Consider the following 45,240-nt stretch of genomic DNA (forward strand, 5'->3'; position numbering starts at 1 on the left):
GATGCATTCTTTGGGGCCATGTCCGATCCGACCCGTCGTGCGGTGATCGAACGGCTGGCCGCGGGACCTGCGAGCGTCAGTGAACTGCACGCCCCGCACAGCATAGCCCTGCCCACCTTCATGCGGCACCTGCGGGTGCTGGAAGACACCGGCATCGTCAGGTCGATCAAGAAAGGGCGGGTTCGCACCTGCATGATTGAACCGACCCCTCTGATTGCCGCGCAGGGCTGGCTCGCATGGCAGCACGAGATTTGGGAAAACCGCACAGATGGGCCCGAATGAGACGTCCAAAGATTGGGCAAAGTGGGATAAACTGTGCATGTTCCCGCCAATCCTCTCTTGCCAAACGCCGCTGACCCCGCTTTCATGCATCAACGAACCGAGGCAGATGTCTACGTCGCATCGACATCTGGTCACCCTCGTATCATCCGGTAAGGCGGCAGGTTTTACACTATGGACGTGACGTTTCTTCTCAACGGGGAAACCGTGCAGGTCGACGCGGACCCGACGCGCACCCTGCTGGACTGGCTGCGCGAAGACCGCGCGCTTTGCGGGACCAAGGAAGGCTGCAACGAAGGAGATTGCGGCGCTTGCACCGTGATGGTGACCGATGAACGTGGGCCAAAGGCGCTGAACGCCTGCATCCTGTTCTTGCCGCAACTGCACGGCAAAGCGGTCCGCACTGTCGAGGGGATCAGCGGGCCGGATGGCACCTTGCATCCCGTGCAAAAGGCGATGGTGGACCATCACGGATCACAATGCGGGTTCTGCACACCGGGGTTTATTGCGTCGATGGCCACGGCCCATTTGCAAGGCCGCACGGATCACGACGATGTGCTGGCAGGCAACCTGTGCCGCTGCACCGGCTATGCCCCCATCGTGCGGGCGGCAATCGCGGCAGAGGCTTCACCGAGCCCTGAGTGGATGCGAGACGCAGCCCCGCAAGTGGCCAGCCAACCCTATACGCCGGACAGTCTGGACCAACTGGCTGACTGGTATGCCGCCAACCCTGATGCGACGCTGGTTGCTGGGGCCACAGATGTGGGGCTTTGGGTGACAAAGCAGCTGCGCGATTTACCAAGCGTGGCCTTTCTGAACCGCTGCGCCGATCTGCGCGAGATCACCGTCGGCGCGGAAAACATCCACTTTGGCGCTGCTGTCACAATGACCGAAGCTCTGGCTGTCCTGCGCGAGTACCACCCGTCTTATGCGGAAATGGTCCGCCGCTATGGGTCAGAACAAGTGCGCAATGCCGCCACCATCGGCGGCAATATCGCCAACGGATCTCCCATCGGGGACAATCCACCTGCGCTGATTGCTTTGGGGGCGACCTTGCACCTGCGCCACGGCAGCCAGACCCGTGATTTGCCGATCGCGGATTTCTTTATCGCCTATGGCAAGCAGGACCGGCAGCCGGGTGAGTTGGTCACAGGCGTGACGATCCCGAAATCTGCCCCCGATCTGCGCTGCTACAAAGTATCCAAACGCTTTGATCAGGATATTTCTGCCGTCTGCGGCTGTTTCAACATCGCGGTCGTCGGTGGCACGGTGACTTCGGCCCGCATCGCCTTTGGTGGGATGGCCGGAACACCACTGCGGGCAGCAAGTGTCGAGGGGGCGCTGATCGACCAGCCTTGGACGCCGGAAACAGTCGCCAAAGCCGCCGCGCAATTCAGCAGCGATTACACGCCCATGTCGGACATGCGGGCAAGCGCCGCTTACCGGCTCCGGATCGCGGAAAACCTGCTGCATCGGTACTTTGCCGAAACGACAGGGCAGGCGACATCCGTGTTGGAGGTGACACCATGAGTGTCGCCAAACCGCTGCCCCATGATGCCGCAACCCTGCATGTGACAGGGGCCGCACGCTATATCGACGATATTCCGACACCCGCAGGCACGCTGCATCTGGCCTTTGGCATGGCCCAGATTGCACGCGGACAGATCACGGCGATGACCCTTGATGCCGTCCGGCGCGCACAAGGTGTTGTGGCGGTCCTGACGGCGGATGATCTGCCTTTTGCCAACGATGTCTCGCCCTCGGCCCATGACGAGCCGCTTTTGGCCACGGGCGCGATCCACTATCTTGGGCAGCCGGTGTTCATGGTCGTCGCTGATAGCCACCTCAACGCCCGCAAGGCCGCGCGGCTGGGCCAGATCACATATGCCGAAGACACGCCGATCCTGACGATTGACGACGCCATGGCGGCCGAAAGCCGGTTCGAGGAGGGCCCGCGCATCTGGACCAAGGGCGATGTGGATCAGGCGCTTGCTGCGGCCCCGCACCGTCTGCAAGGCCAGATCGAGATGGGCGGGCAGGAACATTTCTATCTTGAAGGCCAAGCCGCCCTTGCTCTGCCACAAGAAGGCGGCGACATGGTCGTGCATAGCTCGACCCAGCATCCGACCGAGATCCAGCATAAGGTCGCTGATGCACTCGGGCTGCCGATGCACGCGGTGCGCTGCGAGGTCCGCCGGATGGGTGGCGGCTTTGGCGGCAAGGAAAGTCAGGGCAATGCGCTGGCAGTCGGTTGTGCAGTCGCGGCCCGACTGACGGGGCGACCCTGCAAAATGCGCTATGACCGTGACGACGATATGATGATCACCGGCAAGCGGCATGATTTTCGCATCAGCTATGATGTCGGGTTTGACGGTGAGGGGCGGGTTGCCGGACTTGATTTCACCCAGATGACCCGCTGTGGCTGGGCCTTGGACCTGTCCTTGCCTGTTGCCGACCGCGCGATGCTGCATGCCGATAATGCCTATCATCTGCCCCATGCGCGGATCACGTCACACAGGCTCAAGACCAATACCCAATCTGCCACCGCCTATCGCGGGTTCGGCGGGCCACAGGGTGTTTTGGGGATCGAGCGGGTGATGGATCATATCGCAGCCAGCCTTGGGCTTGATCCGGTGGTGGTCCGCGCGCGGAATTACTATGCGGCGATGGATGCAGGGGGGCTGTCTGCCCCCCGCGCTGCGCGCGCCCCCGAAGGTATTTCAGAACAAAAGAAGCCCGGCACAGGCGTGCGGTTCGGCGGCGCGCATTCGCCGCAGGTTGAGGTGCAGACCACGCCTTATCACATGCCGGTCAAGGACTTTATTCTGCATGAGATGACCGAAGCCTTGCTTGTCTCTTCGGACTATCACGCACGCCGTGCTGCTATTGCTGATTGGAATGCGGGCCAGCGCATTTTGAAGAAAGGTATCGCGTTCAGTCCGGTGAAGTTCGGGATTTCCTTTACCCTGACGCACCTCAATCAGGCGGGCGCTTTGGTGCATGTCTATCAGGATGGCTCCGTGCATCTGAACCATGGTGGCACCGAAATGGGCCAAGGGCTGTTCCAGAAGGTCGCACAGGTGGCCGCGCATCGGTTCGGGATTGATGTGGGGGCTGTGAAGATCACCGCCACTGACACGGGCAAAGTCCCCAATACATCGGCGACCGCCGCTTCCTCTGGCACGGATCTCAACGGGATGGCTGTGGCCAATGCCTGCGATAGCATCCGCGACCGCATTGCCGTCTGTCTTGCGGACCTCCACCAGACGACACCCGACACGGTCCGCTTTGAAGATGGCCGCGTCCAGATAGGCAATGCGGATATGTCTTTTGCGCAAGCCGCGCAGACCGCCTATCTGAACCGAGTGAGCCTCTCCGCGACCGGATTTTATAAGACTCCTGATCTGGCTTGGGACCGGATCAAGGGCACCGGCACCCCGTTTTTCTATTTTGCCCAAGGCGCTGCTGTCACAGAGGTGGTCATTGATACGCTGACAGGCGAGAACCGTATTCTGCGCACCGATCTGCTGCATGATGCCGGCGCATCGCTCAACCCTGCTTTGGATATCGGGCAGATTGAGGGCGGCTATGTCCAAGGTGCGGGTTGGCTGACCACCGAAGAACTGGTCTGGGATGCCAAGGGCAGGTTGCGCACCCATGCGCCGGCAACCTACAAGATCCCCGCCTGTTCGGACCGTCCAGATATCTTCAACGTGGCCCTTTGGGATCAACCCAACCCGGCACAGACGATTTACCGCTCTAAGGCTGTGGGCGAGCCACCTTTTATGCTGGGCATTTCGGCCTTTCTGGCGCTGTCTGATGCGGTGGCCGCCTGTGGCCCCGCCTACCCTGATTTGCAGGCCCCTGCGACTGCCGAGGAAATCCTGCGTGCCATTGGGCGGGCCCGCGCATGAGCGATGCGATCCGGATCACGATCACCAAGACCGCAGGGTCGGTCCCCCGCGAGGCCGGCACGCAGATGCTCGTTTGGGCCGAGCGGACCGAAGGCACGATCGGCGGCGGCGCGCTGGAATGGGAGGCGATGGCCGAGGCCCGCAGGATGTTGCAAGACGGGCGCGCAGAACACACTGCGCGGATACCTTTGGGTCCCAATTTGGGGCAATGTTGCGGCGGCTCCGTCAGCCTTTTGTGGGAACGTGCTGAAGAGATGGCCGCCCCGCCTGCACGCCCTTTGTGGATCTATGGCGCAGGGCATGTGGGGCGTGCGCTGGTGCATGTGATGGCGCCGCTCCCAGATTTTGCGATCACTTGGGTGGATACCCATCCAGAGCGCTTTCCCCAGACTGGCGTGACGACATTGGTTGCCCGCGATCCGGCACTGGTGGTGAAACATGCGCCGCCCGAGGCGGACCATCTGATCCTGACCTACAGCCACGAGATTGACCTTGCCCTGTGTCATGCTGTTCTGTCGCACCCGTTCCACAGCGCAGGGCTGATCGGGTCGGCGACGAAATGGGCGCGCTTCAAGACACGGCTGGCCGCCTTGGGGCATGCCCCCGCCCAAATCTCGCGCATCGCCTGTCCGATCGGTGATCCGGGCCTTGGAAAACATCCCGCGGCGATTGCACTTGGCGTCGCAACTGCCATGATCAACCCCGAAGGACGCCAGACAAAGGAACGCACCGCATGACCGAACCGCTTTTGCGCTTGTCCGGCCTGACCAAAGCCTATCCGGGCGTTGTCGCCAACAAGGACGTGTCGTTTGATATCGGGCGGGGCGAGGTGCATGCGCTTTTGGGCGAAAACGGGGCGGGCAAGTCGACGCTGGTCAAGACGATCTATGGGCTGGTGAAACCGGATAGCGGTACGATGTTGCTGGAAGGCCAAAGCTTTCAGCCCCCAGAACCCCGTGCCGCGCGGGCCGCTGGTGTGGCGATGGTGTTCCAGCACTTTTCGCTTTTTGATGCGATGAATGTGGCGGAAAACATTGCCCTTGGCATGGAAAATCCCCCGCCACAGGCCGAGATTGCAGCCCAAGTGCGGGCGGTGTCCGATCAATACGGGTTGCCGCTTGATCCCACCCGCATCGTGGGCGAGCTTTCTGCCGGGGAACGCCAGCGTGTCGAGATCATTCGCTGTCTGCTGCAAGACCCCAAGCTTTTGATCATGGATGAACCAACTTCGGTCCTGACCCCGCAAGAGGTGGCGATCCTGTTCGAGACCCTGCGCAAACTGAGCGCCGAGGGCACCGCGATCCTTTATATCTCGCATAAGCTGGAGGAAATTCGCGCGCTTTGCGACAATGCCACGGTGCTGCGTCTGGGTCAGGTCGTTGGTACGTGTGATCCGCGCGCAACCTCCGCCCGCGAGATGGCGGAACTGATGGTGGGCACGGTCTTGCATGTGCCGGAAAAGGCCGCGCGCCCGATGGGGGACGTGATCCTGTCGCTCAAGGGATTAAGCGCCAAGGCCCCGCACCGGTTTGGCACTGCTTTGCGCGATATCAATCTGGAGGTCCGCAAGGGTGAGGTGCTGGGCATCGGTGGCGTGGCTGGCAATGGGCAGGACGAACTGGTCGCGGCCTTGTCGGGCGAAATGAAAACCGCCTCTGCCATGGTAACCTTTAAGGGGCAACCCATTGGTCATTTGTCCCCCAATCCACGCCGCAAATTGGGGCTGCTGGCCGCCCCCGAGGAACGGATGGGCCATGCCGCGGCCCCTGATATGAGCCTGACCGAGAATGCGATCCTGACCGCGATGACCCGTCAAAAGCTGACCAGTCGCGGGTTCTTGCACTGGGCCCAGGCGCGGCGCTTTGCCGAAGGGGTCATCAAGACCTTCGACGTCCGCACCCCCGGCCCTCAGAATGCTGCGCGGTCTTTATCAGGCGGGAATTTGCAGAAATTCGTCATCGGACGCGAGATCATGCAGGACCCCGAGGTTCTGATCGTGAACCAACCCACTTGGGGCGTCGATGCCTCTGCGGCGGCGGCGATCCGGCAAGCGCTGCTGGATCTGGCCGCCAAAGGCACGGCAGTGATCGTGATCAGTCAGGACCTTGATGAGTTGATGGAAATATCGGACCGTTTTGCCGCCTTGAACGAAGGCCGCTTGTCCGCACCCCGCCCTGCCGCCGGTCTGACTGTCGACGAGATCGGCCTGATGCTGGGTGGCGCGCATGACATGGAGGTGGCGCATGTTGATGCTTGAAAAACGTCCACAGCCGTCGCGGGCCTGGACCTATGCCACGCCGGTTCTGGCGGTTGTGCTGACCATGCTATGTGGCGGGTTGTTGTTTGCAGCCCTTGGCCAAGACCCGTTCGAGACGATTCGCACGATTTTTCTGGATCCTCTGTTTTCCGAATTTGCCTGGTTCTATCGCCCGCAGCTTTTGATCAAGGGCGCGCCTTTGGTGCTGATCGCGATTGGCCTGTCATTCGGGTTTCGGGCGGGCATCTGGAACATTGGTGCTGAAGGTCAGTATATCGTCGGCGCGATCTGTGGTGCGGCGGTCGGTCTGGCGTTTTTTCCGCTCGAAAGCTTCATCATCTTTCCGCTAATGGTCCTTGCGGGTGCCGTTGGTGGCCTGCTTTGGGCGATGATTCCGGGTTTCTTGCGGGTCCGGTTCGGGACCAATGAAATTCTGGTGTCACTGATGCTGGTCTATGTGGCCGAGCAATTGCTGGCCTCGATGGCTCTGGGCACCTTGCGCAACCCCGACGGCATGGGCTTTCCAGGCAGCCGGAACCTTGCGCAATATCCATCTGCGACAAGTTGGATCAATCAATCTGCGGGCATGCATTGGGGCGTCGTGACCGGCTTTATCGCGGTGATCTTTGCCTATATCGCCCTGTCGCGCCATATTTTCGGGTTCAACGTCCGCTTGTCGGGACAAAGTCCGCGTGCGGCGAAATTTGCCGGTGTGAACCCCGGCAAACTCGTTCTGATCTGCATGGGTATTTCCGGTGCTTTGGCAGGGCTTGCGGGACTTTTTGAAGTGTCCGGACCCGCAGGCCAAGTCAGCATTGATTTCGGCGCAGGCTATGGGTTCACCGCGATCATCGTGGCGTTTCTGGGCCGGTTGCATCCGGTGGGTATTCTGCTCGCAGGTGGGTTGATGGCGCTCACCTATATCGGCGGCGAGATCGCGCAATCCAATCTCGGCCTGCCGGTGGCTGCGATCCAGCTTTTGCAGGGGATGCTTTTGTTCTTCCTCTTGGCGGTGGATGTGCTGACCAATTACCGGGTCAACTGGGGGAGGCAACCGGCATGAGCTTTGATGATATCGTCAATGGCGTATCGCGACCTTTGATCGGGTTCTTTTTGGGAATGGCTCTGGGCTACACCGTCGAACTGGCGGGATCGACCGGTTGGTGGATTGCCCTGAGTTTCGCCGCATTTGTCGCTTTTCTCTTTGGCCTCGTCATACTGTTTGACAATGCGTTGCGCCGCTTTTTTGACCGTATTGGATGGGGAACAGGTGTGATGGCCGCCAAGAACAAGGCAAGAGCCGGAACATCACATTGGTTCGTTCGATTCGGCTGGATCTTCGGCCTGATTGCGGGCTTCGGTGCCGTCTTTGTTTTACCCAAGGAGGCTTTGGCATGGCTTTAACACGACGGGTGCACTGCTGATGGATCTTTCTTCAATCAACCCGATCCTGCTTTTGGCCTCGCTGATGGTCGCGGCCACCCCGATCATGCTGGCCGCCATCGGTGAACTGGTGGTCGAACGCGCGGGCGTGCTGAACCTTGGGGTCGAAGGGATGATGATCACCGGCGCCGTCTGCGGCTTCGTTGTGGCCGTGAACACAGGCTCGCCTTGGGTCGGTTTTATCGGGGCCGCGGTTGGCGGGGCGCTTTTGTCGCTGATATTCGGGTTTCTTACGCAGTTCCTGATGTCGAACCAGGTTGCGACCGGCCTTGCGCTCACGCTTTTCGGGCTTGGGCTCTCGGCGCTGATGGGGCAAGGTTATATCGGGATCAAGGCGCCCGCTTTCCCCGATTGGGACATTCCGCTTTTGGGCGATATTCCGGTGATCGGGCCGATCGTGTTCCAGCATGACCCGATGGTCTATGTCGGGCTCGCCATCGTTGCCGCTGTCTGGGCCTTTTTGAAGTATTCCCGCGCAGGACTGATTCTGCGCGCGGTGGGCGAAAACCACGAAGCGGCACACGCGCTTGGCTATCACGTGATCCGCGTGCGCATGTTGGCGATCATGTTTGGCGGGGCCTGTGCGGGGCTTGGCGGGGCTTATCTGAGCCTTGTGCGCGTGCCGCAATGGACCGAAGGGATGACCGCCGGTGCAGGCTGGATTGCCTTGGCGATTGTTGTTTTTGCAAGCTGGCGTCCGGGGCGGCTTTTGCTGGGTGCTTATTTGTTCGGCGGCGTGACAGTGCTTCAGCTTAACCTGCAAGCAGCGGGCGCTGCGATTGCTGTCGAATATCTTTCTATGGCGCCCTATCTGGCAACCATCGCAGTTCTTGTTATTATGCGGGCTGGACGAGCACCTGGATCACTGGGCCAATCATTCCATGCCTCACGTTGAGGCGACATCAAGACCACCAAGGGGATTAGTATGAAAATCAAAACAGTTTTGACCGGCGCAACGCTTGCGTTCGGTCTTGCAACAGGGGCGGTTGCGCAAGACAAGACGACCGTCGGTTTCGTCTACGTTGGCCCGATCGGCGACGGCGGCTGGACTTACGAGCACAACAAAGCCCGTCTGGCCGTAGAAGAGCATTTTGGCGATGCGGTTGAAACCGTCTATGTTGAAAGCGTGCCAGAAGGTCCCGACGCAGAGCGCGTCATGACGCAGATGGCGCTGCAAGGTGCGGACCTGATCTTTACCACATCATTCGGCTACATGGACCAGACGATCAACGTCGCGGCGCAATTCCCTGATGTAAAGTTCGAACACGCGACAGGCTACAAGCGCGCCGATAACGTCTCGACTTATTCGGCCCGTTTCTATGAAGGCCGCGCTGTCCAAGGCCATATCGCGGGCCAGATGACCGAGAGCAACATCATCGGTTACATCGCCTCCTACCCGATCCCCGAAGTCATTCGCGGCATCAACTCTGCCTATATCCACGCCAAGGAAGTGAACCCTGACGTCGAGTTCCGGATCGTCTGGGCTTACACATGGTTCGACCCTGCAAAAGAAGCCGAAGCCGCCACTGTTCTGATCGAACAAGGCGCTGACGTGATCCTGCAGCACACTGACTCCACTGCACCTCAGGCCGCCGCACAGGCCGCAGGCAATGTGGTCACATTCGGTCAGGCATCGGATATGGCTGAATTCGCACCATTCCCGCGCGTGTCCTCGATCATTGATGACTGGGCCCCCTACTACATCGCCCGCACCCAAGCGGTCATCGATGGCACATGGGAAAGCACCGACACATGGGACGGCATCGGCCCAGGCATGGTGGCAATCGGTGAAATCACCGACGCGGTTCCTGCTGATGTGAAAGCCTCTGCCGAAGCGCTGATCGAGCGCCTGCGCACAGGCGAATACCACGCCTTCACAGGCCCGCTCAACCGTCAGGACGGCTCTGTCTGGCTGGCTGATGGCGAAATCGCCGACGACGGTACGCTGGCTGGCATGAACTTCTATGTCGAAGGCATCACTGCAGAAATTCCGCAGTAAGCACACCAAGACTTTCGGGAAAGGCCCCGCCACTTTGGCGGGGCCTTTTTTGTTGCGGCAGAAAGATCGCAGAAATGCCCGCCAGCCCTTGCGCGTGCCCTGTCAGGCTCTCATGGTCGCGCCCAAGAAATGAACGCAGAAAAGGGGCCTTGGCATGACAGACACACTCGCATTGTTGGGCGTCAAAGGCGGGCCAGCGATCCGCCCCCGCTCGCATATGCCGACATCCATGCTGCTGCGCTTGGCCGGCAAAAATATCCTGATTGATGCCGGCCTTGGGGTCACGCGGGGCATCTGCGACCAAGGTGTCGGTCTCACCCAGATCGACCTGATCGTGATCACCCATCTGCATTCGGATCACTATCTGGAACTCGGGCCGCTGTTTCACACCGCATGGACCGCAGGCTTGAACCGCACCGTTCCTGTGATCGGGCCAAAGGGTCTGGACAGATACTGGGCCGGTTTTCAAGACAGCATGGGTTTTGACATCGACCTGCGCATCCGCGATGAGGGGCGCTGCGACTTCAACAGCCTTGCAGACATCCTGACCATCGAAGGCACGTCGCAGTTTGCTGACATCACCCTGCGTACCATGCGCAACGTGCACCCGCCCATCACTGACAGCTTTGCACTGCGGTTCGAGACCGCCGAAAAAGCGGTCGTGCTTTCAGGCGACACAGCCTACATGCCTGAAATGGCAACCTTTGCAAAAGGTGCAGACCTTTTGGTGCATGAAGCCATGCTGCGCGACGGGGTCGAGGCGCTTTGTGCGCGGATGACCAACGGGGACGAGCGGTTGCGGACCCACATCCTGCGCAGCCATACCGATGCGGTGGATGTGGGGCGGATCGCGCGGGACGCTGGAATCAAACAACTTGCCCTCAATCACTTTGTCCCTGACGGCGATCCCGACTTTACAGACCAGCATTGGGAGACAGCCGTGCGCCAGCATTGGGACGGGCCGCTCTTCTTGGGCAAAGACGGGATGAAGATCACGCTGTGAGCCGCAACGCATTGCCCCTGCCACGCACCATCGCTATCTAGGGGCCAACTCATAGCTTAGCGGAGCGTCAGCAGATGGCAGCCAATCAATTCGTCTATTTCATGGACGGCGTGTCCAAAACCTATCCCGGCGGCAAGAAGGTGTTTGAAAACATCCGCCTGAACTTTCTGCCCGGGGTAAAGATCGGCGTGGTGGGTGTGAACGGGACCGGTAAATCGACCCTGATGCGGATCATGGCCGGACAAGACAAGGATTTCGCAGGCGAGGCTTGGGCCGCTGAAGGTGCGCGCGTGGGGTATCTGCCGCAGGAGCCCGAACTCGACCCCAACCTCACTGTGCGCGAAAACGTGATGCTGGGCGTGGCCGACAAGAAGGCGATCCTTGATCGCTATAACGAAGTTGCCATGAACTATTCCGAAGAAACCGCCGACGAGATGGCGCAGTTGCAGGACGAAATCGACAGCCAGAACCTCTGGGATCTGGACGCGCAGATCGACATCTCGATGGAGGCATTGCGCTGCCCGCCTGATGATGCCGATGTCACCACGCTTTCGGGCGGTGAAAAGCGCCGTGTCGCGCTGTGCAAGCTGCTGCTTGACGCGCCCGACATGCTGTTGCTTGACGAACCGACCAACCACTTGGACGCGGAAACCATCGCGTGGCTGCAACAGCACCTGATTGATTACAAAGGTACGATCCTGATCGTTACCCACGACCGCTATTTCCTTGATGCGATCACCGGCTGGATTCTGGAACTCGACCGCGGGTCGGGTATCCCGCACGAGGGCAACTATTCCAGTTGGCTCGAGGCCAAGGCAAAACGGCTGGAGCGCGAAGCGAAGGACGACAAATCCAAGCAGCGCACCCTGCAACGGGAACTGGAATGGATGCGCCAAGGGGCGAAAGCGCGGCAAGCCAAATCCAAGGCGCGCATCAGCGCCTATAACGATCTGGCCAACCAGTCCGAACGCGAAAAGATGGGGCGCGCCCAGATCATCATCCCCAATGGGCCGCGTCTTGGGTCCAAAGTGATCGCGGTCGAAAACCTCAAGAAACACATGGGCGACAAGCTCTTGATCGAAGGGCTGAGCTTCGACCTGCCCCCCGGCGGCATCGTTGGTGTCATCGGGCCGAACGGCGCGGGCAAATCGACTCTATTTTCCATGCTGACAGGTCAGGCCGAACCCGATGAAGGCACGGTCGAGTACGGCGAAACTGTTAAACTTTCCTACGTCGATCAGTCGCGCGACGCCTTGAACCCTGACGCAACCGTCTGGGAAGAAATCACCGGCGGTGCGGAAATCATCGAACTCGGCGATGCGTCCATGAACTCGCGTGCCTATTGCTCGGCGTTCAACTTCAAGGGCGGGGACCAGCAGAAAAAAGTCGGCCTGCTGTCGGGCGGCGAACGCAACCGTGTCCACATGGCCAAACTGCTGAAATCCGGCGGCAACGTCCTGCTGCTTGACGAACCGACCAACGATCTGGACGTTGAAACGCTGCGGGCCTTGGAAGACGCTTTGGTCGATTTCGCAGGCTGTGCGGTGGTGATCAGCCACGACCGCTTTTTCCTTGACCGGATCTGCACGCACATCCTTGCCTTCGAAGGGGACGCGCATGTGGAATGGTTCCAAGGGGCCTTTACCGACTACGAAGAAGACAAGAAGGCACGGCTGGGCGCGGATGCACTGGAACCGAAGCGGATGAAGCACAAGAAATTCGTGCGCTGATGCAGTTGGGGGTCGCGATCATCTGCGCGCTTGTCATTGCAGGCGTCGCCTACTTTGCAGACCTCCCGACTTTGGCGGGGGCCCATCCGCGTTGGGCGGATCAGGTCCTGCTATCGGGCGTTATCATTGGAACGGTGCTCGCGATTGTGACTATCCGGCTGCCGCAGAAGGTACGCGCAATCGGATTTATCGTCTTGGCGATCATATCATATCTGGTCGCAGCATACGGCAAATCGAGGTTCGCAGCCTCTTATGCCGAAGATACCTTGGCGGGCCAGATGTGGTATTTTGGCTGGCATGCGGTTTGTACGTTCTTGGTGGCTGGAGTGATTTCAGGCACCTACAGACAGCTTAAAGCAGGCTAGAACGTCCGTGTTACAGTTCATATGCTTCAGGCAACAATCAGCACGATTTCGGGCTTTTGGGTAATTTCGCTTGCTTTTTTAAGCGTTAAGCCCCATGTGTGCGGTGCAGACGTTATCCAATTCGACCCACTGTTTTCCTACTCGGCTACAGTCTTTCGATCTTGCACTGACTACGCCAAGCTGTCGCACTTTCGCGGACAGCATTGAAAACAAAGGAAAACACGATGGCCAATGGCACCGTGAAATGGTTCAACTCAACTAAAGGCTTCGGCTTTATCGCTCCTGATGGCGGCGCGAAGGACGTATTCGTCCATATCTCCGCTGTAGAGCGTTCCGGCCTGACCGGCCTGAAAGACGACCAGAAAGTCACTTTCGACATCGAAGCTGGCCGTGACGGCCGCGAGTCTGCGGTGAACCTGGCGCTCGCGTAAGCGGCCCAAACGAACACGGTGGCGCGCGGGTTACTGCGCGCTACTACACCCTGCGATTGTTCACTTCTCGCAGCGCATCCCCCCAGATTTGTTGATTTTGTTGCCGGTTGTGTCATAATGACACAGCGACGTTATACTATCGACCACTGTCTCCCTCCTCGGCCCAGTCCTTCGATCCAAGTTTGACCGAGCCACGCCGCTGCACTTCCGCGAGCGGAAAATATAAGGAAGACAAGGACATGGCTTCAGGCACTGTCAAGTGGTTCAACACCACCAAAGGTTATGGTTTTATCGCTCCTGATGGCGGCGCAAAGGACGTATTTGTCCACATTTCAGCCGTCGAACGCTCCGGACTCACCGGGTTGAAAGATGACCAGAAGGTCAACTTCGACATCGAAGCCGGGCGTGATGGGCGGGAAAGCGCCATCAATTTGACGCTCGCCGACTAAGGCGATCTTTTCGTTTGATCATTAAGATAGGGCGCCAGCGCTTGGCGCCCTGTGTCGGTCGGGCCCAGGCTAAGGCTGCTGTCCGCTGGTTTGCCCCCGTGCAGCCGCGACAAGCTTGAGCACTTCAGGGCCAATCGCCGCGACGATTGCACCCACACCAGCGGCATTGGGATGAATACCGTCACCCTGCAAAAAGGCGGACATTCCCTCTGAGGATCCCGCTGCTTGTCGCAGCCCAGATGCAAAATCGGGATAGAGCGGGATGTCATATGCGGTTGCCAGAGCCGCGTACATGCCTTCGAATTCTTGCTTGTAGGCTTGTCCATAGTTTCCACCAACCGACAGTCCGACCAACAGCATCGCGACGCCTGCGTCTTGTCCGGCGGCCAGTATGCCGTCCAGATTGGACCGGCTGACGGATGGATCGAGCCCGCGCAAGTAATCGTTTCCGCCCAAGGTCACGATCATCGCGTCAACTTCGGGTGTCAGCGTCCAGGCAACGCGGCTCAGCCCGCCTGCCGTGGTATCGCCCGAGACGCCTGCATTCACGATCGCGACGTCTGCACCTTGCTCTTTGAGCCATGCCTCGAGTTGCGGCACGAAACCTTCGCCTTGGGCCAATCCATAACCCGCGGTCAGGCTGTCGCCCAAGGCGGCCACGGTAATGGTCTCTGCCTGCGCCATGCCTGCCGTGATCAAAACAGCGACACTCAGGTTGCTGATGCGCGAAACGGCCCCATATGCAAGGGAACGCACCCGATAAAAGGCCCTACCAATGACTGCCCCTGTCCTTACCATTTCGAACGTCAATCTGTCGCTTGATGGCAACGCAGGCCGCGTTGACATCCTGCACGACATCTCGCTCGAGGTCGCAGAGGGTGAGACATTGGGCCTTGTCGGGCCAAGTGGTTCGGGCAAGTCGTCGCTCCTTATGTTGATGGGCGGGCTGGAACAGGCGTCATCTGGCAAGATCATGGCGCTGGGCCAGGACCTTACCGCGATGAACGAAGACCAGCTTGCTCTCTTTCGTAGGGATAATATGGGGGTGGTGTTCCAATCTTTCCACCTGATCCCGACAATGACGGCGCTGGAAAATGTCGCAACCCCTTTGGAACTGGCTGGTGCCAAAGATGCCTTTGCCCGCGCAGAGGCGGAATTGAGGGCCGTGGGTCTTGGCGACCGGATCGACCATTACCCGAGCCAGATGTCTGGCGGCGAACAGCAGCGCGTGGCCCTTGCCCGCGCCTCTGCCCCCCGTCCGCGCATCTTGCTCGCCGATGAGCCCACAGGCAATCTGGATGAAACCAACGGGCAGGCCATCATTGATTTGCTCTTTGACCTACGCGACCGGCATGGTGCCACGTTGATCATGGTCACCCATTCGGCCGAACTGGCGAACCGCTGCAACCGCGTGGTGCGGCTGCGCGACGGGCGTATTGATCCCGCGATGGCAAAGGCCGCAGAATGAGCCTTGCCATTGCGTCCCGCTTTGCTGCGCGCGAATTGCGCGGCGGCTTGCGCGGTTTTCGCGTATTTCTGGCCTGTCTGGCGCTTGGTGTGGCGGCGATTGCCGCAGTCGGCACCGTGCGCGCAGGGATCGAGGCGGGACTCAAGCGCGATGGCGCGGCCCTTTTGGGTGGTGATGCCGAGGTGGAATTCACCTATCGCTTTGCCCGCGATGCAGAACTGGCCTGGCTTTTGTCTGTCTCGGATCAGGTCTCGGAAACCGTCGATTTCCGGTCCATGGTCGTTGTTGATCGGGGCGACGAGACCGAGCGCGGCTTGACCCAGATCCGCGCGGTCGATGACCTTTATCCCCTGATCGGCGCGGTGCAGTTGGACCCTGGCATCCCCCTGCCCGAAGCATTGGCCGACCAGGGTGGCGTGATGGAACGGGTTCTGGCCGACCGGCTGGCCCTGGTCCCCGGCGATCGCTTTCGCCTTGGCGAGCAGGAGTTTACCCTCCGCGCGATCCTTGATCGCTATCCCGACAATGCCGCCGGCGGCTTCGGCCTTGGACCGCGTACCATTGTCCTGACCGACGATCTTGCGGCTTCCGGTCTGCTTGCAGAGGGAACCCTGTTTTCGACGCAATACAGGCTTGATCTGCCCGATGGCACGGACCTTGAAGCGCTTGAACAAAGCGCCGAGACGCAGTTTCGCGACAGCGGTTTGCGCTGGCGTGACAGCAGGCGCGGGGCTGGCGGTGTCGAACAATTCGTGGACCGGATCGGCGCCTTTCTGATCCTAGTGGGTCTGTCCGGTCTGGCCGTTGGCGGCGTTGGCGTATCTGCCGCCGTCCGCGCCTATCTGGCGGGCAAGACCAGTGTGATTGCCACGCTCAAGACGCTTGGAGCGACCCGCAAGATCATTTTTCAAACCTATTTCATTCAAATCGGTGTGCTTACGCTGGCAGGCGTGCTGATCGGGTTGGTGATCGGTGCAGGTCTGCCCGTTCTTTTTGCACCGCTGATCGAAGCGCGCTTGCCGATCCCCGCAGTCTTTCAGATATATCCCGCCCCGCTTTTTGAGGCGGCGGTCTATGGATTGCTTGCCGCGCTGATATTCACCCTCTGGCCACTGGCCAAGACCGAGGATATCCGCGCTGCGACCTTGTTCCGTGACGCTTTCGCGGCATCCAGTGCGCTGCCTTCCAAGATCTATCTGGTGGCGATAGCAGCCCTTCTGGCGGCCTTGATTGGTGCGGCGATCCTGTTTTCCGGTACCGTCTTTTTGACTCTTTGGACCGCAGGCGGGATCGCGGCGGCATTGGGTATTCTGGTTCTTGCCGCCATGTTCATTCGCTGGATTGCACGCCGTTTTCGCAAACCCGCCCGCGGCCGGCCAGCCTTGCGGCTGGCCTTCGGGTCAATCGGTGCACGCGGGGGCGAGGCCACATCGGTCGTGCTGTCCTTGGGGCTTGGCCTGACCGTTCTGGCCGCTGTGGGCCAGATTGACGGCAACCTGCGAAATTCATTCTCGAACGATTTGCCCGCCGTCGCACCCAGCTATTTCTTCGTGGACATCCAGCCCGATCAGATCGACGGTTTCCGCGCGCGGCTTGATAGCGACGCGGCCGTCAGCCGCTATGACACCGCGCCGATGCTGCGCGGGATCATCACCCAGATCAACAACCGCCCCGCCGAAGAGGTCGCAGGCGGGCATTGGGTTGTACAGGGTGATCGCGGGATCACCTATGCAGATGCCCAACCCAGCGGGACCGAGATCACGGCGGGTGCATGGTGGCCCGTGGGTTACAGCGGCCCGCCCCAGATCAGCTTTGCGGCCGAAGAGGCCGAGGAGATGGGTCTGCAACTGGGCGACACCATGACGGTCAATGTGCTGGGCCGTGACATCACAGGCGAAATCACCAGCTTTCGCAATGTCAGTTGGGAGGATGCGGGCATCGGCTTTGTGCTGGCCATGAACCAAGGCGCCTTGGCGGGCGCGCCACATAGCTGGATTTCAACGGTCTATGCCGCGCAAAGCGCAGAGGCCGCGATCCTGCGGGATGTCGCGACGGCCTATCCCAATATCACCGCGATCCGCATCCGCGACGCCATCGATCAGGTGATCGAACTGGTCGGCGGGATTTCTGCGGCGACCCGCTATGGCGCGCTGATCACTCTTGTGACCGGTTTCCTTGTCCTGATTGGTGCGGCGGCAGCGGGCGAGCGGGCGCGTACCTTTGAATCTGCTGTTCTCAAGACACTTGGCGCGACCCGCAGCCGGATTCTCACCAGCTTTGCGCTGCGTGCGGCGATGCTGGGGCTGGCGGCCGGAATCGTTGCGCTGGGAGCAGGTATCTTGGGTGGTTGGGCCGTGTCGACCTTTATCATGGAGACCGACTATACGGTGATCTGGGCGAATGCTTTACTCATTATCGGTGGCGGTGTCCTCGCGTCTTTGCTGGCCGGACTGGCTTTTGCATGGCGTCCACTGTCGGCAAAACCTGCCCAAGTTCTGCGTGCACGCGAATGAGTGATCCAGCCTTCTTTGGCTATGGCAGCCTCGTGAATCTTGCCACGCATCAATACACTGACCCTCGGCCCGCGACACTGCGCGGGTGGCGGCGGGTGTGGCAACGCACCAGTCTGCGCAAGGTGGCCTATCTGTCTGTGCAGCCTGAGAAGGCAGGCATCTTGCTGGGTGTTGTGGCACAGGTTCCCGAGGCGGATTGGGCTGCTTTGGACTTGCGCGAGGCCGCATATCATCGCCATGACATTACCGATGATCTGATGCACGAAGGTCCCAAGGCACCGACGGCTGTGTATCAGGTCCGGCCCGAATATTGCGCCGCTGCAGATGACCAGCCCATCCTGCTCAGCTATCTTGATGTCGTCGTGCAGGGCTATCTGCAACTCTATGGAACGGCCGGCGTGGCGCATTTCTTTGAAACGACAGGTGGCTGGGACGCACGGGTTCTGGATGATCGCGCCGATCCGATTTATCCGCGTCATCAGCGCCTCAGCCCGATGGAACGCGACCTTGTGGATCAGCACCTAGCGGCGATGATGCAACAGGCTGAATAGTCGGGATTGGCGGGCAAAGGGATCGGCTTCGGCCTGTGCCTTGGTCTGGGCGGATAAGACGCGGCGGGTCAAAAGCAAAGCGACCAGCGCGAAAACCGCCCCACCCACATATTGCCCGATCAGAACACCCGGCGCGCCAAACCATGCAGCCCCCAGCAAGACAAAGGGGATGGTACCGAGCGTGTTGCGCCCCCAGTTCACAATGGTCGAATAGAACGGATGTCCCAGATTGTTGAAGGCAGCATTCGAGACAAAGATCACCCCGTTAAAGAAGAACATCAGCGACAAGGGGCCAGCAAAGAGAAACACAAGCGTCAGCGCCATGCCGTCGAGTTGGAACAGCATCTGGATCGCGGGACGTGCGGCAAAAAACAGGCCAGAGACAACCACGACCACGATGGCCGTGAACAACAAACCGTCACGGAAAGCGGCCCTCACGCGGTCGTTCAGACCTGCGCCCGCGTTCTGCCCGATGATCGGGCCAATTGCCCCCGAGAGCGCAAAGATGATGCCAAAGCCCACAGGGGTCATGCGGGCGATGATGGCCATGCCCGCCACGGCCTCTTCGCCAAATTCGGCCATTGATCGCGTGACATAGGCCTGCCCGATGGGTGTCGCCAATTGGGTCAGGATCGCGGGCACGGCAATGGCAAGGATCGGGCGGATATCAATCGACAGGCTGCTGACGGTCGGCCGGTCAAAACCGCCATAGTAGCGGATCAAGGGCACCAGCGCCGTACCTGCAATCACGATCCTTGCGCAGACACTCGCGATAGCGGCACCTGTCAGTTCAAGGTCCAGCCCGAAGATCAGAATCGGGTCCAGAACAGCATTGACCAGCCCGCCCCAGATCGTGGCCATCATCGCACGCCGCGCATCGCCATGCGCCCGCAGGATCGCACCGCCAATCATGCCGATCATCAAGAAGGGCAAAGACGGGACAATGATCGACAGGTAATGCACCGCAAGGTCCAGCGTTTCACCCGTTGCCCCGATCAGCCCTGCCAGAAATGCCAGATTGAACCAGACCGTTGCTGCGAAAATCGCCCCGAAGATCACCCCGTAGATCAGGGAATTCGTGGCACGGCGCCGCGCCTCTTCGGCTTGTCCGGCACCCAAAGCACGGGCCACAAGCGCGCCTGCTGCAATCGCCATACCGATCCCGAAAGAGGTGGTGAAAAACAGGATCGCGCCAGCATAGCCGACAGCCGCGGCCAATTCAGCTTTGCCCAGCATCGAGATGAAGATCATGTCGACGAAATCGACCAGAAACACCGCCATCAGACCGACCGAGGCTGTCAGCGACATGACCGAGATATGGCGGAACAGGTTGCCTTGGGTGAACTTTGCCTGTGCCTGTGCCTCTGCCACTATCAGTCCACCGTCGGGCGGGTCTGCAACAGCGGCATCACATCGGCCATTTCAGGGCCACGCTCGCGCCCTGTCACGGCCTTGCGCAGCGGCATGAACAGCCCTTTGCCCTTGCGTCCCGTCGCCTCTTTGACGGCGTTGGTCCAGTTGGACCACGTGTCTGCATCATAGGGCAAGGGCGGCAGCATCTCGAAAGCTTGCGCCACGAAATCGCGGTCTTCATCTGCGATCAGCGGGGTCGCCCCGTCGCGGAATTGCACCCACCATGCCGCGACTTCGTCAAGGCTGTTGATATTGTCGCGCACCACGTTCCAGAAAGGGGCGGCCAGATCATCAGGTACGCCCGCCGATGTCAGGACATCGGCCACGTCGCCCGCACTCAGTGTCGCCAGATGGCGCGCAGTTAACGGGATGAGGTCGTCGGCGTCGAATTTCGTGGGCGCAGAGCCGAATTTGGACAGATCGAACCCAGCGACCACTTCGGCGATATTGGCGCGCAACTCGACCGGATCGGCGGACCCCAAACGCGCCATGAGCGACAGGATCGCTTCGGGGGCGATACCATTTTTGCGCAGGTCGCGCAGGGCAAGCGTGCCCAAACGCTTGGAGAGGGCCTCGCCTTGCGGTCCCGTCAGAAGCGAGTGATGCGCAAAGCGTGGCACGGTGCCGCCCAGCGCTTCGATCATCTGGATCTGCGTCGCCGTGTTGGTGACATGGTCCGACCCGCGCACCACATCCGTGATCCCCATTTCCGTGTCATCCACGACCGAAGCCAGCGTATAGAGGATTTGCCCGTCGTTCTTGATCAGCACCGGATCACTGACCGATGCGGCATCAATGGAAATATCACCGATGATCCCGTCCACCCATTCGATCCGTTTGTGATCAAGCAAGAAACGCCAGTGCGAGCCGCGTTCGGCACGCAGCCTGTCCTTGTCTTCGTCCGAGAGCGCCAGAGCGGCCCGGTCATAGACGGGCGGCTTGCCCATATTGAGCTGCTTTTTGCGCTTGAGGTCCAGTTCTGTCGGTGTCTCGAAACACTCGTAGAGCCGCCCCATGTCGATCAGGCGCTGCTTGGCGGCCAGATAGTTTTCCATCCGCGCTGACTGATGTTCAAGCCGGTCCCATGTGATTCCAAGCCAGGTCAGGTCTTCCTTGACGCCCGCAACGTACTCATCCTTGGACCGCTCCGGATCGGTGTCATCAATCCGCAGGATGAATGTGCCGCCGTTCTGCCGCGCAATCGCATAGTTGAACAAGGCAGCCCGCAGGTTGCCGATATGCAGCCAGCCGGTGGGTGATGGGGCGAATCTTGTGGTGGTCATGCGCGTGTCTCCTGTTGGGGGACGCTTTGTCATGTTGGATAGCTTTTGTCCATGCGGTGGGCGGCGTTCACAAAGGCGTGGGTTGCCTGAGATACCTCAAGAACTAGTTTGAGGTTACAGCAATCCTAAAGGGGCATCTCATGAACATCTCTCGCCGTCAGGCTTTACTTTCCGGAGCCGCGCTTCCGCTGGCTGCCGCCATTCCTTCTGTCGCTCAGGCTGCTGGTCATGCCGCCGCTGGCCCGACACATAGCACCTTCACTTTGGGCGAGTTTCAGGTGTCAACCTTGCTTGCCGCCACCCGTCGCGTCGAAAATCCACACGAGATTTTCGGACTGAACGTCGATGACGCCACTTTTGAGGACGTCAGCACGCAAAACTTCATTCCAACCGATGCGTCTCAATTCTTCTTTACACCAACTGTTCTGAACACCGGATCAGAGGTTATCTTGTTTGATACCGGCACCAATGCCGCCGGGATCGTTTCAGCGCTGAACGGCGCAGGCTACACGCCCGAGCAAGTAACGCATGTCGTCATCACCCATATGCACGGCGACCACATCGGCGGTCTGACCGACGACAATGGGGCCGAGACATTTACGAATGCGGCCTATGTCACCGGTCAGGCCGAGTTCGACCATTGGGCTGGCGCTGAGAACGAAGGCTTTGAAGCCAAGGTGCGCCCGTTGGCCGAAAAATTTACTTTCCTTGGTGATGGCGGTGCGGTGCGCGGTGGTGTGACTGCCATGGCAGCCTTTGGCCATACACCCGGCCACATGGGTTATATGCTGGAGAGCGGTGGCAAGCAGTTGTTCCTGATGGCGGATACAGCCAATCACTATGTCTGGTCGGTCGCATATCCTGACTGGGAAGTCCGCTTTGACATGGACAAGGCTGCGGCAGCTGCAACCCGTCGCCGTGTGATGGGGATGGCAGCGGCGGACCGCATTCCACTGGTCGGCTATCACATGCCGTTCCCCGGTCTGGGCTTTATCGACACGCGCGGTGACGACGGATTCCACTTCGTTCCGCACAGCTATCAGCTGCTTTAACACCGTTGCGCCGTCTGTGCTTGCAGGCGGCGCTCAGCCGGGGCTGACGGTCCATCGCTTTGACAGATCGTCAAGCCCGGCCAAGATCAACTCTTCCAGAACCTTCAGGTCTACATCAGCCAAAGTGTTGATATAAAGACAGGACCGGCCGATCTTGTGCTTGCCCAACCGCGAAAGGATGGGCCCAAAGTCAGCATACCCCGGCATGATATAGATGGAGAGGTTACTCTTGCGCGGGCTGAACCCTGTTGCCAAGAATTCGCCGCTCCGTCCGCTCTTGTAGGTATAGCTATACCTTCCATAGCCAATGATGCTTGGGCCCCACATTTGTGGCTGCCAACCTGTTACTTTGCGAAAAAGTGCATCAAGCGTCCGTGCATCTTTCGCGCGTGTGGGATGCGGAACTGCGGCAACGAATGCCTGTACATCTTGCGCGGTCACTTTGGTTTTGTTCTCTGCCATGCGCTAAACTAGCAGATTTTGTCTTGTTCTCAAAGGGGTTGCCAGGCCGAACCTCCGTGGTGGTCGCCAAAGCAACATTAAACACGATCATCGCATAAGCCGGATATTTACCGGTTCTTTCCATCTGGTCGCGATGGGAGAGATAACAGCTAGCTTTCATCTCTCCACCGGTTCACGATCGGATAGCGCCGATCCAGCCAGAAGGCACGGTCTGAAAGGCGCGGACCGGGGGCCGCCTGAAAACGTTTGTACTCGCTGATGTAGATCAGATGCTCGACCCGTTTGACGGTCTCGCGATCATATCCAGCGGCGATACAATCCGCGACAGAGGCGTCCTGATCGACCAGCATCGTGAGAATCCCGTCGAGGATCTCGTAGGGTGGCAGGCTGTCTTCATCCTTCTGGTCGGGGCGCAATTCAGCCGAGGGTGGCTTGTCGATGATTGCGACGGGGATCACCTCGCCCGCTGGACCTTTCATCCAATCGCGGTGGTTGGCATTGCGCCAGCGCGCGGCGTCAAAAACCCGCGTCTTGTACATATCCTTGATCGGGTTATAGCCCCCCGCCATGTCGCCATAGATCGTGGCATAGCCAACCGCGACCTCTGATTTATTGCCTGTGGTCAGCAGCATTTCCCCGAATTTGTTGGATTGCGCCATCAGCAATAGGCCACGAATGCGCGACTGGATGTTCTCTTCGGTCAGGTCGGGAGCAAGTCCCACAAACAGGGGCGACAGCGCATCGGTCACCGCAGCCCGCGTACCGGCAATGCTGATCGTGTCATAGGTGCAGCCCAATGCGGTGGCAGCCGCCGCCGCATCATCCAAGGACGCCTGCGAGGTATATTCCGATGGCAACATGACGCAGCGGACGTTTGCCGGGCCCAAGGCATCAACGGCGATTGCGGCGACGATCGCACTGTCGATCCCGCCGGACAGTCCCAGCAGGACCTTTTTAAAGCCGGTCTTGCGCATATAGTCGCGCAAGGCTTCCACCATGACGCGGTAGTCCTGCTCCATCGAGTCGGGCAAGCTGGCCTTTGGTCCGTCCAGCGCCTCCCAACCGTTTTCTGTCAGGGCAAAGTCGACATGGGCGATTGCTGTTTCCAGCAAGGGCAATTGTACAGCAAGCCGACCGCCACGGTTCAGCACAAAGGACCCACCGTCGAACATCTGGTCATCCTGGCCGCCCATCATGTTCAGATAGACCAAAGGTACATCGTTTTCGATCACCCGCGCGACCATCTTGTTCATGCGGATCGCAAACTTGTCACGGAAATAAGGAGAGCCGTTGGGCACCACCAGAATCTCTGCCCCGCTTTCGACCATGGCCTCGCAAACATCCGGATACCATGCATCTTCGCAGATCGGATGGCCGATGCGGGGGCCATCGGCCAGCGCGTAAGGGCCGGCGATATCGGCGCTCTTGAACAGGCGGACCTCGTCAAAGACATTGAAGTTGGGCAGAAAGTGTTTTTTGGCAGTCGCCACAATCGCGCCGCCGCGCAGGGTGAAATAGGCGTTATAAAGTCGCCCTTTTTCGAACAGCGGGCCGCCGATGGACAAGGCGGGACCGTCTGCACAATCACGCGCAAGCGCCGCAAGATGATCCATCGCGTCAGCGACAAATGCGGGTTTGGCAATCAGATCCTGCGTTTGATATCCGACCAAGAACATCTCGGGCAGGGCCACCAGATCCGCACCCGCAGCCTTGGCTTCGGCCCATGCTGCGCGCGCTTGGTCAGCGTTTCCTTGAAGGTCACCAACTGTCGGGTTCAGCTGCGCCATCGTCAAACGAAATGGTTTTGTCATAGTTTTGTCCCAATGCCTTGCCATGCATGTAGCAGAAAGACGCGCGGGGGAAAGCCGTTTGCAGCACTGTGCTGTTAGCCGTTGTCAGGTGACATCTCCTCCCATAAGCTGCGTTAACGATGAAGCGATCGGAGAGACGGATGACAATGTTTGGGTTCCCTAAAGGCGCGGCAATCGCTGTATTTGCGGTAGGAATCGCGACCGCTGCCTATGCGCAAGATGTTCAGACCAAGCAATATGACGACGGCGGGATCTACGAGGGAACCTTCGTTGACGGCAAGCAGGATGGCATCGGAACCTACCGATTGCCCAACGGTTACGAGTATACGGGCCAATGGGTCGCAGGCGAAATCCGCGGTCAGGGGATCGCGCGTTTCCCGAACGGGTCCATCTATGAAGGGGCGTTCGTGGCGGGCAAGCCAGAAGGTCAGGGCAAGATCACATTTGCAGACGGCGGCACATTCGAAGGCGACTGGGTCGACGGCAATATCACCGGCCAAGGTGTGGCCCGCTATGCCAATGGCGTGGTCTACGAGGGCGAATTCCGCAACGCGATGCACAATGGCATCGGGACCATGACAAGCCCCGGCGGCTATGTTTACGACGGCGCTTGGGTCAATGGCGAAAAAGAAGGCCAAGGAACGATTACATACCCTGATGGTGCCGTCTATACCGGCACGCTGAAGGCGGGAGAGCGCGATGGTACCGGCACGCTGACGATGGCAGACGGCCTTGTCTATAGTGGCGCTTGGGTCGATGGCCAAATCCAAGGCATTGGTGTTCTGACGCAGCCGAATGGCGATGTTTACGAAGGGACCCTTGTGAATGGCCGCCGCGAAGGTGAAGGTTCGGTCGTCTATGCCAATGGCGATACCTATGAGGGCACATTCCTGAATGACCGTCGACATGGCACCGGCACATTTCGCGGTACTGATGGCTATCTTTATGTTGGTGAATGGGTAGAAGGCCAGATCCAAGGCCAAGGTGAAGTCACCTATCCGGATGGATCTGTCTATGTGGGCAGTTTCATGAACGACCTGGCCGATGGGAACGGCAAGATCACGTATCCCGACGGTTCAACCTATGAAGGCGCTTGGCAAGCCGGTGTGATCAACGGCATCGGTGTTGCCACCTATGTCAACGGTCTGGTCTATGAAGGAGAGTTCCTTAACGCCAAGAACCACGGCCAAGGTAAAATGATTTACGCTGACGGCTATGTCTATGAAGGCCAGTGGGCCGAGGGGCAGCGCAATGGACTTGGGCGCGCTGTCTATGCAGACGGTACTGTCTATGTGGGCGAGTTCCTCAATGGTCAACGCAATGGCAAGGGCGAAATCACCCTACCGGATGGGTTCACCTATGTGGGCGACTGGCAGGACGGGGAGATCAGCGGGATCGGTATTGCCACTTACTCCAATGGTGACGTCTACGAGGGCGGCTTTGTCCGTGGACGCCGTCAGGGCGAAGGCACGATGCGCTATGCGACCGGACAAGAAAGCGTTGGGACATGGTCTGACGGCGCTTTGGTATCGGAAACAACCGCCAACCAATAAGTCGGCTTAAACGCTCAAGGAAAAAGGGCTGATCCCGGATCGGCCCATTTCTTTGCGCGCACCAAATCTTGTCGTCCCGTGCTAGACCTCATGGCCCGTATCCAATCGCAAGAGCCACGCCTCTGCCTGATCCAGCACTGTTTGCCGTCTATCTTCATCCATGCGGTCCCAGACGCGATACATATTGCCCATACGGGGATTGCCTTTGAACCGTTCTCTGTGCCGATCCAGAAAATGCCAGTAGAGCAAATTGAACGGGCAGGCTTCCGGCCCGGTTTTGTCCTGCACACGGTAAGCGCATGATCCGCAATAGTCGGACATCTTGTGAATATAGTTGCCAGAAGAAATATAGGGCTTTGACGCGATGATCCCGTCATCGGCAAACTGGCTCATACCGATCACATTGGGTGCCTCGACCCATTCATAAGCATCGGCATAGACCGCCAGATACCATTGATGGACCTGCGCGGGATCAATCCCGGCCAGCAGCGCAAAGTTTCCCGTGACCATCAAGCGCTGGATATGGTGGGCGTAAGCCTCCTCGCGGGTTTGCGCGACCGTCTTGGCCATGCAGTTCATCTTGGTTTCGCTGCCCCAATACAGCGCGGGGAGATTGCGCGTATGGCCCAGCGCATTGCGGGTCACATAGTCGGGGCCCTCACGGAAATAGATCCCGCGCATGTATTCCCGCCAGCCGATAATTTGACGGATGAAGCCTTCGACCGCGTTCAAAGGCGCAAGCCCTGCGCGATAGGCCGCTTCTACCTGTTGGCAGACATCGAGCGGGTCGAGCAGGCCCGCATTCAGGTAAAAACTGATCAGAGAATGATACAGAAACCTGTTGTCGTTCAGCATCGCATCCTGGAAGTCACCAAACTTTGGCAGGCCGCCCTCGATCCAATGGGTCAACTGTTGCTGTGCTTGCGCGGCATCGGTCGCGAACCAGAAGGGCCTCAATGCGCCAAAGTTCCCGCCAAAACGCGCCTCTACCAGATCAAGCACGGCCTCGTCGGGGGCAAACCGCAAAGGGCCAGCAAAATCGACCTGATCAGGTGCGGCTTTGCGATTGTCGTGGTCATAGTTCCACTTGCCGCCCTCGGGCTGGTCCCCATCCATCAAAAGCCCTGTCTTGCGACGCATCTCGCGGTAGAAGTATTCCATGCGCAACTGCTTGCGGCCTTCGGCCCAAGCGTCGAAATCCGCATGCGAGGCGATAAAGCGGCTGTCCGGCAGACAATGCGACTTTAGCGGCATGTCCCCGAGTGCCGCGATCAAACGCCACTCTCCGGGTTCGGTATAGACGACACCTGCGGCGGCCACCTCAGACGCCCGCCGGATCAATTCGCCCGTGATTGAACCCGTATTGTCCGGGTCATCCAATCTCGTATAGGCCACTTGCCAGCCATCGGCGCGCAACTGGTTGGCGAATTTGCGCATCGCCATAAAGGTAAAGGCGATCTTCTTGGGGTGATGCGGGACATATGTGGCCTCTCCCATCACCTCTGCCATGACCACAAGATCATGGGCCTTATCCGTCTTGGACAGGGCCGACAAAGCGGGCGACAGCTGATCACCCAGAACCAGAACCAATCTCACCAGACGATCTCCCGCCCGGCATAGTCATAAAATCCGCCGGTTTGGGCAGGGGTCAGCTTGGCGATGACATCAAGCAAATTCGCGGCGGCCTCATCCGCAGGCACCGTCTTGTGACGACCGGCATAGTCGGCGGTAAAGGGCGTCTCGACCGTCCCGGGGTGCAAGGACACGCAGATCGACTGCTTGTGCGAGCGGGACAATTCAATCGCCGCCCCATGCACGATCTGGTTCAGCGCGGCCTTGGAAGCGCGATAGGAATACCAGCCGCCAATATGGTTATCACCAATCGAGCCGACCCGCGCCGACAGGATCGCCACGACGCCGCGCCCGTCTTTGGGCAAAAGCCGTGGCATATGCCGCAAGATCAACGCCGGACCAATCGTATTGACGGCAAAGACCTGTGCCATGTGACCTTGTCCGATCGCGCCAAGGTTCTTTTCAGGCGCCGTACCAAGTGGAGCAAGAACACCGACAGCCACAAAGACAAGGTCGAAAGGGCCAGACTGAGCGTTCAAGTGCTTTTCAACAGAAGTCGCTTTGCCGACGTCGAACCCATCGATAGACCGTGAGAGTCCGGTCACGTCCCATCCATTTTTCTGCAAGCGCTGAAAAACGGCTGACCCGACCCCGCCACTCGCCCCGATTACCAATGCGCGCATATGAACTCTCCTTTGACTTCTCGGGACCTAGCGCCACCTCTTCAAGGAACAAGGAGGATGACAATGCGCCTGCCCCTCATGATCCTGAGTGTTCTGGCCGCGCCTGCGGCGGCGCTGGAGCTGACCTATCAAACCAGCTATAGCCTGAACCGCCCGGCAAGTCTGGACTATGATCCGACCTTTTGCGGGCTCTGGATCGCCAATGAAGGGCCGGAGGTGATCCTTGTGACCCTGCAAGGGGATGAGTTGCGGCGCTTTGCCAGCGACCTGACACGGATCAAGGCGGTTACAGTTGAAGGGGACCACCTGCTTGTTGCTGACGGGCTTGGCGGGTTTCAACGCCTGACAAAGAACGGCGAGGCACTGGCCGAACCGTTCCGGTCCGGGATGGGATGGGCCGATACCGAAGGTCTGACCATTGCCGAAGACGGCGCAATCATCATGGTCGAAGACGACCCCGAACGCATGACATGGCTGAACCCTGACGGGACGATCCAGCGGCAGATCAGTACACTCTCACTAGACCCACCCCTGACCGAAGCCCAAGGGATCGCCCGAGACCCGCGGACGGGGTATTTATTGATTGTGGATGATCGGGAAGGCACCAACAGCTTATATGAATTCACTGCCGAAGGGGTCTTGCTTGGCACAACATCCTTGTTGCCTTACGGGCGCGACCCTGAAGGGATCGCCATTCGACCCGGCTCTGGTCAGGTGTTCATTGCCTTCGACGAAGGCGCGGAAATTGCATCGTTTGACTATCAACCTACCCTGCCCGCAGGCAGCGCGCCGCTCCCTCCCGGACCGGATTGCCTGATGTTCTAAGAACTGCACGCATCGTCGCCTTGCCCAAAATACTCCCCCGCCAAGCGCTTTAGAGTCTTTTCAACCGGCGAAACATTTGTATAGTCCGCCCCATGATGACCCGCGCACATATCCCCAGCACCGCCCGTTCCGGGCTGCTTTCGCGCGACATCCTACTCCTTAGCTGCCTCTGAGCGTGCCTGTCGGCGCGACCGCTCAGAGGGTGACAGCGCCAAGACATTGCTAAGGACCAAAGGAATTCAAAAATGACCAAATCGAACCAAGTGTTGATCTTCGACACCACCTTGCGCGACGGCGAACAGTCACCGGGCGCAACCATGACCCACGATGAAAAGCTGGAAATCGCAGAGTTGCTGGATGATATGGGCGTCGATATCATCGAGGCGGGCTTTCCCATTGCCTCCGAAGGCGATTTCAACGCGGTTTCCGAGATCGCCAAACGCGCCAAGACAGCGACGATCTGCGGGCTGGCACGCGCCAACTACAAAGATATCGACCGCTGCTGGGAGGCTGTGAAGCACGCGAAATCCCCGCGCATCCATACCTTTATCGGGACCTCGCCGCTGCACCGCGCTATTCCCAATCTGGACATGGACCAGATGGCGGAACGTATCCACGACACTGTCACCCATGCGCGCAACCTGTGTGACAATGTGCAATGGTCCCCGATGGATGCGACACGGACCGAATGGGATTACCTGTGCCGCACGGTCGAGATTGCGATCAAGGCAGGGGCAACCACGATCAACATTCCCGATACTGTGGGTTATACCGCACCCGTCGAAAGCGCCGATCTGATCCGCCGCCTGATCGACACGGTGCCGGGTGCGGACAACGTGATCTTTGCGACCCACTGCCACAACGACCTTGGCATGGCGACGGCGAATTCGCTGGCAGCCGTCGCGGGCGGTGCGCGCCAGATCGAATGCACGATCAACGGCTTGGGCGAACGGGCGGGCAATACCGCACTCGAAGAGGTCGTGATGGCGCTCAAGGTCCGTCACGATATCATGCCCTACACGACCCGGATCGACACCCGCAAGATCATGAACATCTCGCGCCGTGTGGCGACCGTGTCGGGCTTTGCGGTGCAGTTCAACAAAGCCATCGTGGGCAAGAACGCCTTTGCCCACGAAAGCGGAATCCATCAGGACGGCATGCTCAAGAACCGCGAGACTTTCGAGGTCATGAAGCCTGAAGATGTGGGTTTGTCCGGTACCTCCCTGCCCTTGGGCAAACACTCTGGTCGCGCGGCGCTGCGGGCAAAGCTGGGAGAGATGGGTTTCGATCTGGCGGACAACCAGCTGAACGATGTCTTCGTGCGTTTCAAGGATCTGGCTGACCGCAAAAAGGAAGTCTTTGACGATGACCTGATGGCGCTAGTCTACCAAAACGACAGTGGCGATGACCGGTTGAAGCTGAAATCCTTGCGGGTCGTTTGCGGCACCACCGGCCCCCAAACGGCCGATATGGTGATGGAAGTTGACGGTGCCGATGTTGAAACATCGGCCACAGGTGATGGCCCGGTCGATGCCACGTTCAACGCTGTCAAGGCGATCTTTCCGCACGGTGCACGCTTGCAGCTTTATCAGGTGAGCGCCGTGACAGAAGGCACCGATGCGCAAGCCACCGTGTCGGTCCGCATGGAAGAGGAAGGGCGCATCGCGACCGGTCAATCGGCAGACACCGATACGGTCGTGGCTAGTGCCAAAGCCTATATCAATGCGCTCAATCGCCTGCTGGTGCGGCGGGAACAGTCCGAGCCCGGCTATGATGTCAAAGGGGTCAGCTACAAGGACATTTGAAGCATTGTTTCCGACTCAAACCATCGCGGGCAGTCCATTTGTAGGGGCTGCCCGTTTTCGTGAAATCGTGGCCGGACATGCGCACAAACAGACCCAGACACATCTGATCAGATCGCCAAGATCGCAAAAGTGACATTTATCTGCCCAACTCTACCGGATTTTCTATCACAATAGTTGAAAAATCATAAGCAGCAGTTTGCCGCCGTATTGCTCGAATGAAGGGCTTCTATCCCCTCTCTGACCGCCTTATAAGCGTTTAGGGCAGGCATGGAACATCCAGCGCTGTCAAAACATTTGAATTTGGGAAGACGAACGCATGGCAGGCTTCGGTGGGTTATTTTCTTCGGATATGGCGATTGATTTGGGCACGGCAAATACGCTGGTCTATGTCAAAGGTCGGGGCATTGTTTTGTCTGAACCTTCGGTGGTTGCCTACCACATCAAGGATGGCGTCAAGAAGGTATTGGCGGTTGGCGAAGACGCCAAGCTGATGCTGGGCCGGACCCCCGGCAGCATCGAGGCGATCCGCCCGATGCGCGATGGCGTCATCGCTGACTTTGACACTGCGGAAGAGATGATCAAACACTTCATCCGCAAGGTGCACCGCCGGTCTACATTTTCGAAACCCAAGATCATCGTCTGCGTCCCGCATGGGGCGACCCCTGTTGAAAAGCGGGCGATCCGCCAATCGGTTCTTTCTGCTGGCGCACGTCGCGCGGGCCTGATTGCTGAACCCATTGCAGCGGCCATTGGCGCGGGCATGCCGATCACTGATCCTACCGGCAACATGGTTGTCGACATCGGAGGCGGGACGACCGAGGTCGCGGTTCTGTCGCTGGGCGATATCGTCTACGCGCGCTCTGTCCGCGTCGGTGGTGACCGCATGGATGAGGCGATCATCAACTACCTGCGCCGCCAGCATAACCTGCTTATCGGTGAAAGCACCGCCGAGCGGATCAAGACCTCTATCGGTACTGCGCGCATGCCAGATGACGGACGCGGGCAGACCATGCATATCCGTGGTCGCGACCTGTTGAACGGCGTCCCCAAGGAAACCGAAATCACCCAAGCCCAAGTCGCCGAAGCCCTTGCCGAACCGGTGCAGCAAATCTGCGAAGCCGTGATGACGGCGCTGGAAGCCACGCCGCCTGACCTTGCAGCCGACATTGTCGACCGTGGTGTCATGCTCACCGGTGGTGGTGCATTGCTGGGTCAGCTTGATCTGGCGCTGCGTGAACAGACCGGCCTTGCGATTTCGGTGGCTGACGAGTCACTCAATTGTGTGGCCTTGGGCACAGGTCGCGCACTGGAATATGAAAAACAACTGCGGCATGTGATAGACTACGACAGCTAAGACACAAACGAGGGAACACCCGCCCTTGGCACGTGACAAGAACAGTGAAGACTTCATCGGCCCGATCCGCAAACTGCTGGTCGGGCTGTTGGTGCTGGCGCTGTTTGGGCTCTTCTTGGTATGGCGCATTGACAGCCCAAGAGTGGAGCGCTTTCGCGCAGCTACGATTGATGCGGTGGTCCCGTCTTTTGGTTGGGCGATGGCGCCGATCACTGGCACGGCCAATCTGATCAACGATTTCCAAAGCTATCAACAGTTGCGCGCCCAAAATCAGGACTTGCGCCGCGAACTCCAGCAGATGAAAGCCTGGCGAGAGGCGGCTTTGCAGCTTGAGCAGGAGAACGCAAAACTGCTCGATCTGAACAATGTAAGCCTTGATCCGCAACTGACCTTTGTCACCGGTGTCGTCATCACCGACAGCGGTTCGCCCTTCCGGCAGTCGGTCTTGGTCAACGTCGGCGCACGCGACGGTATCATTGATGGCTGGCCTACGATGGACGGGATCGGCCTTGTGGGACGCATCGCAGGTGTCGGGCAAGAAACCAGCCGTGTGATGCTGCTGACCGATACGTCTAGCCGGATCCCTGTCACCATTCAGCCATCAGGTCAAAAGGCTATCCTTGCAGGAGATAACTCGCTGAACCCGCCGCTGGACTTTCTGGAGAACGAGGCTCTGATCCGCCCCGGCGACCGTGTCGTGTCATCCGGCGATGGTGGGGTTTTTCCTGCTGACCTGCTTGTTGGACAAGTTGCCCTTGGTACGGACGGGCGCATGCGGGTACGTTTAGCCGCAGATTACCAGCGCCTCGAATTTCTGCGCGTGCTGCGTTCGCAGCCGCACGAAAAGATCGAAGACCCCGACGGGTTGCTGGCTCCTGATGCGGAATTCTTTGGTCCTGCAGCGATTAATCCCACATCTCTTAACGCTATGGAGCGCGGGGATGGCTGAGCGTGTTGATGGCCGCACTTGGTTGCACCGATGTGTCTTTGCGCTCTTGGCCTTTGCCTTGATTGTGATTGATCTTGTCCCTCTTGACATGCGGCCTTCGTCTTGGGCCGGACCAGACCTTTTGCTCGCCGTGACCCTCGCATGGGTGGTGCGCAACCCGAGCTATGTGCCGGTTCTGACAATCGCTGTCCTGTTCTTGTTGGCCGATCTTCTGTTCATGCGGCCACCGGGCCTTTGGGCGGCACTTGTCGTGATCCTCAGCGAAGTCATCCGCCGCCAGCACCGCGACTTTCGCACGATGCCTTTGTTGGTTGAATGGGGGACCATCGCGGCCGGCATCATCGCCATCACCCTTGCCAATCGCTTGGTGCTGGCTTTTGTGATGTTGCCTCAAGCTCCTTTGGGGCTGACTTTGATCGAAATGATGATCACGATATTGGTCTACCCCCTTGTCGTTCTGGCAGCGCATTTCATCTTTGGTGTATCGCGTGTCGCACCCGGCGAAGTCGGTAGGAAAGGGCAACTGCTATGAAGCGCCAACCCAAAGAAGTCATCGAAAGCGCGCGAACCATAGGCCGACGAGCCTTGGTCATGGGGGGCGTGCAGCTTGGGATCATTGGTGCGCTAGGGTGGCGGTTGCAATCCATGCAGGTTGAGCAGGCCGACCAGTTCCGGCTCTTGGCCGAAGAGAACCGCATCAACATCCGGCTTTTGCCGCCAGCGCGCGGACTGATCTTTGACCGCAACGGCATCGCAATTGCGGCCAACGAACAAAACTACCGTGTCGTCATGGTCCGCGAGGATGCCGGTGATGTCGGCGAGGTGCTGGCCAAACTGACCGAGATCGTCGAGATCGACCCGGCAGACCTTGCCCGCGCTATGGAGGAAATGCGCCGCCGATCGCCCTTTGTGCCTGTGACCATCGCGGACCGCTTGAGTTGGGACGATGTCGCGCAGATCAACCTTAACACCCCCGCCTTGCCAGGCATTCAGGCAGAGGTAGGCCTGAGCCGCGTCTACCCTTGGGGCGCCGATTTGGCGCATGTGGTGGGCTACGTGGGGCCAGTGAGCGACTTTGACCTGAGCCGCACCGAGGATACGGACCCCTTGCTTCAGATCCCGAAGTTCCAGATTGGCAAAACAGGGGCCGAGTCTAGGCTGGAACGCACTCTGAGAGGGAGTGCAGGGACCCGTCGGATCGAAGTCAATGCGGCGGGCCGCATCATGCGCGAACTGGACCGGCAGGAAGGCGAGCCGGGCAAGGACGTTCAGTTGACCATCGACAGCCGTTTGCAAAGTTATGTGCAGGCGCGCATGGATGGCGAATCTGCCGGTGCCGTGGTGATCGACCTTGAAAACGGCGATCTAAGGGCGGTGGCCTCTGCGCCTGCTTTTGATCCCAACCTTTTCGTGCGCGGTATTTCCGTTGCCGACTGGAATGGACTGAACGAGGACAAATATCGCCCGCTTGCAGCCAAGGCCGTGCAGGGGACCTATCCTCCGGGGTCGACCTTCAAGATGGTCACTGTGATGGCCGCGATGGAGGCGGGACTTATCGCTCCTGACGAGACGGTCTACTGCCCGGGCTATACGGATGTTTTCAACATCAGGTTCCATTGCTGGAAGCGTGGCGGGCATGGCAACATGGACCTTCACGAAAGCCTGAAGCAAAGTTGCGACTGCTACTACTACGAGGTCGCCCAGCGGGTTGGCATCGACAAGATGGCCGAGATGGCGCGCAAGCTGGGCCTTGGCGTGCGCCATGACCTGCCGCTTTCTGCGGTAGCTGAGGGATTGGCACCCGATAAAGAGTGGAAAGCACGTGTGCGTGGCGAAGAATGGCGTATCGGCGATACTGTCAACGCCGCAATTGGGCAGGGCTATGTCCTGTCCTCGCCGCTGCAACTGGCCGTGATGACTGCGCGGCTTGCCACAGGCCGGGTTGTGACCCCACGGCTGATCCGATTTGTGGATGGCGTCGCAGAACCATCCGGCTTGGGCGACAAACTGGATATCAATGAAAACACCTTGCGCCGCATCCGCAGTTCCATGGAAGACGTCTGCAATCATCGCCGCGGAACAGCCTACGGGTCGCGCATTATCGACGAGGCCCATATGATGGCTGGCAAGACCGGGACCAGCCAGGTCCGCCGGATCACACCAGAGGAACGTGCGGCCGGTGTCATCCGAAACGAAGACCTGCCGTGGGAACGGCGGGATCATGCTCTCTTTGTCGGATACGCGCCGCTTGATAACCCACGCTATGCCGTTTCTGTCGTTGTTGAACACGGTGGTGGCGGATCGGCCGCTGCCGCACCGATTGCGCGTGATATCCTGCTTCAAGCGCAGTTTGGCGGCCCGCCTCCGCTTGAGGCCTACCCAGCCGGATTGCGCGACCAGATCGCGGAACAACAGCGCCGTATCGAAGCCCGCATTCCAGCAGGTGCGACGGCACAGAGCCGCGCATGAGCTATCTTGAGTATAATACCAAGTCGATCCCCACAGGGCTGCGGAAGATTCTGCACCTCAATTGGGCGATCATCTTGTTGCTGATCGCAGTGGCCTCTGCGGGCTTTTTGATGCTCTATTCGGTCGCTGGCGGGTCCATGACCCCTTGGGTCGAGCCACAAATGCAGCGCTTTGCCCTTGGCATGGCCTTGATGCTTGTCGTGGCCATGGTACCGATCTGGTTTTGGCGCAACATGGCGTTCGTGGCCTATGGTGGGTCACTCCTGCTTTTGCTTGGCGTGGAGTTCTTTGGCGAAGTCAGGATGGGTGCACAGCGCTGGATCGACCTTGGCTTTATGCGGCTCCAACCTTCGGAGCTGACAAAGATCACATTGGTGATGTTCCTCGCCGCCTACTATGACTGGCTTCCCAACAAGAAAACCTCGCATCCCTTGTGGGTTGCGCTGCCGGTTTTGTTTATTCTTGCTCCGACCATGCTGGTACTTAGTCAACCCGATCTGGGCACAGCGCTGCTCTTGCTGATCGGCGGGGCCACGGTGATGTTTCTTGCAGGGGTGCATTGGGCCTATTTCGCGACTGTCGGAGGTGCGGGCATTGCTGCGATTGTCGCGGTTTTCGAAAGCCGCGGGACGGCTTGGCAACTCTTGAAAGACTATCAATACCGACGGATTGACACGTTTCTCGACCCATCAAATGATCCGCTGGGCGCAGGCTATCACATCACCCAAGCCAAGATTGCGTTGGGGTCTGGCGGCTGGACAGGACGTGGTTTCATGCAAGGTACCCAGTCACGGTTGAATTTCCTGCCTGAAAAGCACACCGATTTCATCTTTACGACGCTGGCAGAAGAGTTCGGCTTTGTCGGTGCCTCTACCCTCTTGGTGCTCTATTTGCTGATTGTGATCTTTTGTATCGTGTCCGCCTTGGGTAACCGCGATCGTTTCGCCTCTTTGCTGACCTTGGGCATTGCAATGACCTTCTTTTTGTTTTTCGCTGTGAACATGGCGATGGTGACAGGTCTTGCACCTGTGGTCGGTGTGCCGCTGCCTCTGGTCAGCTATGGCGGGTCCGCCATGCTTGTGTTGCTTGTCGCTTTCGGTCTGGTCCAAAGCGCGCATATCCATAGGCCACGCTGATGCTCAATGTTCTGTTCTCTGCCAAAGCGGCCGCTTGGGCCGAATATGAAGCACCGTTGAATGCGGCCTTTGCCAAGGCCGGGCTCGCGGTCAATCTATCGTGCGATCATGCGCCCGAGAATGTTGACTACATCATTTTCACCCCCAACGGTCCAGTCACGGATTTCCGGCCATTCGTGAAGACCAAAGCGGTCATGGGCTTATGGGCCGGGGTCGAGACCATCGTGGACAATGCCACGCTCACCCAGCCGCTGTGCCGTCTGGTGGATGAAAGCCTCACAAATGGCATGATTGAATGGGTCACGGGGCACACCCTGCGCCATCATCTAGGCATGGATACGCATATTCTTGGGCAAGACGGGATCTGGCGCGATGACAGCTTCCCGCCGGTTGCGGCAAACCGGCCAGTGACGATTTTGGGGATTGGTGCTTTGGGGGCGGCATGTGGGCTGGCACTGCATAACCTTGGCTTTCCGGTCACGGGTTGGAGCAGGTCGCCAAAGAATGTTGCGAACATCCGCTGTTTGCATGGGGACGACGGCTTGCGCGAAGCACTGACCGGCGCACAGATCGTGATCCTGCTTTTGCCGCAAACCCCGCAGACCGAGAATATCCTGAACGCCGAAAGCCTGCGATTGCTTGCGCACGGTGCATTCATCATCAACCCCGGTCGCGGCCCGTTGATTGATGATGTGGCTTTGCTGACCGCACTGGACAGTGGGCAGATCGCACATGCGACGCTTGATGTGTTCCGTATAGAGCCGCTCCCTGCGGATCACCCGTTCTGGGCGCATCCCAAGGTCACAGTGACCCCGCATATTGCATCGACCACACGCCCCGAGACTGCAGCAGGCGTCATCGCCGCAAATATCGCGCGTGGTGAGGCCGGGGAACCGTTCCGATATCTGGTTGATCGGTCTTTGGGGTACTAGGGCCAAATCCTGTCACAAGACTTGGTCGTAGACTGCCAGAAACTCTGGAACCGCGCTTAGCGCAGTTTTGGTGGTTTGGCGGGGTCCATACCCGGGGCACCCGGCGCATGGGGCGCCTCTGGCTGTGGCAAATCAAACCGCAGTCCGACCTTGGCGAGATGAGCGGCCAGCGGATCACTTGCGCGCACGAACAAAACGTCCATCACGCCCGCTTCGATCCCTGAAAACGTCAAGGCCTCTCCGGCAGCCGAGGCCAGTGCCTTTTCTGCACCTTCAACCGCATCTACGAAGGCCAGAACGTGACCCCGCCCGCCATCCTCGTAGGTTGCGGCCGCCAGATAGGCAAAACGCGCAAGCCCTGCGGCTATGGCAAGTTTACGATCCAGACCCGCGATGACCGCTTCTGGTAGTCCGCCCGGCGCCGAAACTTCGGTCAGGCGCGCTTCGGTCTCGTCGGGCCCGTGCGCCAGCGTTGCAACCAACCAATCGACTGCCTCTGCCGGGATCAGCATGGCAGAAGATGCGACCTCAAGGTTCAGCGCCAGCCCGATCCCCTGCCCCGCCAGCATTTGCGCCAGCGCCCGACCGGGCAGCCCTGCATAGGGCGCGACACGCCCGACAAAGTCTGACAACCGCTCTTCTGTGTCAAAGATAAGGGCAAATCGCTGGTCTTCGATCTCGAACAGCTCGGGCGTGATCTGCTGGCCAACCGCCTCTTCGCCCAGCAGCATGAAAAGCTCTGTGTCGGCAAGTCTTTCGTAGAACTGCAGACGCGCTGCGTCATTCTCGGGGGCCGCTTCCATTGCGGCATGGGCTTGATCAAGGTCGGTCATCGCAGGGCCTCTTTCACTTGCAGGCGCAGATCAGGCAGCAACTCGGCCTCGAACCACGGATTTTTCCTGAGCCATGCGGTATTGCGCCAAGACGGATGAGGCAAGGGATAGACACGCGGTGCAAGGTCGCGCCAGTCTGTCACCGTTGCTGTCACACTGCGCCGGGAACCCAAATGCCACCGATGCGCATGCCCGCCCACAAGCAATGTCAAAGGCACATCACCCAAAGCGGTCATGACCCGGCTGTGCCAGGTGGCCCCGCAAATCTGGGGGGGCGGCAGGTCTGCCCCTTGAGCATCATAACCTGGAAAACAAAACGCCATCGGCACGATTGCGACCCGGCTTCGGTCATAGAACGCACCGGAATCAAGACCAAGCCATTCACGTAAACGATCTCCTGACCTATCGCAGAATGGTTTTCCGGCCAAATGCACCCGCATCCCGGGGGCCTGACCAGCAATCAAAATCCGTGGAGGACCATCGAACCACACGACAGGCCGCGGCGCATGTGCCGTTGCTGTCACCGCAAAGCGTGCGGCACATAATCGGCAAGCCGCGATCTCGTTCTGAAGGTTCATCTGGAATGCTTTGCAGGATAGAGGACTGTATTTTTTGGTTTACCTGATTTCGATCTGGGTCCAAAGAGGACGCGCGCTGATTTACTTCAGGGCAAGTTGTCTGCAAGCCGCTACTCAGGGATCAAGCTATGTATCGCGTCTGGAATTTCGTTACGAACTATTCATTGCTTTTGATCATTGGTGCCGCAATTGCCCTTGTCTGGGCAAATGTGGATGCGAGTAGCTACCACCATTTCGTCGAATTCGAGATTTTCCATAAATCCATCATTGGCCATCCCCATTATGACGCGGCCGGCATGGTCGAATACCGCAGTTTGACACTGCATTATCTGGTCAATGATGTGCTGATGGCTTTCTTTTTTGCCATCGCCGCCAAGGAAGTCTGGGAAGCGATCATCCTCAAGAACGGATCGCTGCGCGGCAAGAAGGCCGCAACGCCTTTGTTTGCAACACTGGGCGGCATGCTCGGCCCGATCACTGTGTACCTTGGCCTTGCCCTTGTGCTGGGGTCAGACACATTCGACGCGGTGGCGAATGGCTGGGCCATCCCGACGGCAACTGACATCGCGTTCAGCTATCTGGTCGGCCGTATGGTCTTTGGGGCGGGCCACCCGGCGGTGCGTTTCCTCTTGCTCTTGGCAATCGCAGATGACGCCGCAGGGCTGATCATTCTGGCCATCTTCTATCCATCCGGCGTGCTGCAGCCACAGTGGCTGCTGCTCTCCTTGGGGGCCGCTGTTGGCGTCTTCTACCTTTTCAATCGCTTGCCCCGCGTGTTGGATCGCGGCAAGCAGGACCGTCCGACCTCGACCTGGGTACGCAACAAATTGTCGTTCTGGCCCTATCTGATCGCAGGCTGTCTCAGCTGGTACGGCTTTCAAGAGGCTGGCATCCATCCCGCCTTGGGTTTGCTGCCGATTGTTCCAACCCTGCCACACGCCGATCGCGCCTTTGGCATTTTCTCGGAGGCCGAGCAGTATCTGACAGACCTGCTGAACCACGCCGAGCATTTGCTCAAGCATCCGGTCGAGATTGTCTTGTTCTTCTTTGGCCTGCTCAACGCCGGTGTGGAATTTTCATCAATGGGCTCGCCCACGTGGCTGGTTCTTGCAGGTCTATTGATCGGCAAGCCCGCAGGCATTTTACTTTTTGGCTGGATCGCTGCGCGGCCTTTGGGTCTGGGTCTGCCGCAAGGCATGCGCATGATTGACCTTTTGGTCATCGGTTGCGTTGCTGCAATCGGCTTCACGGTGTCACTGTTCATCGCGGCGGTCGCCTTTGACGGCAGTGTGATGCTGGGTGACATTCCGGTTCAGGATGCAGCCAAGATGGGCGCGCTGTTCAGCTTTGTTGCCGCAATCATCTCTTTGGTCGTTGGCAAGCTGACAGGTGTGGTCAAGCAACACAGTTGACGGGGCGACGTTAGAAATCACACGATTGTCGGTATAAACATGCCCCAATGTCGCGCTATAGATCATGGTGACGACGTGTTAGAAGATGTCTGTCATCAAGCAGGGTCTGCATGCTGCAGGCGTAAACAGGATCAAAATGCTGGAATTTGCGGAAGTCAGCAAATCATTCTGGACGGGGACCCAGCGCAAGGTCATCCTTGACCGCGCCTCGTTTCGCGTGGAGCTTGGCAATTCGCTTGGTATCCTTGCGCCAAATGGCACCGGCAAAACGACCTTGATCAATATGATGTCGGGACTTGAGAAACCTGACGAAGGAACCATTAGACGGACCTGCAGGGTGTCATTTCCTTTGGGCTTCATGGGTGGCGTTGAATCGACGCTCTCGGCGGTGGAAAACAGCCGCTTTATCGCGCGCCTTTACGGCCTGGACCCCGATTATGTCGAAGCGTTTTGCCGGTGGCTCTGCGGTCTGGATGAATATTTCGATATGCCCGTCGGAACCTATTCATCGGGCATGAAATCACGGTTTTCTTTTGCTTTGCTGCTTGCCTTGGATTTTGATATCTATCTGATCGACGAAGGCATGCCGGGGTCAACTGATGTCGAATTTAATCGCAAGGCTGGCGAAATCTTGCGGGAGCGGCTTGAGAAAGCGACTGTAATCATCGTTTCGCACCAGCCAGCCACGCTTGAGCGGCTCGTCAAGACGGCAGCGGTGCTCAAGAACGGCCAGCTACATATGTTCGACACCTTGGAGGAGGCGAGAGTGCTTTATGACTATCAAACCCAAGGTTAAAAGATTCCGCATCCTGCGAAAAGTCGCGGGAGATGTGCCGCATCCGTCAGCAACGGCCACGCCAATCGAAGAACCAAAAGCACCCTCGCATGCAGAACAGATTGAAGCGATCAGCAAAGAGGGTCTGACCGCCCGGCAATTGCGCATGGCGCGACGCGTCGCGCAAAAGAATGGTTTTGAAGCCTCTTCAGACTATGACGCAGTCCGACAGTTACGCGCGGCAGGCATTGATCCCTTCCAGCGCAGTACAGTGCTTGAACTGGTGAAGCCTGACAGCGCCAAAGCGTCGGGCAGGAAGGGTCGTATCCAGCTTCCTGATATCATGGCAGCAGATGGCGTAACGCTTCCGGCGACAAACAGCCAGATGGCTTTGAACCGCAATGCATCGGAAATCTTGCAAATCCAACGGGATATTGCGCGACGTCGCCAGCGGAAGCTTGCCTTGCTGTTCACCCGGCTGGCATTCTTTATCTTCCTGCCGACCTTTATGGTTGGCTGGTATTTCTACACGCTCGCCACCCCCATGTATGCGACCAACTCTGAAATCGTGATCCAGCAGGCCCAGCCGCAAGGCGGTGGCGGAGGCGGGGGTCTTGCAAACCTGTTTCAAGGCACCTCGATGGCAACCCAGCAAGATAGCATTGCGGTGCAATCCTATCTGGCATCACGCGAAGCAATGCTCAGGCTTGATGCCGATCACGGTTTCAAAGACCATTTCAGCGACCCCAGCATTGACCCGATCCAGAGGCTGGAAGAAGGGGCGACAAACGAAGCCGCGTTCAAGCTTTACACCAGCCATGTGAAGATCAGCTATGACCCGACCGAGGGTCTGATCCGGATGGAAGTGATCGCGGCCGATCCAGTCAAGAGTTACGAATTTTCCGAAGCTTTGATCGGCTATGCCGAAGAGCAGGTTGATCAATTGACCAGCCGCTTGCGCACTGACCAGATGAGCGGGGCACTGCAAAGCTATGAAGAAGCCGAGGCGCGACGGGCCGCCGCACTGGCAACCTGGCTTGCCATTCAGGAAGATGTGCAGCAAATCGACCCCACGAGCGAAAGCGCGGCGCGGATGGCGCAGATCAACCAGCTTGAGACCGAAAAGCAGCGTCTTGAAATCGTCCTGCAATCACGCCTGAACGTCGACCGGCCAAGCGAAGTCCAGGTACAGTCTTTGCGTGACCAACTCAGCATCATCGATCAAGCGATCGCCGAACTGCGGGCGCAGTTGACTGGCGGCAGTGGCGCAGAAATTTCGCTCGCGGCCCGCAACACCGAGCTGCGGACAGCGGAAGAGAATTACACGTTCCAAACTGTCATGGTCCAACAAGCGCTGACCCAAATGGAAACGGCCCGGATTGAAGCCAACCGCCAGGTCCGCTATCTGTCGCAAAGCGTGAGCCCGATCATACCCGATCAGGCAACCTATCCCCGCGCATTCGAAAACACGATTCTGGCGTTTTTGATCTTTTCAGGCATCTACCTGATGATCTCGATTACAGCCTCGATCCTTCGCGAACAGGTAAGTTCTTAATGCACATAGTCGAAATCGGCGACCTTTCGGTCAGCAACGACCTGCCTCTTTTGGTCATCGCCGGACCCTGCCAATTGGAAAGCACGGACCACGCCCAGATGATTGCGGGCAAAATGGCAGAGGTCTGTGCGGCCCACGGGGCGCAGTTCGTCTTCAAAGGGTCGTACGACAAGGCTAATCGTACCTCTTTGGGGGGCAAGCGTGGGTTGGGGATGGATGAGGGCCTCAAGGTGATGCAGTCGGTCAAGGACGGCATCGGTTGCCCCGTTCTCACAGACATCCACGCACCGGATCAGTGCGCAACCGTGGCGGCAGTCTGCGATATCATGCAGATCCCCGCATTTCTGTGCAGACAGACCGACCTGTTGCTCGCGGCAGGCGAAACCGGCGCGGTCATCAACGTCAAAAAGGGGCAGTTTCTGGCACCTTGGGACATGCCCAATGTTGTCGCCAAGATCGAAAGCACGGGAAACAAGCGGATCATGCTGACAGAGCGTGGTGCGTCTTTTGGCTATAACACGCTGGTGGCTGATATGCGGTCTTTGCCAACGATGGCGCGCACAGGCTATCCAGTTGTGATGGATGCCACCCATTCGGTCCAGCAACCCGGCGGAATGGGCGGATCATCAGGCGGCCAACGCGAGTTTGCACCTGTCATGGCCCGCGCGGCAGTTTCGCTTGGCATTGCGGCGGTCTTTATCGAAACCCACGAGGACCCCGACAATGCGCCCTCTGACGGGCCGAACATGATCCCGCTGGATCAAATGGATCGTCTGATCAAGAGCCTCATGGCCTTTGATAGATTGGCGAAGGCAGATCCGCTTCGCGTGTGACAAGGCGTTTTTCGCCGATATGGTCGGCCCATAGTCTGATGGAATGATATGATGCGCCTGTTTCTTCTGCTTGCTGTCTTTCTAACCTGTGCCATGCCGGCCGCCGCGCAAGACGCCTCTGGCCCCATCACAACGGAAACATCGGCCCAGCAAGATGCCGCCATCGCCGTCCGCATCCGCGAGATTCTGGCCGAGCTTGGCAACTACGGTGATGTGACCGTCACCGTAAACGAAGGTGTGGTGTCCCTGCGCGGCACGACAAATTCGACCGTTGAGGCACTGGCGTTAGAGCCGCTTGCCGCGCGGGTCGAGGGGGTTGTTGCCGTGCGCAATCAGGTCACCGAGACAACCGATATCGCACGCAGGCTTGACCCGGCCATCGAACGGTTCCGCGCGCGGATCGACCAGTTCATCGCATTCGTGCCACTTGCGTTGATCGCAGCGGCGGTCTTTGCCGCCGTCGTCTTTGTCGGCTTTGCCATTGCTCGGCTGCGTTCCCCCTGGGAACGGCTGGCGCCCAATGCATTTATCGCCGAAATCTACCGGCAACTGCTGCGGATCGTGTTTGTCATCTTTGGGATTGTGATTGCCCTTGATATCGTGAATGCAACGGCCCTGCTGAGCACAATACTGGGTGCGGCGGGGATCATTGGTCTGGCTTTGGGTTTCGCAGTGCGTGACACAGTCGAAAACTTCATCGCATCAGTGATGCTGTCTTTCCGCCAGCCGTTCCGACCCAATGATACCGTTGAAATCAATGGCGATGTGGGCAAGGTCATTCGCCTGACAAGCCGTGCCACGATCCTGTTGTCCTTTGACGGCAACCATATCCGGATACCAAATGCGACGGTCTTCAAAAGCCGGATCATCAACTACACGCAAAATGCGGAACGCCGCTTCATGTTCTCGATAACGGTCGAGCGTGACGCTGATCTGCAAGAGACCCGTACATTGGTTGAAAAGACAGTCCAGGACCTGCCCTTCGTTCTGTCAGAACCAGCCGCCCAAACCTGGATCGAGGCGCTGCTTCCAGGAGGCGTTGAACTGGTGATCACCGGTTGGGTTGACCAGAATGAAACATCAATCGTGCGCGCCAAAGGCGAGGCCCTGCGTCAGGTCAAGCTGGCGATTCAAAGTGCGGGCGTTGTCATCCCGGATGCGACCCAGGCAATCCAATTGACGCGCGACAAACCGATAGCGCTCCCGCCTGCCGAGCCACAAGAAAGCACACGGGTTGCGACCGTCGATGCCAGCGCAGACGATGCACTGGAGCGGATTGTGAATGCTGAACGTGATCAGGAAATCGTCGAAGACCTGCTGCGCAAAGATAGCCCGAAAGAATAGCGCATTTCTTTGCAAAACGGGGCTTGAACCGCTGCCCCCTTCGCAGTATCTAGCCCCACGCTGATGGGATGTAGCCAAGTGGTAAGGCAACTGTTTTTGGTACAGTGTACCGTAGGTTCGAATCCTACCATCCCAGCCAGCTTTTCTGTTTCATTGTTTCGTTGATCGGCTCGTCATAGGGGTATCGGTGTAGGCTGCTCGAGTGCCCC

At 58.7% G+C, this 45,240-nt stretch carries 41 protein-coding genes and 1 tRNA gene; 33 read left to right on the forward strand and 9 right to left on the reverse strand.

Annotated elements, in window-relative coordinates; all coding sequences use genetic code 11:
* The 14 genes from NWQ23_RS07435 to NWQ23_RS07500 all read left to right on the forward strand — a co-directional run.
* Positions 1-282 (forward strand): helix-turn-helix transcriptional regulator (locus NWQ23_RS07435; protein ID WP_306165631.1); only part of this gene is annotated, 282 nt, incomplete at its 5' end.
* A 171-nt stretch (positions 283-453) separates the two neighbouring features.
* Positions 454-1,809: a xanthine dehydrogenase small subunit gene (xdhA, locus tag NWQ23_RS07440; protein WP_306165632.1), complete on the forward strand. Its 1,356-nt coding sequence runs from the start codon at positions 454-456 to the stop codon at positions 1,807-1,809.
* The gene (gene xdhB, locus NWQ23_RS07445; protein ID WP_306165633.1) at positions 1,806-4,193 is read left to right on the forward strand and encodes a xanthine dehydrogenase molybdopterin binding subunit; all 2,388 of its coding nucleotides are present in this window, start codon (positions 1,806-1,808) and stop codon (positions 4,191-4,193) included. The genes xdhA and xdhB overlap by 4 nt, the downstream gene beginning before the upstream one ends.
* Positions 4,190-4,930: a xanthine dehydrogenase accessory protein XdhC gene (gene xdhC / locus NWQ23_RS07450; protein ID WP_306165634.1), complete on the forward strand. Its 741-nt coding sequence runs from the start codon at positions 4,190-4,192 to the stop codon at positions 4,928-4,930. The genes xdhB and xdhC overlap by 4 nt, the downstream gene beginning before the upstream one ends.
* A complete protein-coding gene (locus NWQ23_RS07455; RefSeq protein WP_306165635.1) occupies positions 4,927-6,450 on the forward strand; it encodes an ABC transporter ATP-binding protein in 1,524 nt (507 codons plus the stop codon). Before xdhC ends, NWQ23_RS07455 begins: the two co-directional genes overlap by 4 nt.
* Positions 6,437-7,513 carry an ABC transporter permease gene (locus NWQ23_RS07460; protein WP_306165637.1) on the forward strand — a complete coding sequence of 359 codons (1,077 nt, stop codon included), beginning with the start codon at positions 6,437-6,439 and terminating at the stop codon, positions 7,511-7,513. Before NWQ23_RS07455 ends, NWQ23_RS07460 begins: the two co-directional genes overlap by 14 nt.
* Entirely contained in the window at positions 7,510-7,854 is a 345-nt protein-coding gene (locus NWQ23_RS07465) for a hypothetical protein (protein WP_306165638.1), read from the forward strand. The genes NWQ23_RS07460 and NWQ23_RS07465 overlap by 4 nt, the downstream gene beginning before the upstream one ends.
* A 19-nt stretch (positions 7,855-7,873) precedes the next feature.
* A complete protein-coding gene (locus NWQ23_RS07470) occupies positions 7,874-8,788 on the forward strand; it encodes an ABC transporter permease (RefSeq protein WP_306165639.1) in 915 nt (304 codons plus the stop codon).
* A 30-nt stretch (positions 8,789-8,818) separates the two neighbouring features.
* Positions 8,819-9,892 (forward strand): BMP family ABC transporter substrate-binding protein, encoded by a 1,074-nt coding sequence (locus tag NWQ23_RS07475; protein ID WP_306165640.1) that lies wholly within the window; start codon positions 8,819-8,821, stop codon positions 9,890-9,892.
* Between the two features lie 154 nt (positions 9,893-10,046).
* Positions 10,047-10,895, forward strand: a complete 849-nt coding sequence (locus tag NWQ23_RS07480) for an MBL fold metallo-hydrolase (RefSeq protein WP_306165641.1) — start codon at positions 10,047-10,049, stop codon at positions 10,893-10,895.
* Between the two features lie 74 nt (positions 10,896-10,969).
* Positions 10,970-12,625 (forward strand): energy-dependent translational throttle protein EttA, encoded by a 1,656-nt coding sequence (gene ettA / locus NWQ23_RS07485; RefSeq protein WP_306165642.1) that lies wholly within the window; start codon positions 10,970-10,972, stop codon positions 12,623-12,625.
* Positions 12,625-12,990 carry a hypothetical protein gene (locus tag NWQ23_RS07490; protein ID WP_306165643.1) on the forward strand — a complete coding sequence of 122 codons (366 nt, stop codon included), beginning with the start codon at positions 12,625-12,627 and terminating at the stop codon, positions 12,988-12,990. The genes ettA and NWQ23_RS07490 overlap by 1 nt, the downstream gene beginning before the upstream one ends.
* A 224-nt stretch (positions 12,991-13,214) precedes the next feature.
* Complete coding sequence (locus tag NWQ23_RS07495) at positions 13,215-13,421, forward strand: cold-shock protein (protein WP_306165644.1); 207 nt, start codon at positions 13,215-13,217, stop codon at positions 13,419-13,421.
* A 239-nt stretch (positions 13,422-13,660) separates the two neighbouring features.
* Positions 13,661-13,870: a cold-shock protein gene (locus NWQ23_RS07500; RefSeq protein ID WP_306165645.1), complete on the forward strand. Its 210-nt coding sequence runs from the start codon at positions 13,661-13,663 to the stop codon at positions 13,868-13,870.
* Between the two features lie 69 nt (positions 13,871-13,939).
* Here the strand turns inward: NWQ23_RS07500 and NWQ23_RS07505 are convergent, their stop codons facing one another.
* On the reverse strand, positions 13,940-14,554 hold the full coding sequence (locus NWQ23_RS07505; RefSeq protein WP_306165670.1) for an arylesterase: 615 nt from the start codon (positions 14,552-14,554) through the stop codon (positions 13,940-13,942).
* 91 nt (positions 14,555-14,645) lie between these two features.
* On the opposite strand from NWQ23_RS07505, the gene NWQ23_RS07510 reads away from it, so the two are divergent.
* The 3 genes from NWQ23_RS07510 to NWQ23_RS07520 are packed head-to-tail and all read left to right on the forward strand — an operon-like array spanning position 14,646 to position 18,402.
* Complete coding sequence (locus NWQ23_RS07510) at positions 14,646-15,338, forward strand: ABC transporter ATP-binding protein (RefSeq protein ID WP_306165646.1); 693 nt, start codon at positions 14,646-14,648, stop codon at positions 15,336-15,338.
* Positions 15,335-17,851, forward strand: a complete 2,517-nt coding sequence (locus tag NWQ23_RS07515; protein WP_306165647.1) for an ABC transporter permease — start codon at positions 15,335-15,337, stop codon at positions 17,849-17,851. The genes NWQ23_RS07510 and NWQ23_RS07515 overlap by 4 nt, the downstream gene beginning before the upstream one ends.
* Positions 17,848-18,402 carry a gamma-glutamylcyclotransferase gene (locus tag NWQ23_RS07520; RefSeq protein WP_306165649.1) on the forward strand — a complete coding sequence of 185 codons (555 nt, stop codon included), beginning with the start codon at positions 17,848-17,850 and terminating at the stop codon, positions 18,400-18,402. Before NWQ23_RS07515 ends, NWQ23_RS07520 begins: the two co-directional genes overlap by 4 nt.
* On the opposite strand, the gene NWQ23_RS07525 is transcribed toward NWQ23_RS07520, so the two are convergent.
* Together NWQ23_RS07525 and gltX are read right to left on the reverse strand one after the other, a co-directional pair.
* Complete coding sequence (locus NWQ23_RS07525; RefSeq protein WP_306165671.1) at positions 18,373-19,710, reverse strand: MATE family efflux transporter; 1,338 nt, start codon at positions 19,708-19,710, stop codon at positions 18,373-18,375. The genes NWQ23_RS07520 and NWQ23_RS07525 overlap by 30 nt on opposite strands.
* 65 nt (positions 19,711-19,775) lie before the next feature.
* Positions 19,776-21,098, reverse strand: a complete 1,323-nt coding sequence (gene gltX, locus NWQ23_RS07530) for a glutamate--tRNA ligase (RefSeq protein WP_306165650.1) — start codon at positions 21,096-21,098, stop codon at positions 19,776-19,778.
* Positions 21,099-21,238: 140 nt separating this feature from the next.
* Between gltX and NWQ23_RS07535 the strand changes: the two genes are divergently transcribed.
* On the forward strand, positions 21,239-22,150 hold the full coding sequence (locus tag NWQ23_RS07535; protein ID WP_306165651.1) for an MBL fold metallo-hydrolase: 912 nt from the start codon (positions 21,239-21,241) through the stop codon (positions 22,148-22,150).
* A gap of 33 nt (positions 22,151-22,183) precedes the next feature.
* On the opposite strand, the gene NWQ23_RS07540 is transcribed toward NWQ23_RS07535, so the two are convergent.
* Together NWQ23_RS07540 and NWQ23_RS07545 are read right to left on the reverse strand one after the other, a co-directional pair.
* Positions 22,184-22,612 (reverse strand): DUF1801 domain-containing protein, encoded by a 429-nt coding sequence (locus NWQ23_RS07540; RefSeq protein WP_306165652.1) that lies wholly within the window; start codon positions 22,610-22,612, stop codon positions 22,184-22,186.
* 149 nt (positions 22,613-22,761) lie between these two features.
* Positions 22,762-24,423 (reverse strand): NAD+ synthase, encoded by a 1,662-nt coding sequence (locus NWQ23_RS07545; RefSeq protein WP_306165653.1) that lies wholly within the window; start codon positions 24,421-24,423, stop codon positions 22,762-22,764.
* A 140-nt stretch (positions 24,424-24,563) separates the two neighbouring features.
* On the opposite strand from NWQ23_RS07545, the gene NWQ23_RS07550 reads away from it, so the two are divergent.
* The gene (locus NWQ23_RS07550) at positions 24,564-25,976 is read left to right on the forward strand and encodes an MORN repeat-containing protein (RefSeq protein ID WP_372340115.1); all 1,413 of its coding nucleotides are present in this window, start codon (positions 24,564-24,566) and stop codon (positions 25,974-25,976) included.
* A gap of 81 nt (positions 25,977-26,057) precedes the next feature.
* Here the strand turns inward: NWQ23_RS07550 and NWQ23_RS07555 are convergent, their stop codons facing one another.
* On the reverse strand, positions 26,058-27,572 hold the full coding sequence (locus tag NWQ23_RS07555; RefSeq protein ID WP_372340116.1) for a cryptochrome/photolyase family protein: 1,515 nt from the start codon (positions 27,570-27,572) through the stop codon (positions 26,058-26,060).
* Positions 27,569-28,231, reverse strand: coding sequence for an SDR family NAD(P)-dependent oxidoreductase (locus NWQ23_RS07560; protein WP_306165654.1), 663 nt, complete (start codon positions 28,229-28,231; stop codon positions 27,569-27,571). The genes NWQ23_RS07555 and NWQ23_RS07560 overlap by 4 nt, the downstream gene beginning before the upstream one ends.
* 63 nt (positions 28,232-28,294) lie before the next feature.
* On the opposite strand from NWQ23_RS07560, the gene NWQ23_RS07565 reads away from it, so the two are divergent.
* The 8 genes from NWQ23_RS07565 (at position 28,295) to NWQ23_RS07600 (ending at position 37,701) form a co-directional block, all read left to right on the forward strand.
* Positions 28,295-29,056: a hypothetical protein gene (locus NWQ23_RS07565; RefSeq protein ID WP_306165655.1), complete on the forward strand. Its 762-nt coding sequence runs from the start codon at positions 28,295-28,297 to the stop codon at positions 29,054-29,056.
* A gap of 245 nt (positions 29,057-29,301) precedes the next feature.
* On the forward strand, positions 29,302-30,861 hold the full coding sequence (locus NWQ23_RS07570; protein WP_306165656.1) for a 2-isopropylmalate synthase: 1,560 nt from the start codon (positions 29,302-29,304) through the stop codon (positions 30,859-30,861).
* Positions 30,862-31,177: 316 nt separating this feature from the next.
* Complete coding sequence (locus NWQ23_RS07575) at positions 31,178-32,215, forward strand: rod shape-determining protein (protein ID WP_306165657.1); 1,038 nt, start codon at positions 31,178-31,180, stop codon at positions 32,213-32,215.
* Between the two features lie 25 nt (positions 32,216-32,240).
* On the forward strand, positions 32,241-33,164 hold the full coding sequence (gene mreC, locus NWQ23_RS07580; protein ID WP_306165658.1) for a rod shape-determining protein MreC: 924 nt from the start codon (positions 32,241-32,243) through the stop codon (positions 33,162-33,164).
* Positions 33,157-33,696: a rod shape-determining protein MreD gene (locus NWQ23_RS07585; RefSeq protein WP_306165659.1), complete on the forward strand. Its 540-nt coding sequence runs from the start codon at positions 33,157-33,159 to the stop codon at positions 33,694-33,696. Before mreC ends, NWQ23_RS07585 begins: the two co-directional genes overlap by 8 nt.
* Positions 33,693-35,633 (forward strand): penicillin-binding protein 2, encoded by a 1,941-nt coding sequence (mrdA, locus tag NWQ23_RS07590; protein WP_306165660.1) that lies wholly within the window; start codon positions 33,693-33,695, stop codon positions 35,631-35,633. The genes NWQ23_RS07585 and mrdA overlap by 4 nt, the downstream gene beginning before the upstream one ends.
* A complete protein-coding gene (gene rodA, locus NWQ23_RS07595; protein WP_306165662.1) occupies positions 35,630-36,769 on the forward strand; it encodes a rod shape-determining protein RodA in 1,140 nt (379 codons plus the stop codon). Before mrdA ends, rodA begins: the two co-directional genes overlap by 4 nt.
* Positions 36,769-37,701: a glyoxylate/hydroxypyruvate reductase A gene (locus NWQ23_RS07600; protein WP_306165663.1), complete on the forward strand. Its 933-nt coding sequence runs from the start codon at positions 36,769-36,771 to the stop codon at positions 37,699-37,701. Before rodA ends, NWQ23_RS07600 begins: the two co-directional genes overlap by 1 nt.
* A 56-nt stretch (positions 37,702-37,757) precedes the next feature.
* Here the strand turns inward: NWQ23_RS07600 and NWQ23_RS07605 are convergent, their stop codons facing one another.
* The gene (locus NWQ23_RS07605) at positions 37,758-38,534 is read right to left on the reverse strand and encodes an SseB family protein (protein WP_306165664.1); all 777 of its coding nucleotides are present in this window, start codon (positions 38,532-38,534) and stop codon (positions 37,758-37,760) included.
* Entirely contained in the window at positions 38,531-39,112 is a 582-nt protein-coding gene (locus tag NWQ23_RS07610) for a uracil-DNA glycosylase family protein (RefSeq protein ID WP_306165665.1), read from the reverse strand. Before NWQ23_RS07610 ends, NWQ23_RS07605 begins: the two co-directional genes overlap by 4 nt.
* Before the next feature lie 128 nt (positions 39,113-39,240).
* Between NWQ23_RS07610 and NWQ23_RS07615 the strand changes: the two genes are divergently transcribed.
* The 6 genes from NWQ23_RS07615 to NWQ23_RS07640 all read left to right on the forward strand — a co-directional run bounded on the left by NWQ23_RS07615 (position 39,241) and on the right by NWQ23_RS07640 (position 45,170).
* Positions 39,241-40,524, forward strand: coding sequence for a Na+/H+ antiporter NhaA (locus NWQ23_RS07615; RefSeq protein WP_306165666.1), 1,284 nt, complete (start codon positions 39,241-39,243; stop codon positions 40,522-40,524).
* 136 nt (positions 40,525-40,660) lie between these two features.
* Positions 40,661-41,320 (forward strand): ABC transporter ATP-binding protein, encoded by a 660-nt coding sequence (locus NWQ23_RS07620; RefSeq protein ID WP_306165674.1) that lies wholly within the window; start codon positions 40,661-40,663, stop codon positions 41,318-41,320.
* Positions 41,298-42,854, forward strand: coding sequence for a capsule biosynthesis protein (locus NWQ23_RS07625; protein ID WP_306165667.1), 1,557 nt, complete (start codon positions 41,298-41,300; stop codon positions 42,852-42,854). Before NWQ23_RS07620 ends, NWQ23_RS07625 begins: the two co-directional genes overlap by 23 nt.
* Positions 42,854-43,687, forward strand: a complete 834-nt coding sequence (gene kdsA / locus NWQ23_RS07630) for a 3-deoxy-8-phosphooctulonate synthase (RefSeq protein WP_306165668.1) — start codon at positions 42,854-42,856, stop codon at positions 43,685-43,687. The genes NWQ23_RS07625 and kdsA overlap by 1 nt, the downstream gene beginning before the upstream one ends.
* Positions 43,688-43,738: 51 nt before the next feature.
* Complete coding sequence (locus tag NWQ23_RS07635) at positions 43,739-45,031, forward strand: mechanosensitive ion channel domain-containing protein (protein WP_306165669.1); 1,293 nt, start codon at positions 43,739-43,741, stop codon at positions 45,029-45,031.
* A 64-nt stretch (positions 45,032-45,095) separates the two neighbouring features.
* A tRNA-Gln gene (locus NWQ23_RS07640) sits at positions 45,096-45,170 on the forward strand.
* The last annotated feature ends 70 nt before the right edge of the window (positions 45,171-45,240 follow it).

This window comes from Yoonia sp., assembly GCF_030731595.1.
Taxonomy (GTDB): Bacteria; Pseudomonadota; Alphaproteobacteria; order Rhodobacterales; family Rhodobacteraceae; genus Yoonia.

Coding starts and splice junctions, on each gene's coding strand:
- NWQ23_RS07605 (WP_306165664.1), bottom strand. CDS start 38,534: ATGACCGACCTTGATCAAGCCCATGCCGCAATGGAAGCGGCCCCCGAG.
- NWQ23_RS07510 (WP_306165646.1), top strand. CDS start 14,646: ATGACTGCCCCTGTCCTTACCATTTCGAACGTCAATCTGTCGCTTGAT.
- NWQ23_RS07610 (WP_306165665.1), bottom strand. CDS start 39,112: ATGAACCTTCAGAACGAGATCGCGGCTTGCCGATTATGTGCCGCACGC.
- NWQ23_RS07615 (WP_306165666.1), top strand. CDS start 39,241: ATGTATCGCGTCTGGAATTTCGTTACGAACTATTCATTGCTTTTGATC.
- NWQ23_RS07500 (WP_306165645.1), top strand. CDS start 13,661: ATGGCTTCAGGCACTGTCAAGTGGTTCAACACCACCAAAGGTTATGGT.
- NWQ23_RS07585 (WP_306165659.1), top strand. CDS start 33,157: ATGGCTGAGCGTGTTGATGGCCGCACTTGGTTGCACCGATGTGTCTTT.
- NWQ23_RS07460 (WP_306165637.1), top strand. CDS start 6,437: ATGTTGATGCTTGAAAAACGTCCACAGCCGTCGCGGGCCTGGACCTAT.
- NWQ23_RS07620 (WP_306165674.1), top strand. CDS start 40,661: ATGCTGGAATTTGCGGAAGTCAGCAAATCATTCTGGACGGGGACCCAG.
- NWQ23_RS07545 (WP_306165653.1), bottom strand. CDS start 24,423: ATGACAAAACCATTTCGTTTGACGATGGCGCAGCTGAACCCGACAGTT.
- xdhB (WP_306165633.1), top strand. CDS start 1,806: ATGAGTGTCGCCAAACCGCTGCCCCATGATGCCGCAACCCTGCATGTG.
- NWQ23_RS07535 (WP_306165651.1), top strand. CDS start 21,239: ATGAACATCTCTCGCCGTCAGGCTTTACTTTCCGGAGCCGCGCTTCCG.
- gltX (WP_306165650.1), bottom strand. CDS start 21,098: ATGACCACCACAAGATTCGCCCCATCACCCACCGGCTGGCTGCATATC.
- xdhA (WP_306165632.1), top strand. CDS start 454: ATGGACGTGACGTTTCTTCTCAACGGGGAAACCGTGCAGGTCGACGCG.
- NWQ23_RS07490 (WP_306165643.1), top strand. CDS start 12,625: ATGCAGTTGGGGGTCGCGATCATCTGCGCGCTTGTCATTGCAGGCGTC.
- NWQ23_RS07515 (WP_306165647.1), top strand. CDS start 15,335: ATGAGCCTTGCCATTGCGTCCCGCTTTGCTGCGCGCGAATTGCGCGGC.
- NWQ23_RS07635 (WP_306165669.1), top strand. CDS start 43,739: ATGCGCCTGTTTCTTCTGCTTGCTGTCTTTCTAACCTGTGCCATGCCG.
- NWQ23_RS07525 (WP_306165671.1), bottom strand. CDS start 19,710: ATGTCGCTGACAGCCTCGGTCGGTCTGATGGCGGTGTTTCTGGTCGAT.
- NWQ23_RS07575 (WP_306165657.1), top strand. CDS start 31,178: ATGGCAGGCTTCGGTGGGTTATTTTCTTCGGATATGGCGATTGATTTG.
- NWQ23_RS07455 (WP_306165635.1), top strand. CDS start 4,927: ATGACCGAACCGCTTTTGCGCTTGTCCGGCCTGACCAAAGCCTATCCG.
- rodA (WP_306165662.1), top strand. CDS start 35,630: ATGAGCTATCTTGAGTATAATACCAAGTCGATCCCCACAGGGCTGCGG.
- ettA (WP_306165642.1), top strand. CDS start 10,970: ATGGCAGCCAATCAATTCGTCTATTTCATGGACGGCGTGTCCAAAACC.
- kdsA (WP_306165668.1), top strand. CDS start 42,854: ATGCACATAGTCGAAATCGGCGACCTTTCGGTCAGCAACGACCTGCCT.
- NWQ23_RS07550 (WP_372340115.1), top strand. CDS start 24,564: ATGACAATGTTTGGGTTCCCTAAAGGCGCGGCAATCGCTGTATTTGCG.
- NWQ23_RS07480 (WP_306165641.1), top strand. CDS start 10,047: ATGACAGACACACTCGCATTGTTGGGCGTCAAAGGCGGGCCAGCGATC.
- NWQ23_RS07520 (WP_306165649.1), top strand. CDS start 17,848: ATGAGTGATCCAGCCTTCTTTGGCTATGGCAGCCTCGTGAATCTTGCC.
- NWQ23_RS07505 (WP_306165670.1), bottom strand. CDS start 14,554: ATGGCGCAGGCAGAGACCATTACCGTGGCCGCCTTGGGCGACAGCCTG.
- NWQ23_RS07625 (WP_306165667.1), top strand. CDS start 41,298: ATGACTATCAAACCCAAGGTTAAAAGATTCCGCATCCTGCGAAAAGTC.
- NWQ23_RS07495 (WP_306165644.1), top strand. CDS start 13,215: ATGGCCAATGGCACCGTGAAATGGTTCAACTCAACTAAAGGCTTCGGC.
- NWQ23_RS07540 (WP_306165652.1), bottom strand. CDS start 22,612: ATGGCAGAGAACAAAACCAAAGTGACCGCGCAAGATGTACAGGCATTC.
- NWQ23_RS07470 (WP_306165639.1), top strand. CDS start 7,874: ATGGATCTTTCTTCAATCAACCCGATCCTGCTTTTGGCCTCGCTGATG.
- NWQ23_RS07560 (WP_306165654.1), bottom strand. CDS start 28,231: ATGCGCGCATTGGTAATCGGGGCGAGTGGCGGGGTCGGGTCAGCCGTT.
- mrdA (WP_306165660.1), top strand. CDS start 33,693: ATGAAGCGCCAACCCAAAGAAGTCATCGAAAGCGCGCGAACCATAGGC.
- xdhC (WP_306165634.1), top strand. CDS start 4,190: ATGAGCGATGCGATCCGGATCACGATCACCAAGACCGCAGGGTCGGTC.
- NWQ23_RS07600 (WP_306165663.1), top strand. CDS start 36,769: ATGCTCAATGTTCTGTTCTCTGCCAAAGCGGCCGCTTGGGCCGAATAT.
- NWQ23_RS07570 (WP_306165656.1), top strand. CDS start 29,302: ATGACCAAATCGAACCAAGTGTTGATCTTCGACACCACCTTGCGCGAC.
- NWQ23_RS07565 (WP_306165655.1), top strand. CDS start 28,295: ATGCGCCTGCCCCTCATGATCCTGAGTGTTCTGGCCGCGCCTGCGGCG.
- NWQ23_RS07465 (WP_306165638.1), top strand. CDS start 7,510: ATGAGCTTTGATGATATCGTCAATGGCGTATCGCGACCTTTGATCGGG.
- NWQ23_RS07475 (WP_306165640.1), top strand. CDS start 8,819: ATGAAAATCAAAACAGTTTTGACCGGCGCAACGCTTGCGTTCGGTCTT.